This is a genomic window from Streptomyces sp. NPDC014894 (assembly GCF_043080985.1).
In the GTDB taxonomy this organism is placed as follows: Bacteria; Actinomycetota; Actinomycetes; order Streptomycetales; family Streptomycetaceae; genus Streptomyces.
This window is the reverse complement of sequence record NZ_JBIBWD010000001.1, coordinates 381,807-438,381: the sequence shown is the minus strand read 5'-3', so window position 1 is coordinate 438,381 and position 56,575 is coordinate 381,807. Positions and strand designations below refer to the sequence as shown.

Genomic DNA, 56,575 nt, shown 5'->3' with positions numbered 1-56,575 from the left:
CGCATCCGGCTGCCTAGCGTGCGAGTGACCGATCAGCCCCGAAGTCGTTCCCCCGTACGGGGGAACGACGCATCTGATCAGAACCGAGGTGTACGCCATGGCGGCCCCGCCGGACGACGACGCGCTCCGGGCGCGCTCCCTCCACCACGCCCACGCCGGGTCCCCCGCGCTCACCGACGTCTCGCTCGGGGTCGAGGCGGGCGAGGTCCTCGCCGTGTGCGGCCCGCGCGGCAGCGGGAAGACCACCCTGCTGCGCTGTCTCTCCGGACAGACCGTCCCCGACCGGGGCGAGGTCTGGTTCGGCGCCGCCGCCGTCCACGCCCTCTCCCCGCTCCAGCGCGAACGGCTGCGGCGTGAGCGCTTCGGCTGGATCGACCCCGCGCCCACGCTCGTACCGGAACTGACGGTGTGGGAGAACGCCGCGCTGCCGCTGCTGCTGCGCGGCGACCCGCACCGGCTGGCCCGGGCCGCCGCGCTGGACTGGCTGGAACGGCTGGACATCGCCCCGCACGCGCACCGCAGACCCCACGCCCTCACCCAGCCGCAGCGCCAGCGGACCGCCACCGCCCGCGCGCTGATCGCCGTACCGTCGGTGCTCTTCGCGGACGAGCCGACGGCGACCCTGCACCGCGCGGACCGGGCGCTGGTGCTGCGTACGCTGCTCGCCGCGGCCCGCTCGCACCGGATCACCGTCGTCCTCGCCACCCACGATCCGGAGGTCGCGGCGCTCGCCGACCGCACCGTCCCGCTCCTGGACGGCCGGCGGACCGACGCGCCGGACACCGCCGAGGCGGAAGGCCAGGCCGAGTGCTCGCTCTCCGTCTGATCCGAGGGGCCCATCCCCTGGTCCTGCTGCGCAGACTGCTGGTGGCCGCGGCCTCGGCGGGCGTCGGCTTTCTGCTGCTGTGCGCGCTGACCCACGCCCTCGCCCACCCCGGCGACTCCGCCGCCTCGCTGCGCCGGCTGCTCTGGTGCGCGGTGCCGCTCGCCGCCACGGTGCATCTCGCGGTGGCGGTCGCGCGGACGGATCCGGGCACCAGCCCCCGGACCGGACTCTCCGCCGTCGGCCTCGGACCCGGCCGGCTCGCCGTGCTCGCCGCGGTCTCCACCGCCGTGGCCGGAGCCCTCGGCAGCACCGTCGCCCTGCTCTTCTTCCTCCATCTGCGGGGCGATCTGACCGGACTGCCCTTCGACGGGGCCGCGGCCGGGGCGCTCGCCGCGGGACGGCCGCTGCCGACCGGCGCGACCCTGACCCTGCTGGCCCTCGTACCGCTGGCGAGCACCCTCGCGGCCGCCCTGGCCCTGCGCCCGCGCGGGGCGCCCGCCGGGCCGCCGGAGCCGGCCCCGGCTCCCCCGCCGCCACCGGGCGGACTGCCCTGGGGATGCGCGCTGACCACGGCCGGTCTGGCCGTCGGGGCCTACGCGGCGGCGGCCGGCCGGGGCGCGTCGGTGCCGCTGCCCGGACGGCTCGACGCCCATCCGGCGGGCGGTCTGGCGGGCTGGGCGCTCACCGCCGTCGGACTCGCCGTCGCCGGACCCGCCCTCACCCACTTCTGCGGCCGGCTGCTCCAGACCCGGCGGCCGGGCGCGGCCCGGCTGCTCGCGGGGCGGATCCTGATGGCGGAGGCCCGCCGGATCGGCCGCCCGCTGGGCGTGGTCTGCGCGGTCGCCTCGGCGGTGATCACGGCCTGGTCGCTGTACGACACCGGTCCGCACCCCTTCGGTCCGCTGACCGGTCTGGGCGCGGTGCTGGTGATCGCCTGTACGACGGCGACCCTGGCCACCTCGGCCGTGGAGGCCCGCCGGCTCCGCGCGGGCGCGACGGAGGACCTTCGCAGGCTGGGCGCGCCGAGGAGCACGCTGCGGCTGGCGGCGCTGCTGCGGGTGCTGGCGCTGCTGGCGGTGCTCACCCCGGTGACCTGGGCGGTGGCCACACTGGCCGCGGTGCCGCTGAATCGCTGAACCCACCCGACGCCCGGACACCCCGAGTCACGGACACCCCGACTCCCGGACTCACCGAAGTGGCCGCACCGGGCGGCGCGCGGCGGTCAGAGCGCGACCACCTGCGAGCCGACGTTGTTCGCGAAGGCGGTCATCATCCGCTGCGGGACGGTCGTCGAGTTGGTGTCCATGACGGTGCCGGTGTTCACCGGGTTCCTGGCGGGGCAGTTGGCGTCGGTGTACTCGTCGGGGTGCCCGAGCATGTGGCCGAACTCGTGGCCGATGACATTGCCGGTGTCCTGGGTGTCCCAGGTGCCCATGTCGGTGCGCCCCGGGCCCGTCCGCACCCGGACCGTCTGGTGCGGGTCGACCGTCACCCAGTCCACCCCGATCTCCAGCGGACAGGTGCCCTCACCGGCCCGGCCCAGCCCCCACCGGTTGTTCCAGGCGGCTCTGATCCCGTTCTCCCAGGTGGTGCGCAGCGTCGTCATGGTGGCGGCCGTGATCCCGGCGTCCGGGTTCAGCCGGACGCGGACCCAGATCGAGGACCAGGTCTGCTGATACGCCACGTTCCAGCCGAAGACGCACTCGGACCGGGCGAAGGCGATGTCCTGCCGGGCGAGCGACACCAGCCGCTGCCGCAGCGCCCCGCCCTGTACGGCGCTGATGCCGAGCAGCGCCGAGCGCACGCCGATCCGTCCGGTGACTCCGAGGTACTGCCGTGCGATTCCTCTGGTGCTGAGGGCCATGGCTCCCACTTCCGCCGTCACTCGTTCAGCATGCGCCGGGCCAGCCGCGCGAAGGCGCCGACGGCTTCGGCCGTCTCCGGCGGCAGCGGTCTGCCCTGGGTCTCGCGCTGCTCCGGGTCGGCCAGATAGAACAGGGTGGCCCGGTGTCCGTCGACGCGGATGGTGACCGACCCGACCAGCGAGTCCGGCGTGAAGCCGGTCTCCGAGCGCGGAACGAGACCCTCCGTGCTCGCGCCCAGCCGCCGGAACAGCTCGCGGGTCTCCGCGTCTTCCAGGGATCCGGCGCTGTCCCTGGCCCCGGCGCCCCCCGGCTCCCGGGAGTCCTCCCCCCGGGCCCGGGCGCTTCCGGTGCCGGTGAGCGTCACCTCCTCGCTGGTCCGTCGCTCGCCCGGCGTTCCGCCGGACACCCGGTGCTCGATCTCGATCCCGTCGGTCTCCCCCCGGGACACGCGTTCCCTGAACCGGCGGACGGTCTCTTCCTCGGTTGGCTCGGCCATGACTCCCAGCCTTGCTGTACGGGATGGTCGTACGCGGGTGGTCAGCCGAGGCCGACCAGGGCGAGCACCAGTCCGGTGCCCGAGGCCAGCGGGGTGAGGGCCTTGCCCAGAACCGCCCCGAAGGCGGACTCACGGTCGGTCGCCGCCATCGCGTGCCCGCGCGCGGACGAGGTCGTGAGCAGATCCCCCACCCGGATCGGTCCCGTGGACGCCTCCGCCAGGCACCACACCTTGCCGACGACGGCCACGGTCCGCCGCCGCTCCCCGCCGCTCGTCCCGGTCCCCGCGGTGCTCCTCGCGCTCTCGTGCTCGCGGCGGTCGAGGACCAGGGCGGGTCTCCGGTCGCCCGCGCCCGAGACCACACCGGCCACGGTGGTGTCGTAACCCCGCTCGCAGGGCATCAGCGCACCCGCGTCGTCGAGCACCACGACGGTGCCCGGGGAGATGCCCGCCGTACCGGCCGAGCCGTCCGAGACGTCGAAGCGCTCGCCCACGTCGGCGCCGGAGAGGATCAGATCGCCGCTGACCACCACATCGCCGTCGAAGAGGCCGGCGGGCGAGCCGCGTCCGAAGATCCCCGGGCCCCGGTTGGAGAGATGGAATCCGGCGACCGCGGCCTTTCCGGGGCCGTTCGCATGGCCCTTGACGCCGTCGCCGCCGTCCTTGCCCTCGCCGAGCACCCCGGACGATCCGGCCGTGATCGGCGCGCGGGTCTCCCCGTACACGCCGACCCAGGTCTCGCCGATGCCCTGGACGCCGACGGCGGCGCCGGTGCCGTTGACGCCCGCGCCGCCGGTGGTGCTGGTGCTGATGCCCGCGACCCCGTGCCAGGTGCCGCCGTCTCCCCGCAGACCGACGGCCCCGCCCTGGCCGAAGACGGCGATGGCGTCGCTCCCCCGCGCGATGCCGTGGATGGCGGTCTCCTCGGGCAGCGCGGGATCGTTCACTTCATTGCGGAAGGTGGGCATGGGCCGGCTCCTCGAGGAGATCCGAACCGGTCCGGGAGGTCTCGGAGGTCTCACGGCCGTGGCGGCGGCCCGACGGGGCCGGGGCGCGAACGCGGCGGAGAGCGGTACTGCCGTCGCCGCCGCGAGGGCGGCTCACCAGCCGGCCGCGGGAATCGACGTTCCCGGATCGCGGGTGCTGGTGTCGTCCTTCCACGCTGGCACGATTCGCCCGCCCGCGCATGTCGTGGACAGCGGGCACGGCCGGTACGAGGGCTCCCGGAGCCGGGGGCCAAGAGGCCGGGGGCCGGCCTCAGCCGAGCACGACCACCTCGTCCGCGCCGAAGACCACCCCGACCTCGGCCCCCGCCTCGGGCGCGTCCCGCAGCGGCACCTCCGCCTCCAGGGGCGGCCCGTCGAACGGCCGCAGCCGCAGCGCCACATGGCCGCCCCGGAACGTACCCGCCTCGGCGACGCACCGCAGCCCGTCCCCGGCGGCGGCGATCCGCACACCCGCCGGGCGCACCAGGACGTCCCGTACGCCCTCGGGGGAGCCTTCGGGCACCGGGATCCGGCCCCAGACGGTGTCCGCGACCCCGTCGGCGACCGTCGCGGACACCACATTGTCGAAGCCGAGGAAACGCGCCACGAACTCGTCGGCGGGCCGCCGCCACACCTCCAGCGGGGTGCCCGTCTGCGCGATCCGCCCGTCGCGCATCACCACCACCCGGTCGGCGAGCGCGAACGCCTCGCCCTGGTCGTGGGTGACCGCGAGGACCGTGGTGCCGAGCCGGCCGAAGAGACCGCGCAGCTCGATCACCAGCCGTTCGCGCAGCCCCCGGTCGAGCTGGCCGAGCGGCTCGTCCAGCATCAGCAGCCGGGGCTCGGGCGCGAGCGCCCGGGCCAGCGCGACCCGCTGCTGCTCACCGCCGGAGAGGGAGGAGATCGCGCGGCGCGCGCCGTCGGGCAGCCCGACCAGCTCCAGCAGTTCGGCGACCCGGCGCCGCTGCTCGGCGCGGTCCGCGCCGCGCATCCGGAGCCCGAAGGAGACATTGCCGCCCACATCGCGCTGCGGGAAGAGCTGATGGTCCTGGAACATCAGCCCGACCCCGCGCCGGTGCACCGGGGTGTCCGACAGGTCCGCCCCCGCGAGCAGCACCCGGCCCGCGTCGGCGCGCTGGAGCCCGGCGACCACCCTCAGCAGGGTGGACTTCCCGCTTCCGCTGGGGCCGAGGACCGAGACGATCTCATGCTCGGCGACCTTGAGATCCACCGAGTCGAGCGCGGGCCGCGCCCCGAACCGTACGGTCACTCCGTCGAGTGCGAGCAGCGCCATCAGAACTCCCCGGCGGAGGAACCGCGGACCCGGGTCCGCTCCAGCAACAGCAGGGCCGCCGCGCACACGGCCATCAGAATCGTGCTCAGGGCCATCGCCTGTCCGTAGTTGAGTTCGCCGGGGCGGCCCAGCAGTCGGGCGACCGCCACCGGCAGGGTCGGATGGTCGGGGCGGGCGATGAAGACGGTCGCGCCGAACTCGCCGAGGGAGACGGCGAAGGCGAATCCGGCGGCGATCAGCAGCGCCCGGCGGACCAGGGGGAAGTCGATCTCCCGCCAGACCCGCAGCGGTGAGGCGCCCAGCACGGCCGCGGCCTCCCGCAGCCGTCCGTCCACGGCGCGCAGCACGGGGAGCATGATCCTGACGACGAAGGGGACGCCGACCAGGGCCTGGGCGAGCGGCACCAGGATCCAGGAGGCCCGCAGATCCAGCGGCGGCTTGTCGAGGGTGATGAGGAATCCGAAGCCGACCGTGACCGCGGAGACCCCGAGCGGCAGCATCAGCAGCGCGTCGAAGCCGCGTGCCAGCCGGCCGGCCCGGCGGGTGAGCGCGGCGGCGGCGAGTCCGCCGACGACCACCGCGATGGCGGCGGCGACCAGCGCGTACCGCAGGGAGTTCGTCACGGCCTCGATCGGCGGTACGAGGAACGCGCCGCCGCTGTCGTCGAGCACGGTGAGAGCCCGGTAGTAGTCGAGGCCGTAGCCGCCGGGGGTGTCGAAGGAGCGTTCCACCAGCACGCCGAGGGGGGTGAGCAGCAGGAGCGCGATCGTGGCGAGCACCGCGCCGAGCAGGGCGCGCTGCGCCGGGCCCCGGGGGTGCCGCGAGGTGTGGGCGGGGTCGACCAGTTTCAGCGCGGTCTCGCGTCGCCGTACGGTCCGGGCGTGGACGGCGAGCACGGCTCCGACGGCGGCGAACTGCACCAGGGTCAGCACGGCGGCGGTCCGCAGGTCGAGCAGTTGCGCGGTCTGCCGGTAGATCTCCACCTCCAGGGTGGCGAAGGTGGGGCCGCCGAGGATCTGGACGACGCCGAAGGAGGTGAAGGTGAAGAGGAAGACCATCAGGGCGGCGGCGGCCACGGCGGGGGCGAGCGCCGGGAGGGTGATCTGCCGCCAGGCCGTGAGCCGGCCGGCGCCCAGGACCCGGGCGGCCTCCTCCTGGCGGGGGTCGAGCTGGGCCCAGAGTCCGCCGACGGTCCGTACGACGACGGCGTAGTTGAAGAAGACATGGGCGAGGAGGATGGCCCAGACGCTGGTGTCGAGGCGGACGCCCCAGATCTCGTCCAGGAGTCCGCCGCGGCCCAGCAGCGCCAGGAAGGCGCTGCCGACGACGACGGTGGGCAGGACGAAGGGCACGGTGACCGCTGCCCGGAGCAGCCGTTTGCCGGGGAAGTCGTAGCGGGCGAAGACATAGGCGCCGGGGAGCGCGATCAGCAGGGTGAGCGCGGTGGAGGCGAGCGCCTGCCAGGTGGTGAACCAGAGGACGCGCTGGAGGTCGGCGCGGCCCAGCACCTCGGCGATCCGGTCGAACTGCCAGGTCCCGCCGTCCCGGAGGCCCCGGCCGACGATGGCGGCGACGGGGTGGGCGAAGAAGACGGCGAAGAACGCGAGCGGTACGGCCATCAAACCGAACCGCACGGCGTTCGCGCGGAACCGGGCGCGGAACCGGGCCGGGGCCGGGGCCCGGGTCCGGGCTCCCTCGCCCGGCGGGGCTCCGTCGCCGGGCGGGGCCTGGACCCCACCCGGCGACGGGGTCCGTACCCCGGGCCCGCTGTCGGGCCCGGTCACTTCACGACGAGCGAGGACCACGACCGAACCCACTGCTCACGGTTCTCGGCGATCTTGTCGGGGGCGACGGTCAGCGGCTTGTCGACCACCGCGCCGAACTCGGTGAACAGCTCGGGCAGCTTCGCCCCCTTCACGACCGGGTTGACGAACATGTTCAGCGGCATGTCCTCCTGGAAGGTCTTGGAGACCATGAAGTCCAGCAGGGCCTTGCCGCCCGCCTCGTTCTTCGCGCCGGTCAGCAGTCCGGCGAACTCGATCTGGCGGAAGCAGGTGCCGGTGGCGACCCCGGTGGGGGCCTCGGTCGGCTTCGGGTCGGAGTAGAGGACCTCGACGGGCGGGCTGGAGGCGTAGGAGACGACCAGGGGCCGGTCGGCCTTGGCCTTCTTGCCGCCGGCCGAGCCGGAGAACTCCTCGTTGTAGGCCTGGTCCCAGCCGTCGACCACGGTCACGCCGTTGTCCTTGAGCTTCTTCCAGTAGTCCTGCCAGCCGGAGCCGGAGTCGTCGCCGTAGCGCGCGACGGTGCCGAGGAGGAAGCCGAGGCCGGGCGAGGAGGTGGCGGCGTTCTCCACCACGAGGAGGTTCTTGTACTCGGGCTTGATCAGATCGTCGAAGGTCTGCGGGGGCGCGAGCTTCTTGTCCTCGAAGTACTTCTTGTCGTAGTTGACGCAGACGTCGCCGGTGTCCACCGGCGTCACCCGGTGCTTGTCCGCGTCGAGCTGGACCTCGGGGACCACCTGGTCCAGGCCCTTGGCCTCGTACGGGGTGAAGAGGCCGTTGTCGAGGGCGCGGGAGAGCAGGGTGTTGTCGACGCCGAAGAAGACGTCGCCCTGCGGGGAGCCCTTGGTGAGGATCTCCTTGTTGAGCGCGGCGCCCGCGTCGTCGCTCTTGAGGACCTTGACCTTGTAGCCGGTCTCCTCGGTGAACCGCTTCAGCACGGAGTCGGAGGCCGCGAAGGAGGAGTGGCTGACGAGCGTCACGGTCTTGGACCCGGCGCCGCCGGTGCCGGAGTCCTGGTCGGACGAGCCGCCGCCGCAGGCCGCGAGCGCGGTGACGCCCAGCGCCGCGGCGATCGCGGTGACGGTGATCTTCTTGGTTCTCACTGAGATTCCTCCTGGAGTGACCAGGAAGAGACGCGGCCCCGCCCGGTCCTCGAAGGAGAATCCGGGCAGGGCGCAACAGCTTGAGTAACGACCGAACTTCCTACCCAGAATGACCTGGGCGAGGTTCAGAGGGTCTGCGGTCTGTGGGTACCGCACTCTCAGCGCTGTGGCGCTCCCCTGTCGGAAAAAATATGAAGATGTCATCCATGTGGATGTTCGAGCCCCAGGGTACAAGGTCGGCCGCCGGGGGCGGCAGCCCCCGGGCGGGCGCGGACCGAGGCCGCCGGCCCCGGTCGCGCCGTCGCGGGGATCCGGCTCAGCGCTCGGCGGCGGCGAGCTGGCCGCACGCCCCGTCGATCTCCTGCCCCCGGGTGTCACGCACGGTGACGGGCACTCCATGGGCGGCGATGGCCTCGACGAACGCCTTCTCGTCCTCCGGGCGGGAGGCGGTCCACTTGGACCCGGGCGTGGGATTGAGCGGGATCAGATTCACATGGACCCGCTTGCCCTTGAGGAGACGGCCGAGCAGATCGCCGCGCCAGGCCTGGTCATTGATGTCGCGGATCAGGGCGTACTCGATGGAGACCCGGCGGCCGGACTTCTCCGCGTACTCCCACGCGGCGTCCAGGACCTCGCGGACCTTCCAGCGGGTGTTCACCGGGACGAGGGTGTCGCGCAGCTCGTCGTCCGGGGCGTGCAGCGAGACGGCGAGACGGCATTTGAAGCCCTCGTCGGCGAAGCGCAGCATGGCGGGGACCAGGCCGACCGTCGAGACGGTGATCCCGCGCTGGGAGAGGCCGAGCCCGTCGGGCTCGGGGTCGGTGAGGCGGCGGATGGCGCCCACGACCCGCTTGTAGTTGGCGAGGGGCTCGCCCATGCCCATGAAGACGATGTTCGACAGGCGCGCGGGGCCGCCGGGGACCTCTCCGTCGCGCAGGGCGCGCATGCCGTCCACGATCTGGTGGACGATCTCGGCGGTGGACAGATTGCGGTCCAGGCCCGCCTGTCCGGTGGCGCAGAAGGGGCAGTTCATCCCGCAGCCGGCCTGCGAGGAGATGCACATGGTGACCCGGTCCGGGTAGCGCATCAGCACGGACTCGACGAGGGTGCCGTCGTGCAGCCGCCACAGCGTCTTACGGGTGGTGTCGTCGTCGCACGAGACATGGCGCAGGACGGACATCAGATCGGGAAGCAGCTCGGAGGCCAGCTTCTCCCGCGCGGCGGCCGGGATGTCGGTCCACTGGGCCGGGTCGTGGGCGTACCGCGCGAAGTAGTGCTGTGAGAGCTGCTTGGCGCGGAACGGCTTCTCGCCGATCGCGGCGACGGCGTCCTTGCGCTCGGCGGGCGTGAGGTCGGCGAGGTGCCGCGGGGGCTTCTTGGCTCCGCGGGGCGCGACAAAGGTCAATTCTCCGGGCTTGGGCATGGTCTCTCCAGTGTCGCAGAGATACGACAAGGGGCTCGCCACCCCTGTGGATAACGAGCCCCTCATAGAGAAACAGCAGGTCAGCCGCTGCCTACAAAGATCACCAACAGCAGCCAGACCACCGGAGCGGTGGGCAGCAGCGAGTCCAGCCGGTCCATGATGCCCCCGTGTCCGGGGAGCAGCGTGCCCATGTCCTTGATCCCGAGGTCGCGCTTGATCATGGACTCGCCCAGATCGCCGAGGGTGGCGCTGGCCGCGACCGCGAGCCCCAGCAGCAGGCCCTGCCACCAGTGTCCGCCGTCGATCAGGAACTCCATGAAGAGCGCGCCCGCAGCCATCGCGAAGCCGATCGCCCCGAAGAGTCCCTCGCGGGTCTTTCCGGGGCTGATGCGCGGGGCGAGCTTGCGCCTGCCGAAGCGCCAGCCCACCGCGTACGCGCCGGTGTCGCTGACCACGGTGAGCGCCAGGAAGGTGAAGACCCGCCACGATCCGTCGTCCGCCGCCAGCATCAGCACCACGAACGTGGCCAGGAACGGCACGTAGAACGCGGCGAAGACCCCGGCGGTGACATCCCTGAGATAGCCCTCGGGGGGATCGGTCATCCGCCACACCAGCACCGCGAGAGCGGTGAGCGCCATGGCCACCCAGGCGCCCTCCGCGCCGCGCAGATACCCGGCGACGACCATCGCGGCGCCGCCGAGCGCGAGCGGGACCAGGGGCGCCTTGATCTGCTTGCGCTCCTGGAGCCGGGAGGTCAGCTCCCACAGCCCGACGACCACCGCGACCACGATGACCCCGACGAACACGGCGCGGACGATGAAGAGCGAGGCGACGATGACCGCGCCGAGCCCGACGCCGACTCCTATGGCCGCCCGGAGGTCCCGCCCGGCGCGCTTCTTCTCGCGGGCGGTCCGGTTCGCCGCGCCTCTGCCCCGTCCGCGCTGCGGCGGACCGGACCCCGGCGTGGGCGGCTCGTCCATGGGCTCCTGCGGGAACTGGTCGTGGGCCGGGGGGCCGCCGCGCCGAGCGGGCCCCCGGTCGCGGCGGTCACGGCCGTGACCGCCGCGGTCGTCGCTGTCTTCGGCGTCTCTACCTGCGCCGGGAAAGTCCGGAACGATGGGCATGGGCCGAGTCTGCTGTGCGACATGCTCATCGTATGCGGGACCCGCCGAGGCGGGGCCCTGGTCGGACGGTCGCCGGCCCCCGACGTAGTCGGCCCTCGGCGGGGCCCCCCAGGAAGAGTCGTTCATCAGACTTCGAGCAGCTCGGCTTCCTTGTGCTTCAGCAGCTCGTCGACCTGCGCCACGTACTTCGCCGTGGTGTCGTCGAGCTCCTTCTCGGCGCGACGGCCCTCGTCCTCGCCGACCTCGCCGTCCTTGACGAGCTTGTCGATGCCTTCCTTGGCCTTGCGGCGCACGGAGCGGATCGAGATCTTCGAGTCCTCGGCCTTGCTCTTGGCGACCTTGATGTAGTCGCGGCGGCGCTCCTCGGTCAGCTCGGGGAACGTCACTCGGATGATGTTGCCGTCGTTGCTCGGGTTGACGCCGAGGTCCGAGTCGCGGATCGCCTGTTCGATGTTGCGCAGCGCGCTCTTGTCGAACGGGGTCACCACGGCCATCCGCGGCTCCGGCACCGAGAACGAGGCGAGCTGGTTGATCGGGGTCAGCGCGCCGTAGTAGTCGGCCACGATCTTGTTGAACATCGCCGGGTGCGCACGGCCGGTGCGGATCGCGGCGAAGTCCTCCTTGGCGACCACGACGGCCTTCTCCATCTTCTCCTCGGCCTCGAGGAGGGTCTCTTCGATCACCACTTGCTCCTGCGTGTCTTGAGTAGGCTGCCGTTCCCCCGTGCCAGTGGCCACGGGAAAAATGCCTGGGCCGGGCGGAACTCTGTCGCGTCTTCCCCTGCACGGTGTCCGACCGGCAGGAGTTTGTCTATCCCCGGACGGCCGTCCCCGGCCATCACTGGAGTCCCGGGAGTCAGGTCCGGGTGCCCTGGTCGCTCACCAGCGTGCCGATCTTCTCACCCTTGACGGCCCGCGCGATATTGCCCTCGGTGAGAAGCTCGAAGACGAGGATCGGCAGGGCGTTGTCCCGGCAGAGGGTGATGGCGGTGGCGTCCGCGACCCGAAGGTCCCGGGTGATCACCTCGCCGTACTCCAGCGCGTCGAACTTGACCGCGTCGGGGTTGGCCTTGGGGTCGGAGTCGTAGACCCCGTCGACGCCGTTCTTGCCCATCAGCAGGGCCTCGGCGTCGATCTCCAGAGCACGCTGGGCGGCCGTGGTGTCGGTGGAGAAGTAGGGCATGCCCATGCCGGCGCCGAAGATGACGACCCGGCCCTTCTCCAGATGGCGCACGGCGCGCAGCGGGATGTAGGGCTCCGCGACCTGGCCCATGGTGATGGCGGTCTGGACCCGGGAGTCGATGCCCTCCTTCTCCAGGAAGTCCTGGAGGGCGAGGCAGTTCATGACGGTGCCGAGCATGCCCATGTAGTCGGAGCGGGCCCGGTCCATGCCCCGCACCTGAAGCTCGGCGCCGCGGAAGAAGTTTCCGCCGCCGATGACGATCGCGATCTGAGCACCGTCGCGGACGACCGCGGCGATCTCACGGGCGATCGCGTGCACCACATCGGGGTCGACGCCGAGTCCTCCGCCGCCGGAGAACGCCTCGCCGGAGAGCTTCAGCATGAAGCGCCCGGCCGCCTTCTTCACGTCATGCTTCCCGTCGTGGTCGCTGTTGTCGCCGGCTGCCTGGTTGGCGTCCGCGCCGTTGTTCATGGAGATCTCCTCGTACACATACGAAGAAGGCCATTGCCGCCTGGGTGCTGGTGTCCCTGTCGGCAATGGCCTCCTCGTCAGAACTGCGGTCGTCCGGCGCTTTGACAACGCCGCGGTGCCGCATGACACACGCGGCCGTTGACAGCGTGGGAAACCCTAGCGGGATCCCGGGCCGATCGCGTACTCGCCGTAACTCTCGCTCAGGCGCCGACGCGGATGCGCGCGAAGCGCGTCAGCGTGACACCGGCCTCGTCAAGAACCTTCTTGACGGACTTCTTGTTGTCCTTCGCGAACGGCTGGTCGAGGAGGGTGACCTCCTTGAAGAAGCCGTTGACGCGACCCTCGACGATCTTCGGGAGGGCGGCCTCGGGCTTGCCCTCCTCGCGCGAGGTGGCCTCGGCGACGCGGCGCTCGTTCTCGACGACGTCGGCCGGCACCTCGTCACGGGTGAGGTACTTCGGCGCGAAGGCGGCGATGTGCTGCGCGACGTCCTTGGCGATGACGTCGGCGCCGTCGGCCGCCTTGTCCAGCTCGACCAGCACGCCGACCTGCGGCGGGAGGTCGGGCATGGTGCGGTGCATGTAGACGCCGACGTAGCCGCCGGTGAACTGGGCGAAGCGCTCCAGGACGATCTTCTCGCCGAGGTTGGCGTTGGCCTCGTCGACGTACGCCTGGACGGTCTTGCCGGGCTCGATCTCGGACGCGAGCAGCGCGGCGAGGTCGGCCGGGGAGGACGCGGCGACGTGCTGGGCGAGCGTGTTGGCGACGGCCTGGAACTTGTCGCCCTTGGCGACGAAGTCGGTCTCGCACTTCAGCTCGAGCAGAACGCCGGAGGTCTTGTCCTCGGAGATGAGGGAGACGACGGCGCCGTTCTCGGCACTGCGGCTCTCGCGCTTGGCCACGCCCTTCTGGCCCTTGACGCGGAGCACCTCTACGGCCTTGTCGACGTCGCCGTCGGCCTCGACCAGCGCCTTCTTGCAGTCCATCATGCCGGCGCCGGTCAGCTCGCGGAGCTTCTTGACGTCAGCGGCGGTGTAGTTCGCCATGTCCTTGAGTCTCTTCTCGAAAAGTCGAAATTTCGAAGATCGGTCGCAGTTCGGAGAGTCTGACGACGATCTACGGGTGCGCGGCGGGGGCCGGTGTCAGTGCCACCGTCCCCCGCCGTTCACCTACCGAAGCTGTACGACGCGGTCAGGCCTGCTCGGCGTCCGCGGCGGGCTTCTCGGCCTCGGCCTCGGCCGCGGGGGCCTCGTCGGCGGCCGGAGCCTCGGCGGCGTCGGCCTCGGGGGCCTCGGCAGCGTCGGCGGGCTTCTCGTCGGCGGACTCGGAGTCGGCCTTCTTCTCGCCCTCGAGCAGGTCGCGCTCCCACTCGGCGAGGGGCTCGCCGGCGGCCTTCTCGCCCGGCTTGGAGTCACCGGTGGCGACGCCGGAACGGGCGATGAGGCCCTCGGCGACGGCGTCGGCGATCACGCGGGTGAGCAGGGTGACGGAGCGGATCGCGTCGTCGTTGCCCGGGATCTTGTAGTCGACCTCGTCGGGGTCGCAGTTGGTGTCGAGGATCGCGACGACCGGGATGTGGAGCTTGCGCGCCTCACCGACGGCGATGTGCTCCTTCTTGGTGTCCACGATCCAGACGGCGCTGGGCACCTTCTGCATCTCGCGGATACCGCCGAGGGTCTTCTCCAGCTTGGCCTTCTCGCGGGAGAGGACCAGCAGCTCCTTCTTGGTGAGGCCGGACGCGGCCACATCCTCGAAGTCGATCTGCTCGAGCTCCTTGAGGCGCTGCAGACGCTTGTAGACGGTGGAGAAGTTGGTCAGCATGCCACCCAGCCAGCGCTGGTTGACGTACGGCATGCCCACGCGGGTCGCCTGCTCGGCGATCGCCTCCTGGGCCTGCTTCTTGGTGCCGACGAACATGATGGAGCCGCCGTGGGCGACGGTCTCCTTGACGAACTCGTAGGCGCGGTCGATGTACGACAGCGACTGGAGCAGGTCGATGATGTAGATGCCGTTGCGCTCGGTGAAGATGAAGCGCTTCATCTTCGGGTTCCAGCGACGGGTCTGGTGACCGAAGTGGACGCCGCTTTCCAGCAGCTCCCGCATCGTGACGACGGCCATGGCCGTATCTCCTTGGATTCTCGGTTATGTCCTGACGCCCCGACGCGCCGTGCCACAGAGGACCGAGGAGCGCGGCCACCGACCGTGAAGGTTGAGTGGTGGCGGGGCGTGCGAAGTCGACCCGGTGACCCGGATCGCCAGAAGAAGTGTACGGGACCCGGGCGGCCCCGGGTGACGGCACTGTCCACAACCTGCCGGTAACCCACAGATCGGGAGCATGATCCACTCGATTGCGACCGGTCGGGGGAGGGTCTGTGCCATGTATCGCAGAGGTTTTCTTCTCCTGCTGCCGCTGTCGGCGCTGCTGGCGCTGTTACCGCTGTGCGGGCCCGGCCTGTCGCCGTACGGCCCCGCCGGGGCCGCCCGGGCCCCGGCGGTCCCGGCGGGCGGCCCGGGTCCGGCGTCCGACCGCCCGCCCGGGTCGCCGGGGACACGGGGCTCGCCCGCCTCGGCCGGGACTCCGGCGCCGGCGCCGCCCTCGGCGGTCTGGCCGCTGGGGCCGCCGCGCCCGGCGGTCGTACGTGGCTGGGAACCGCCCCTGTCGCCCTACGGGCCGGGCCACCGCGGGGTGGATCTGGCCGCCCCGCCGGGCTCGCCGGTACGGGCCGCCGCGGCGGGACGGATCGGCTTCGCGGGCGAGGTCGCCGGCCGCGGTGTGCTCACGATCACTCTCACCGTGTCACCGGGGACGCCCGGCCCGCCCCCGCGCATCACCTACGAACCGGTGCGCGCGCTGCTTCCGGCGGGCGCCGAGGTGACGGCGGGCCAGCCGGTGGGACGGGTCGCGCCCGGTCCGTCGCACTGCGCGACGGGCTGTCTCCACTGGGGTCTGCTGCGCGGCCGGGAGTATCTGAATCCGCTCTCGCTGCTGCCGCCGGGGCTGCTGCGCCGTGCTCCGTCCAGGCTGCTGCCGCCGGGCGGCGCGGCCCCGGCCCCGGCCCCGGCCCCGGCCCCGGCAGGTCAGGCGAGCACACCGCGCAGGGCCATGGAGACCGCCGCGTCCGCGATCGCTCCCGGCTCCTCGGCCGCGCCCAGCTCGATACGCCGGACCGCCGCGTCCACCACGCCCTGAAGGAGCATCGCGGCGAGCCGGGGCTGCGCGTGCCCCAGCTCGCCGAGGGCCTCGCCGATCATGGCGATCAGCCCGCCGTGCGCGGCGCGGATCTTCTCGCGCGCGCCGGCGTCCAGCTCGCTCGCGGAGATCGCGACCACCGCGCGGTGGCGGCGGTCACCGACCAGGTCCAGCTGGCTGCGCACATACGCCTCGATCTTGCCGGCGGCCGTGTCCGCCGCCGCCATCGCGCTCTCGACCTCGGCCGCCCAGACGGGGAAGTCGACGGCGCACAGCTCCTCGACCACCGCCGCCCGGGAGCGGAAGTACTCGTACACCGACGACCTGGCCAGACCGGTGCGCTCGGCGAGGGCGGGGAAGGTCAGCGCCTCCGTCCCCCCCTCGGACAGCAGGGAGCGCGCGGCGTCGAGCAGGGCGTCGCGCTGCATGGTCCGGTGCTCGGCCACGGAGGCCGCTCGAATCCTGGGCACGTCTCCACTTTACGGATGCCGCGCAAGACCCGGCCACGGTTCGGCGTCAACGCCCCACGTCGGCGAGTTTCGCGCGCAGCTGGAGCACCGATTTTGTGTGGATCTGACTGACCCTGCTCTCGGTGACGCCGAGCACATTGCCGATCTCGGCGAGGGTGAGCCCCTCGTAGTAGTAGAGGGTCACCACGGTCTTCTCCCGGTCGGGGAGGGTGTTGATGGCGCGGGCGAGGAGCCGTCGCAGCTCCCGGCCCTCGGCGACCTCGACCGGATCGTCCGCGGCGGTGTCCTCCAGGGTGTCCATCAGGCTGAGCCGGTCGCCGCCCTCGCCGCCGACATGGAGCAGTTCCTCCAGCGCGACAACGTTGGCGAGCGACAACTGGCTGAAGACGGCGTGGAGTTCCTCCACCGCGATGCCCATCTCCGAGGCCACCTCGCCCTCCGAGGGCGTACGCCTGAGCTGGGCCTCCAGGGTGGCGTAGGCGCGCTCCACCGCGCGGGCCTTCTGGCGCACCGAGCGCGGGATCCAGTCGAGCGCGCGGAGTTCGTCGATCATCGCGCCGCGGATCCGGGTGATGGCGTAGGTCTCGAACTTGATGGACCGCTCGATGTCGAACTTCTCGATGGCGTCGATGAGTCCGAAGACCCCGGAGGAGACGAAGTCGGCCTGCTCCACGTTGGACGGCAGTCCGACGCTGACCCTGCCCGCGACATATTTCACCAGCGGCGAGTAGTGCAGGATCAACTGCTCACGCAGCCGCTCGTCCCCGGTGGCCTTGTACGACCGCCACAGCTCGTCGAGCGAGGTGGGGGCGGGGGGACGCACGGCGCCGCGGGCGGCGGGGGGCACTGCCGCGCGGTCAGACCCGGAGGTGTGCTGGGGCATGCGTTGCCTTGAGCCGTTCTGCCGTGAGGGGACTCGGGAGGGGGAGCGGACGAGCTTCTGGCCGGGAAGGGTGAGCGTAGCGTGACTGCGCGGTCGCTGTGGGCGAAGGTCGGGGGAACACTCCTCCGCCGGGTCACCGCTTTGTGGTCGCGCCCGGGGAGCGCGCGGGCCCGCCGCGCGCCGGGCCGCGGCGTGTGGACGGCGCCCCGGCGCGGGGGCGCCGTCCACACCTTTTCACCCGAATGCCCCAGGTCGGGGAGCGCCTCGCCGCGCATTCGGGCGAGACGGGCCGGGGCGCGTCAACCGCCAGTGGTCGCCCTGTCGTTCGACGAAGCCCAGCGCGTGGAGTTCGTAGAGCGTGCCGAGCGTCTCGTCGGCGGTCGCGCCGGCCTCACGGGCGATGTCCGCGCAGCCGGCCGGGCCCCGGGCCGGGACGGCTTCGAGGATCCTCGCGCCGAGCGGGGCGAGCAGGTCCCGGGGAAGCACCGGCCCCCGACGGCGCGGGGCCAGCTCCCCCATCTCCCCGACCTGTTCGACGATTTCGTCGGCGTCGGTGACGAGCACCGCCTCGCCGCGCAGCAGTTCGTGCACTCCGGCGGAGAGCCCGCTGGTCGCCGCGCCGGGCACGCCCATGGTGTGGCGGGCCAGCAGCCGCGCGTGGCGCGCGGTGACGAGGGAGCCGCTGCGGTGCTCGGCCTCCACGACCACCGTGCCCCGGGTGAGCGCGGCGATCACCCGGTTGCGGAGGATGAATCTGCTGCGGGTGGGGTGGTCGCCGGGCGGCAATTCCCCGAGGACCAGGCCCTGTTCGGCGATCCGGCCGATCAGCTCGGCGTGGCCCGGGGGATAGCAGACGTCCACCCCGCAGGCGAGCACGGCGACGGTGGCTCCGCCGGCGGACAGCGCGCCCCGGTGCGCGGCCCCGTCGATCCCGAAGGCGGCCCCCGACACCACGACCCAGCCGCGCTCGGCGAGCCCCGCGGCCAGTGTGGCGGCCATGTGCGCCCCGTACGGGGTGCAGGCGCGGGCGCCGACGACGGCGACGGAGCGCAGGGCCCAGCTCCGCAGATCGGGCCGGCCCCTGACCCAGAGGCCGATGGGCCGGGCGTCCCCGAGGTCGTCGAGCTGGGTCGGCCACTGAGGGTCGCCCGGGCAGACGAACCGGCCCCCGGCCGCCTCGACGGCGGCCAGATCACCGCGGGGATCGACGCCGGCGGCCCGGGCGCGGCAGCCGGCCAGCGCCCGGGGCCCGGCCCCGGGCAGCGTGTCGGGACCGGCGTGGGGCGAGGTGATCCGCTCCAGCAGCTCCGGCGCCCCCAGCTCGCGGAGCCGGCGTCCGGCGCGCTCGTCGCCGGGCTCGAACACCCGGGTCAGGGCAGCCCGGGCGAGCCGCTCCGTATCGTCCGGGCCGGCGTGCGCCGTCATGGCCGCCCCCGGCCGAGGGCGGGCGCGGGGGCTCCTCGGGCGACTCCGGTGCGCAGCTCCAGGGCGAGGCGGAGATCGGCGGCGTCGGGCCGGTCGCGGTCCGCCAGATCGGCCAGCGTCCAGGCGACCCGCAGCACGCGGTCGAGGCCGCGCGCGGTGAGCAGCCCGCGCTCCAGGTCCCGTTCGGCCGTGGCGAGCGCTCCGGGGTCCACGCTCCAGCGGGTGCGCAGCTCATGGCCCGGGACCTCGCTGTTGAGATTCCAGGGGGTGTCGCGCAGCCGGGCGGCGGCGCGCTCCCGGGCGGCCAGGACCCGGGCGGCGACGGCCGCCGTGGACTCGCCGCCCCGGCCGGGGCCCATCAGATCGGCGCGGTGGACGGGCTCGACCCGCACCCGCAGATCGACCCGGTCCAGCAGCGGTCCGGAGAGCCGGGCCTGATACCGCCGGACGGCCGCGGGCGGGCACTCGCAGCCGCCGCCGGGCAGACCGTGCCGTCCGCAGGGGCAGGGGTTGGCCGCGAGGACCAGCAGAAAGCGGGCGGGCAGCCGGACCACTCCCCCGCTGCGGGCGACCACCACATGGCCGGACTCCAGGGGCTGGCGCAGGGCGTCCAGCGCCTTTCCGGCAAATTCCGGACATTCATCAAGAAAAAGCACGCCGCGATGGGCCAGGGAGACCGCTCCCGGTCTCGGCAGTCCGTTCCCGCCGCCGACCAGCGAGGGCATGGTGGCGGAGTGGTGGGGCGCGCAGTACGGGGCCGCGCGGACCAGGGGCTGGCCGGGCGGCAGGATCCCCGCCACCGAGTGCACGGCGGTGACCTCCAGGGACTCCTGGCGGGTCAGCGGCGGCAGCACCCCGGGCAGTCGCTCGGCCAGCATGGTCTTGCCCGCGCCCGGCGGCCCCTGGAGCAGCAGATGGTGGCCGCCGGCCGCGGCGACCTCCAGCGCTCTGCGGGCCGTGTGCTGTCCGGCCACGTCGGCGAGGTCGGGCCCGTCCGCCGGGGAGGCGGCCGGCCCGGTGCCGACCCCGGCGCCGGGGACCAGCAGCCCCGCGAGCATGGGGTCGGGGCTGCCCTCGGGCAGCGGCTCCTCCTCGGGGACGGGCTCGTCGTTGAGCACGGCGATGAGCTGGCGCAGACTGCGGACGCCCAGCACGGACACCCCCGGCACCAGCGCGGCCTCCCCGGCCGTCCGCTCCGGGACGACCACCTGCCGGTACCCCGCCTCGGCGGCGGCCAGCACGGCGGGCAGCACCCCGCGCACCGGCCGCACCCGGCCGTCGAGCCCCAGCTCCCCGATCAGCACCAGATCGGCGATGGCCGCCGGGTCGAGGCGCTCGGACGCGGCGAGGACCGCGCCGGCCACGGCGAGATCGAAGCCGCTGCCGCCCTTGGGCACGGACGCCGGGCTGAGCCCCACGGTGAGCTTCATCTGGGGCCACTCGGCCCCTGAGTTCACCACCGCGGCGCGGACCCGGTCGCGGCTCTCCACCAGACTCTTGTCCGGCAGTCCGACCAGCGTGAAGGCGGCGACCCCGCGCTCCAGATCGGCCTGGACCTCCACCACCACGCCCTCGACGCCCACCAACGCCACCGAGCAGGTACGGGCGAACCCCATCACGCCACCCCCCGGGCGTGCTCCAGCAGGGGCGCTCCACGCCGGGGCAGCACCACCCCGACGAGATCGATGCGCGCCCCGCCGGGCGGTGCCCCGCCGTGCCGGTGCAGCCAGCACTCGGCGAGCCGCCGCAGCCGCTCCGTCTTGGCGGGGGTGAGGGCCGCCATGGGCTCGCCGAACGGGCCCGGTCTGCGGGTCTTCACCTCGCAGAGGACCACCGTGTCGCCGTCCCGGGCGACGATGTCGATCTCACCCGTCCGCCCACAGCGCCAGTTCCTCGCCAGAACCGTCATTCCGGCCTCGGTCAGCAGCCGCGCCGCCAACTCCTCGCCGTACCGCCCCAGTGCCCCCGCAGCGTTCATGTCGGCACCACCTCCGGCACCGACTCTGACGGCTCAGCCCCTCAGATGTGGATCATGTGGACAACCGGGCCCCTGTGGACAACTCAGCCACCCGGAAGTTCGAGATCGCTCTTGTTCAGCTCCTCGATGTTCACGTCCTTGAAGGTGAGAACGCGTACCTGCTTCACAAATCTGGCCGGTCGGTACATGTCCCAGACCCAGGCGTCCGCCATCGAGACCTCGAAGAAGACCTCACCCTGGACGGAGTGGACCTGCATCTCGTAGTCATTGGTGAGATAGAAGCGGCGCTCGGTCTCGATCACGTACTTGAACAGCCCGACGACGTCTCGATACTCCCGGTAGAGCTTGAGCTCCATCTCGGTCTCGTACTTCTCGAGGTCCTCGGCGCTCATGGCATGTCCCCTTCAGCCGTGCGTCCCCCCTGGCGCGCCCGGCGGGACGCCCTGGACGAATTCCGGGGCGAGGACGACGGGCGTGCTCGGAGGGCCCTCGTCGAGCAGCGTGCGCAGCAGCCCGGCGAGCTTGGTCGGGTACACCGTCTCACGGGCCGCCGACAGTTCGGCGGAAGTCCACCACCTCAGCCCCGCGACGCTGCGCCGCTCCAGCTCGGTGAGCCCGCCGGGGGCCGTGGCGGTCTGCGCCGTACGCGCCAGGAAGTACCACTCGTCCTGGTTCCAGCGGCGTCCGTCGAAGGGGAAGGAGCAGCGCCGCCGCCAGAGGAGCGGTCCCAGTTCGACCTCGGTGACGCCGGTCTCCTCGGCCAGTTCGCGCAGGGCGGCCTGCTCATGGGTCTCGTCGCCCTCCAGCCCGCCGCCGGGGGTGAACCACCAGTCGTCGGACGGGTCGCCGGGCTCGAAGCCGTGCATCAGCAGAATCCGGTCCAGCGGGTCGAGCAGCACGACCCGGGCCACCCGGCGCACCGCCGGGGCGTCGTCCGCGGGCTCAGCCACGGGAGGCCGCCCGTGCGCGCCGCCGGCGGGAGACCGGCCCGTACGCCGCGCCGGCGAGGATGAACACCGCGCCCGCGGCCACCGCTCCGGCGATCAGCCGCACCGGGCCGATCTCCGAGACCCCGCCGGGCAGCGCGGCGAAGCCCCGGGGGCGTTCGATCACTCCGCCGTCGAGCGGCCAGGCGACGGCGTCGAGCCGTCCCGTCACCGCCGATCTCGGCACCGATCCCTGTTCGGGACCGTCGAGGCGCGAGCGGGAGTCCAGGGAGCTGATCCGCCGGTCGCCGAGGAGGAAGAGATGCCCCTCGGGAACGGTGGCGGTGAAGGTCGACGACACCGACCGGTCCCGCTCGCCGCCGAGATACGGCTCCTCGACCGCCTCGCCGTTGAGAGTGAGCAGACCGCCGTCGCCGCAGCAGGCGACCGTGTCGCCGCCCACGCCGATCACGCGTTTGACCATCGGACCGCCGCCCCAGGAGGAGTCGCGGAAGACCACGACGTCCCCGCGGCGCACCTCGTCGCCGTCGACGCGCTGGGCGAGCACCCGGTCCCCCGGGCTCACCGTCGGCGTCATCGAGTCGGTGGGCACGGTGTAGGGCTGGTAGGCCAACGCGCCCCAGCCGAACCCCCCGAGGAAGAGCAGAGAGCCGACGGCCACGGCCAGACCCGACAGCGTGCTGCCGAGCCGGCCGCGGCCGTCGTCACCGGATCCTGATCCCATCCCAGCCCGCTCCCCGCCTCACGGACGCGGCCCCGGGGCCGCGCCCCGGCGATCCGCGATCTGGGACGGCACCCTACCGGGCGGTATCCCCGGCGGTCAGCCTCTTCCGGCGCCAGAGCACGATGGGCAGCGCGCCCAGGGCCCCCATCGCCAGCGGGGCGCCCGCGGCGGCGACGGACGCCGCCGCGTTGAGACCGGGCTGGTCGAAGGTGGAGGGCACCGAGAGCGTCGACCAGCGGTTGATCGGCCAGGCCACCACGACGGCGCGTCCGACGACCTGGTCGACCGGCACGAATCCGCCGTTCACATCTTCCATGTGATAGCGGGAGTCGCGGGAGTTCTGACGGTTGTCGCCCATCACCCAGATCCGGTCCTCGGGCACCTTGAACGGGCCGAAGGGCTGGTCGTCGCAGGGGGTGCCGCCGGGGAAGACGTAGGTCTCGTCGAGCGCCTTCCCATTGACCTTGACCGGGCCGCCCTTGCGGCACTCGACCGTGTCGCCCGCGACCGCGATCGTCCGCTTGATCAGGTCCTTCTCCTCGGCCGACGGCATCAGGCCGATGAAGCTGAGGAACTTCTGCAGGGCGTTGGGGTCCGGGGTGGGCTCGCCCTTCAGCCAACCGCCCGGGTCGTGGAAGACCACGACCTCGCCGCGCTCGGGCTCGGAGCCGAACCAGGGGGTGAGCTTGTCCACCAGCACCCGGTCACCGCGCTGGAGGGTGTTCTGCATCGAGTCCGAGGGAATCGAGAACGCCTGCACCAGAAATGTCTTGATCAGCAGGGCGAGCACCAGCGCGATGCCGATCAGCAGCGGCAGCTCCTTCCAGAACGACCGCTGGTTCCTTCCCCGATCACGACCACCGTCGGAGCCCTCGTCGTCGGGGCCGCCGTCTGCCGGGGACGGCCCCGGCGAATCGTCGCCCGCCACGGGACCGGGGAACCGGACGGGCTCCCCCGGCCTGTCCTCCGGCCCGTCGTGTCCGGACCGTGCGCCGACCGCCACGTCCCCCACATCCACTCCTCACTCCGCGCGAACTGCGAACCGCCTGCCCCGAAGAAGGAGCAGACCCACTACTCCCATAACGAGCGGGGGTTCCGCAGGGGTCGGGAGCAGGACCATTCCGTTTCGATCCTGGTAGGACACACTATTCGACACGCCGTCCCGTGCGCTCGACACCGCCGCCCCGGCCGGGCTCGCGCTCGGCACCGAGGCAAAGGTCTCCGGCTCCTCCAGCCTGCGCCAATGGGCGATCGGCCAGGCGATGACCACGGCCCTGCCGACGACCTCGCGCTCGGAGACGGTGCCCCGGTGCTCCCCGTCCAGATGGAAGCGGGAATCGGCCGAATTGGCCCGGTGGTCTCCCATCACGAAGAGCCGGCCCGGGGGCACGTCGACGTCGAACGTCACGGTCGAGGGGGCGTTGCCGGGCTTGAGGTACGGCTCGCTCAGCGCCACGCCGTTGACGGTGACCCGGCCGTCCTGGTCGCAGCAGACGACCTTGTCCCCACCGGTCGCGACCACCCGTTTGATCAGGTCCTGCTGATCCGCCGAGGGCAGCAGCCCGATGAAGGTGAGCCCCTGTTTGATCTGTTTGAGGACGATCGGGTCCTCGCCCTCGGACGCGCTCTCCTCGTGCTGGAGCCAGCCGCCGGGGTCCTTGAAGACCACCACGTCCCCGCGCTGCGGCCGCGAGCCGAACCAGGGGGTGAGCTTGTCGACCAGCACCCGGTCCTGGATCCGGATCGTCTGCTCCATGGAACCGGAGGGGATGACGAACGCCTGTACGAGGAAGGTCTTGAGCACCAGGGCGATGACGAGCGCGGAGCCGATCAGGAGCGGAATCTCCTTGATCAGGGATCTGCGGCGGCGCCGTCTGACCCGCCGGGCGAGTCTGCGGCGCTCCGCCCGGCCGGGGAGCGCCCGGGGGGCGTCGGCGGCCCGGGAGCCGGCGGGCGGCCGGGAGTCGGCCCGGTGACCGCCGGGACGCCCCCGGCTACCCATGCGCCCCGCCGTGGCCGCCGGGAGGCGCGTCCGGTACGCGGGAGAAGACTCCGGTGGGCTCCAGGGAGCTCCAGCGGCCCAGCGGCCAGCCGATCCACTGGGCCCGTCCGACGACCCTCTCCACGGGCACCATGCCGCCGCCGGGCGAGCCGAGCCGGTCGCGGGAGTCGCGGGAGTCGCTCCGGTGGTCGCCCATGACCCAGAGCCGGTCCGGGGGGACGACGATGTCGAAGTCGGCCTCGGAGGGGACGTCGCCGGGGTGGAGGTACTCCTCGTCCAGCGCCACGCCGTTCACCTGGAGCCTGCCCCCCTTGTCGCAGCAGACGACCCGGTCGCCGCCCACGCCCACCACGCGCTTCACGAAGTCGGTCTCGGCGGGCTCGGCGAGACCGAGCGTCGCCAGCAGGCCCCGGGCCGCGGCGCTGACCGGATTCTCGTCCGCGTCCGCGTCGACGAAGGATCCTCTGCCGTCGAAGACGATCAGATCCCCGCGCTGGGGGCGGTCGCCGGAGCCGTACGCCAGCTTGTTCACCAGCACCCGGTCGCCGGGCCGCAGCGTGGGCTCCATCGAGCCGCTGGGGATCTGGTAGGGCTGCACCACGAAGCGGCTGAAGAGCAGGACGACGGTGAGCACCGCGACGGCCTGGATCAGCGTCCGCCGCCAGGACGGCGCCCGGCGCTCGCCGCGCTCACGGGGCTCACGGGGCTCACGGGGCCGGAAACGCACGGAGCGCGACCACCGTCCGCCGGCCCCGGTGTCGGAGCCGGCGGAGTGGTCGCGCTCTGTGTTCTTCGCTGCGGTGTCCATACAGGAGCGAAGCCTATCCGGCCGCGCTGTGGACCCCGGCGCGGTGCGGGCCGGGGCCCGGGTCCGCGCACGCGAGGTGAGCCGGGGCTCAGTTGTCGCGCTTCTCCTTGATCTTCGCGGCCTTGCCGCGCAGCTCACGGAGGTAGTACAGCTTGGCACGGCGGACGTCACCGCGGGTGACCAGCTCGATCTTCTCGAAGATCGGGCTGTGGACCGGGAAGGTCCGCTCGACGCCCACGGAGAAGGAGACCTTGCGGACCGTGAAGGTCTCGCTGACGCCCGAACCCTGGCGGCGGATGACGACGCCCTTGAACTGCTGGATACGCGAGCGGTTGCCCTCGATGACGCGAACGTGGACGTTCACGGTGTCACCGGGACGGAACGCCGGGAGGTCGGACCGCAGCGAGGCGGTGTTGACGGCGTCGAGCACGTGCGACATATTCGTCTGCTTTCTTCGCGATGCCACAGGTCATCACGGGAGAGAGGATGAGATTCAGGGGCCGTGGCGTCGGAGCGGGCGTCGTGTCCCCCTGTGGCAGGGGCGCGCGCCGGACGTACGGCAGCGGCCTATTCTTCCACGGTCGGGGGCCTGCGCCAAAATCGGCCACCGGGCTCCGGGGCCCAGCCCAGGATGGAGAGGGTCTCCCGGTCCTTCTTGTCGAAGGCGGCGGCGTCGCAGCGCTCGATCAGGTCCGGCCGGTTCTCCGCCGTACGCCGGAACGCCTCGTCCCGGCGCCAGCGCGCGATCTTCCCGTGGTGCCCGCTGGTGAGCACGTCCGGGACGGTGCGCCCGCGCCAGGCGGGCGGCTTGGTGTAGACGGGGCCCTCCAGGAGATCGGCCATCGCGCCGGGCGCGAAGGAGTCGTCCCGGTGGGACTCGGCGTTGCCCAGCACCCCAGGCAGCAGCCGGGCCACGGCCTCGGTGATCACCAGGACGGCCGCCTCGCCGCCGGCCAGGACGTAGTCCCCGATGGAGACCTCGTACACCGGCATCCGGGTGGCGTACTCGTCCATGACCCGGCGGTCGATCCCCTCGTACCGCGCGGGGGCGAAGATCAGCCAGGGGCGCTCGGCCAGCTCCACGGCGACCTCCTGGGTGAAGGGGCGGCCGCTGGGGGTGGGCACGACCAGGACCGGGCCGTGGGCGCCCTCCTCGTATCCGCTCGCCAGGGCGGAGTCCAGCGCCTCGCCCCAGGGCTCGGTCTTCATGACCATGCCGGGACCGCCGCCGTACGGGGTGTCGTCCACGGTGTTGTGGCGGTCATGGGTCCAGCGGCGCAGATCGCTCACCCGGACGTCGAGCCGGCCGCGCTCGCGGGCCTTGCCGACGAGCGAGACGTTCAGCGGCTCCAGATACTCGGGAAAGATCGTGACGACGTCGATGCGCATCAGGAGTCACCCGCGGAACCGCGGCCGGAGCCGCTCCCGGTCTCGGACCCACTCCCGGCATCGGACCCGGCCTCGGCCTCGGTCTCCGAGGCGTCGCGGGCGGACGCGATCTCGGCGCGGTCGTCGATCAGACCGGGCGGCGGGTCGATCACGGCCCGCTGCTCCTCCAGATCGATGCCGGTGACGATCTCCTCCACGAACGGGATCATCACCTCGCTGCCGTCGGGGCGCTCCACGATGAACAGGTCCTGCGACGGCAGATGGCTGATCTCCGTGATCCGGCCGACCTCGGTCCCGTCCACGGTCACCACATCGAGGTCGATGAGCTGGTGGTCGTAGAACTCCTCGGGGTCCTCCGGCACCGCCTCGGGGTCCACGTCGGCGATGAGCAGGGTGTTGCGCAGGGCCTCGGCGCCATTGCGGTCCCGTACGCCCGCGAAGCGGAGCAGCAGCCTGCCGCTGTGCACCCGGCCGGTCTCGACGGTCAGCGGCCCCAGGGCCGCCGGATCGGTGGCCAGCACGGCCCCGGGCCCGAGCCTCAGCTCGGGCTCGTCCGTGCGGACCTCGACGGTGACCTCGCCCTTGATGCCGTGGGCACGGCCGATCCGGGCGACTACCAACTGCACTTCGCACTCTCTCCTGTCGTACGGCTCATGCGACGCGAACGGCGTCCGGCCCGAGCCGCCGGGGACGGGCCGCGATCCGCGAGGACGACTGCGGGCCGGGGACGGCCGACTGGCCCTCCCCGGCCCGAGCCGGTGTTCAACTGTTCAGCGGACCTGGTCCACGTCGACGAGGTCGACACGGATGCCACGGCCGCCGATGGCGCCCACGACGGTGCGCAGAGCGCGCGCGGTGCGGCCATTGCGGCCGATCACCTTACCGAGGTCGTCGGGATGGACCCGGACCTCGAGCACGCGCCCGCGGCGCAGGTTGCGCGAGGCGACCTGCACATCGTCCGGGTTGTCGACGATGCCCTTCACGAGGTGCTCGAGAGCCTCCTCGAGCATGCTCAGGCCTCGGTCGACTCGGTGGACGCAGCAGCGTCAGCCGCGTCGTCCGCCTTCTTGTCGGCCTTCTTCGCCTTCGGGGTGATGGCCTCACCCTTCGGCTCGCCGCCCTCGAGAGCCTTGGCGAACTCGTCGAACGCGGCGCGCTTGTCGGCCTTGGGCTCGGCCACCAGCAGCGGCGCCGGGGCCGGGAGGCCCTTGTGCTTCTGCCAGTCGCCGGTGAGCTTCAGGATCGCGAGAACCGGCTCGGTCGGCTGGGCGCCGACGGACAGCCAGTACTGCGCCCGCTCCGAGTCGACCTCGATGCGGGACGGGTTCTGCACCGGGTGGTACAGGCCGATCTCCTCGATGGCCCGGCCGTCACGGCGGGTACGGGAGTCGGCGACGACGATGCGGTAGTGAGGCGAACGGATCTTGCCCAGACGCTTCAGCTTGATCTTGACTGCCACGGAAGTGGTGTCTCCTGGTCTTGACGTGGTTGGGCACAACGGGATGCCACGTGGGGTTGCGGTACTCGGGGTGCCCGATGGACGCGTCAGCCGGAGGAGAGAGGGGTCCTATGCGGCCGTCGAGTACAGCTGTCCATTGTGCCACACGCCGACGGCGCGCCTCGCCCCGGTCCTGAGCCGCCCCCGTCAGGCGGCCGGCCGGAGGTCAGCTCGCCGCGGCGGCCGGCTCGGGGATACGGAAGGGCTTGCCGCAGCCACCGCACACGATGGGGGCCTGGGCGAGGACCGAGGGGACCACCCGGACATTGCGACCGCAGTCGCAGACGGCCTTGACCCGCACACCGCCGCCCGAGGAGCCGTGCCGGGCGGCAGGTCCGCGGAAGGAGCGCTTGGTGTCGGAGGCGGTGGCGACCGTGTGCGCCTTGAGGGCGCGCTGGAGTCTCTCGATCGTGGGGCGATAGCGGCGCTTGGCCTCGGGGCTGAGCACGACCAGGGAGAAGCCGCTGCTCGGGTGCGGCTCCTCGGCGTGGTCGAGGCCCATCTCCTCGGCGATCGCCAGGAATCTGCGGTTGTGGTACCGGCCGGCGCGTGAGGTGTCGCGGACACCTCGCGCGGCGGCGATGCCGTGGACTGCTTCATGGAGCAGTCGCTCGAAGGAGAGCTCGGCGCCACAGGCGGACGAGGACTCTCCGATCAGGGACTCGGGGGCGGCTAGGTCTGGCAGCTCGGGGTGGTGCCGCTGAATGTCGGCCCACGCCTGTGCCAGCTCTGCGGCGAGAACAGGTGGTGTCGTGCTCACGTCGTGATAACGAGCCGGACGGGCCCCGGGTTCCATTCCGGGGCATCCCAAATAATTTGCACGTACCCGTCAGTTGGCATTGATGCGTGCGGAGGGGGGCGGGGTGCGGGATCTGCGGAGAACTCTCACAGCTCACACCAAGGTGGTACGTAACATCTCGCGCGCCCCGGAGCGTGCGCCCCGCTCCCGCCCCGCGCGTCACCCGCGCCCCGGGCGGCCCCGCGGACCCGTCACGCCCCTCGCTCCGCGACCCTATCGCCCGGTCCGTCACCCCGACGCGATCACCGGCCGACGCGGCTCCGGAACCGGCCGGCGCGGCTCGGCCGGCACCGCCCGGGCCGGCAGCGCCCGGGCCGGGGCGACGGGCCGGGGCGACGGGCCGGGGCGACGGGCCGGGGCGACGGGCCGGGGCGACGGGCCGGGTGGCATCGGGGCGACGGGACGGACGGCATCGGGGTGACGGGAGGGACGACGGGCGGCGCGGCATCCGGGGGACGGGACGGGCGGGGGCCCGGGCCCGGGGCGGGCGGTGCGGGCAGTACGGGCGGTGTCGGGGTCAGGGCGATTCCTTCGACAGCCGGGGGATCCCCGCCGCGCGGTAGGCCGCCTCCTCCTCCAGCGTCTCGTTCTCCAGCAGCGCGGCGGCGAGCGAGTCCAGCCGGGCGCGGTTCTCGCGGAGCAGCCGGCAGGCGCTCTCGTAGCACTCGTCCACGATCCGCCGCATCTCGTGGTCCACCGCGTCCAGCGTCGCGGGCGCGGCGGAGAGTCCGTACGCCACCTGGGCGTCGCTCGGGATCGCGGTCAGCCGGCCGACCCGCTCGCTCATCCCCCAGCGGCCGACCATGCCCCGGGCCAGCGCCGTCACCTGCTCCAGATCGCTCTCCGCGCCCGTGGTGATCACTTCGAAGACCACGTGCTCGGCGGCCATCCCGCCGAGCGCGCCGATGATCCGGCCGCGCAGATACTCCTCGGTGTACGCGTACTTGTCCGCGTCCGGGGTGGAGAGCGTGACGCCGAGCGCGCGGCCCCGGGGGACGATGGTGACCTTGCGGACCGGGTCGGCCCCCGGCTGGACCATGCCGAGCAGCGCGTGTCCGCTCTCGTGGTACGCGGTGCGCCGCCGGTCCTCCGGGGCCATGACCAGCGGGCGCTCCGCCCCGAGCTGGATCTTCTCCAGCGCGGTCGACATATCGGCCTGGGTGACCGAGGACTGCCGGCGTCCGACGGCGACGAGCGCGGCCTCGTTGGCGAGATTGGCCAGGTCGGCGCCGGTCATGCCGGGGGTCGTCCGGGCGACCCTGGCCAGGTCCACATCGTCGGCGAGCGGGATCTCCCGGGTGTGGATCCGCAGAATGGCCTCGCGGCCGCGGCGGTCGGGCGGGGAGACCTGGACGACCCGGTCGAAGCGGCCGGGCCGGGTCAGCGCGGGGTCGAGGACGTCGGCGCGGTTGGTCGCCGCGAGCACGATCACCCCTTCGGAGCCGCTGAAGCCGTCCATCTCGGTGAGGATCTGGTTGAGGGTCTGCTCGCGTTCGTCGTGGCCGCCGAGACCTCCGCCGCCGCCCCTCGCCCGGCCGATGGTGTCGATCTCGTCGATGAAGACGATGGCCGGGGCGACCTTGCGGGCCTCGGCGAACAGCTCCCGCACCCGGCCCGCGCCGACGCCGACGATCATCTCGATGAACTCGGAGGCCGAGGCGGAGAAGAACGGGACCCCGGCCTCACCGGCGACGGCGCGGGCCAGCAGGGTCTTCCCGGTGCCGGGCGGACCGGCGAGCAGCACACCGCCGGGCATCCGGGCGCCCATCTTGCGGTAGGGCTCCGGGTTCTTCAGAAACTCCACGACATCGTCGAGTTCGCCCTCGACCTCGTCGATCCCGGCGACGTCGGCGAAGGTGGTGCGGCGGCCGTCGGTCACCTCGACGGGCTTGGGCGGGGGCTTGCGGCCGAGCGCGCCGCCGCCGCCCATCGCCGCGCCCATCCGGCGGGCGACGAAGATCCACAGCGCGACGAGCAGCAGCATCGGGGCGAGCGCGATCAGCAGATTGACCAGGAAGCTGCGCTGCTGGACGACGGGCTCGGCCGTCACGGTGACTTTCTGGGCGGTCAGCTCGCGCCAGAGGTCGTCGTCGGCGAAGGCGGGGCGCTGGGTGGTGAACTTGGTGTAGTCGCCCTTGCCGTCGGGGACGGGGGCCTTCTTCTTGAGCTGGCCCTGGATGGCGTCGCCCTTGGAGTAGATCTTCGAGACGTTGCCGGCGTCGACCTGTGCGCTGAACTCGGTGTAGGAGACCGTGGGCTCATCGCCCTCGCTGAAGAGCGAGAGCACCAGATTCGCGATCAGGTAGACGATGAGCGCGGTGAGGATCAGCCCGCCCCAGCCCCCGGGCATCCGCTTGCGCGGCGGCGGCGGGGGCGGCGCGCCCTCGGACCGCCAGGGCTTGTCCAGGTTGCGGCGCGGCGGCGCGGCATTGGTCATATCCGGACGTTAAGCCAGAAAAACGACGTCGGCACCCCCGCGTGGTGCGGGCTGCCGCCCTCGTACCAGAATCCCGGCCCGCCCCGGCCGCCGGGGCCCGGCACGGTCTCGGGGCAGCGGCCCCGGGCACGACCCCGGCGTACGGCCCCGGCGCTCAGGCCCGAGGACCCGAAGGCCCGAGGACCCGAAGGCTCAAGGGCTCAAGGGCTCAAGGGCTCGAAGGACCCAAGGCCCAAGCGGTCCGCCCCGCACCGGACCGGCAGGGCGGCCTCGCGGCCGCCCCCGCGGTCAGCCCATGAACTTCTTGAACTCGTCCGGAAGCTCGAAGTCCTTGTCCTGCGCGCCGGCCGGGAGGCCGAACGCGCTGCCGGCGGTCTGCTCGCGCCGGGCGGCGGCCGCGGCCTCCTCCTCCTTGCGCTTCATGGGGTTGCCGCTCTTGCGCTTGCCCTTGGCCTGCTTCTGCTGCTTCTTCTGGCGGCCGGGGCCGCCGCCCATGCCCGGGATCCCCGGCATACCGGGCATCCCGCCGCCCTGGGCCATCCGCGACATCATCTTGCGGGCCTCGAAGAACCGCTCGACCAGGCTCTTGACCGCGCTGACGTCGACGCCCGAACCCTTGGCGATGCGGGCGCGGCGCGAGCCGTTGATGATGGTCGGCTCATGGCGCTCGGCCGGGGTCATCGACTTGATGATCGCCGCGGTGCGGTCGACATCGCGCTCGTCGATGCTGTTGATCTGGTCCTTCATCTGGGCCATGCCGGGCAGCATGCCGAGCAGCTTGGAGATGGAGCCCATCTTCCGGACCTGTTCCATCTGGGCCAGGAAGTCGTCGAGGGTGAAGTCCTTGCCCTTGCTGCTCGCCAGCTTGGAGGCCATTTTGGCGGCCTCTTCCTGGCTGAAGGTCTGCTCGGCCTTCTCGATCAGCGACAGCACATCGCCCATGCCGAGGATGCGGGACGCCATGCGGTCCGGGTGGAACGCGTCGAAGTCGTCCAGCTTCTCGCCGTTGGAGGCGAACATGATCTGGCGGCCGGTGACATGCGCGATGGAGAGGGCCGCGCCGCCCCGGGCGTCGCCGTCGAGCTTGGAGAGGACGACTCCGTCGAAGCCGACGCCGTCGCGGAAGGCCTCGGCGGTGTTGACCGCGTCCTGGCCGATCATGGCGTCGACGACGAAGAGGATCTCGTCGGGGCTCACCGCGTCGCGGATGTCCGCGGCCTGCCGCATCAGCTCCTGGTCGATGCCCAGGCGGCCGGCGGTGTCCACGATGACCACGTCGTGGACCTTGGTCTTCGCGTACTCGATGGAGTCCTTGGCGACCTGGACCGGGTCGCCGACGCCATTGCCCGGCTGCGGCGCGTACACGGCGACGCCGGCGCGCTCGGCGACGACGGAGAGCTGGTTGACGGCGTTGGGGCGCTGGAGGTCGCAGGCGACGAGCAGCGGGGAGTGGCCCTGGGTCTTGAGCCAGCGGCCGAGCTTTCCGGCGAGGGTCGTCTTGCCCGCGCCCTGGAGGCCCGCGAGCATGATGACGGTCGGGGGCTGCTTGGCGAAGCGCAGCCGGCGGGTCTCGCCGCCGAGGATGCCGACCAGTTCCTCGTTGACGATCTTGATGACCTGCTGCGAGGGGTTGAGCGCCTTGGAGACCTCGGCCCCCCGCGCCCGTTCCTTGACGCTCGCGATGAAGGCGCGGACGACGGGAAGGGCGACATCGGCTTCCAGCAGGGCGATACGGATTTCCCGGGCCGCGCCGTCGATGTCCGCCTCGCTGAGGCGACCCTTGCCCCGCAAGGTCTTGAAGGTATTCGCCAAGCGGTCGGAGAGAGTGTCGAACACGGCGCTCGTCGGTCCTCAGAGTCGGGGGCAGGGGGAATCGCTCTCCAGGGTATCCGGCCGCGCGCGGTGCGTGCCCTCGCCGTCGCGGATCAGGCGAGCGCGGCCTCCAGGGAGCGGGCCAGACCGGCGGCGGCGGGGTCCGGCAGGGGCAGTCCCCGGGCGCAGGTCACATAGAAGGCGTCGACCGCGTTCCCGCCGAGGGTGGAGACATGGGCGCTGCGCACCCGTACGCCCGCGTCCTCCAGGGCGTGGCCGATGCGGTGCAGCAGTCCGGGGGCGTCCTGGGCGCGGACCTCGATGACGGTGGCGCGGTGGGAGGCGGCGGGGGCGACCGTGACCCGGGGCGGCGGGGCCGGGGCGCCGCGCCGGGGGCGGCGGGCGGCGTCGCGCTCGGCGAGCCGGGCGGCGATGTCGAGGGAGCCGTCCAGCGCGCGGCCGAGGTCGGTGCGGAGCCGGGCGGCCTGGGGCAGGGCTCCGTAGGCCGCCGCCACCCGCCAGTTCAGTACGAGGACGGCTCCGCCGGGAGCGTCCACGGCGCGCAGCTCGGCGGCGCGGACGGTGAGCCGGTGCAGGGCGAGGACTCCGGCGGCGGCGGGCAGCACCCCGGGCCGCTCGGGCAGGGCGATCACCAGCTCGGCGCCGACCGGTTCGGGCCGCCCGTCCGCCCCTTCGGCCGGCGCGGCCGGGGCCGGGGGCTGGGCGCTCAGGGAGAGGACGGGTGCGCCGGTGCGCGCCGCCTCGGCGGCGAGGCGCTCCTGTCCGGCGGTGGGCGCGGCGGGGCCCGGCCGCTCGGGGGCCCGGCCCGCCAGTTCCGCCGCGACCCGCCGGGTCAGCTCCGCGACCAGCGAGCCGCGCCAGGCGGACCAGGCGGCGGGGCCGGTGGCGAGGGCGTCGGCCTCGGTGAGGGCGTGCAGCAGCTCCAGCGTGCCGGCGGAGCCGACGGCGGCGGCGACCGAGCGGACGGTGGCGGGATCGTCCAGGTCGCGCCGGGTGGCGGTGTCGACGAGGAGCAGATGGTGGCGTACGAGAGCGGCGACGACGTCCGCGTCGGCGGGGCCGAAGCCGATCCGGGCCGCGGTGTCCCGGGCGATGATCTCGCCGGTGACCGCGTGGTCGCCGGGCCATCCCTTGCCGAGGTCGTGGAGGAGGGCGGCGACGAGCAGCAGATCGGGGCGGCTCACCCGGCGGGCCAGGGCGGCGGCGCGGACGGCGGTCTCGACGAGATGGCGGTCGACGGTCCAGGTGTGGACGGCGTTGCGCTGGGGCCGGCAGCGGACCCGTTCCCAGTCCGGGAGGAGCCGGGTGATCAGTCCTTCGGCCTCCAGCGCCTCCCAGACGGGGACGGCGCTCTCGCCCGCGCCGAGCAGTATGACGAATTCCTCGCGGGCCTCGGCGGGCCAGGGCACGGGCAGCGGGGCGGCGGTCTCCGCGAGCCGCCGCGCGGCGTGCGGGGAGAGCGGCAGTCCGGCGCGGGCGGCGGCCGCGGCGGCGCGGAGCGGGAGCACGGGGTCGCGTTCGGGCCGGGCGGTACGGGCGAGCACGGCCTCGCCGTCGTGCTCCACGACTCCTTCGGCGAGCGGGGTGCGTTCGGGGGCGGGGCGCGCGCCGAGCGCGGCGCGCAGCCGGCGGCGGGCGGAGCGGGCCCGCAGCACCCGGTTGACCTCGCGCCAGGTGATGTCGGAGGCGTACGCGATGGTCCGCCCCGCCTCGTACACCTGGCGGAGCAGGGCGTCGGCGTCGGGCAGGGCGAGGGCGGCGGCGATCTGGTCCTGTTCCTGGAGGGCGAGCCGGTCGGTGGCGCGTCCGGTCGCGAGGTGGAGGGCGTCGCGGGTGTCGAGGAGGGTGCGGCGGGCCCGGTCGAGGCCGGCGCGGGGGGCGTCGGCGAGCCAGGAGGCGGCGACGGCGCGCAGGGCGGTGGCGTCGCGCAGTCCGCCGCGCGCCTCCTTGAGGTCGGGCTCCAGGAGGAAGCGCAGTTCGCCCTGGCGGTCGGCGCGTTCGCGGCAGAGCGCGTCGAGTTCGGGCAGGCGTTTCGGGGCCTGGTCGCGCCAGTCGGCGAGGACGGCGGTGCGCAGGCCGGCGACCAGGGCGAGATCCCCGGCGACGGGGCGGGCGTCGAGCAGTCCGAGGTGGGCCCGCAGGTCGTCGGCGGCGGTGCGGCGGGCCTCGGCGGGGGTGCGGACGGAGTGGTCGAGCGCGAGCCCGAGGTCCCAGACCGGGTACCAGAGGCGGTCGGCGAGGGCGGCGATCTCTCGGGGGGCGGCGGTTCCGTCGTGGAGCAGGAGGAGGTCGAGGTCGCTGCGGGGGGAGAGTTCGCCGCGTCCGTAGCCGCCGACGGCGACCAGGGCGGCGCCGCGGACGCCGGCGGCCTCGGACGCGGCGGCGAGGAGCGCGGCGAGCCACTGGTCGGTCAGACCGGCGAGGGCGGCCCGGCGGGGCGGGCCGGACCGCTCCGCCTCGTTGAGGAGGAGCAGCCGGGCGGCCGCGTATCCAGCGGGTCCCGGGTCCTTCGCTGCGTCGCTCGGCTGGGGGGTGGACACCGCGGGGCCTCTCTCAGTGCTGGGGGTACGGAGCGGGGGCGGCCGGACCGTGCTGTGGGGGCGGCACGGTCCGGCCGGGTCGGGGTCGGGTCGGGCTCCAGGCCGGGTCGGGTCCGGGACCGGGACCGGGACCGGTCGGGGTCGCGCGGGGGCGCGCGGGGGCGCGGGGGCGGGCGCGCGAGGCGATCTAGAGCGCGTCCGGGCCGCGTTCGCCGGTGCGCACCCGTACGGCGTCGTCGACCGGGACGCTCCACACCTTCCCGTCGCCGATCTTCCCGGTGCGGGCGGCCTTGACGATCACCTCGATGAGCTGTTCGGCGTCGTCGTCCTCGACCAGGACCTCGATACGGCTCTTGGGCACCAGGTCGACGGTGTACTCCGCGCCCCGGTAGACCTCGGTGTGCCCGCGCTGGCGGCCGTACCCGCTGGCTTCGGTGACGGTGAGTCCCTGGACCCCGAAGGCCTGGAGGGCTTCCTTGATCTCGTCCAGCCGGTGGGGCTTGACGACTGCGGTGATGAGCTTCATGCGTCCACCTTCTTGTTCTGTGCGGCGGCGGCCGTCAGGCTCTCGCCCGGCGCGGGCTGGGGCTTGCGGCCGCCCGCGCCGCCGCCCGCGCCGCTGAAGTCGTACGCGGTCTCGGCGTGCTCGACCCGGTCGATGCCCGAGACCTCGGTGTCCTCGTCCACGCGCATGCCCATCGTCCGGTCGAGGATCAGGGCGAGGATCGCGGAGACGACCAGAGAGTAGGCGAGGACGGCGAAGACGCCGATCGCCTGCTTGCCGAGTTGTTCGAGTCCACCCCCGTAGAGGAGGCCCTTCGCCTCGGACTGGACGCCGCCGGTGGCGAAGAGGCCGACGAGGAGGGAGCCGGCGACGCCGCCGACGAGGTGGACGCCGACGACGTCGAGGGAGTCGTCGTAGCCGAGGCGGAACTTGAGTCCGACGGCCATGGCGCACAGGACTCCGGAGATCGCGCCGATGGCGATGGCTCCGAGCGGGGAGCAGGAACCGCCGGCCGGGGTGATGGCGACGAGACCGGCGACCGCGCCGGAGGCGGCTCCGAGGGTGGTGCACGCGCCGTGGCGGATCTTCTCGTACGCCAGCCAGGCGAGCATCGCGGCGGCCGCGGCGACCTGGGTGTTGACGAACATCACCGCGCCGACGCCGTCGTCGTTGCCGAGCCAGGAGCCGGCGTTGAAGCCGAACCAGCCGAACCAGAGCAGGGCCGCGCCGAGCATGACGAGCGGGAGGCTGTGGGGGCGCATCGGGTCCTTCTTGAAGCCGACCCGCTTTCCGATGACGAGGATGACGCCGAGGGCCGCGGCACCGGCGTTGATGTGGACGGCGGTGCCGCCCGCGAAGTCGATGACGCCCATCTCGAAGAGCCAGCCGCCGGCGCCCCAGACCCAGTGGGCGACCGGGAAGTAGACGACGGTGGCCCACAGCGTGATGAAGAGCGCCCAGGCGGAGAACTTGACCCGGTCCGCGAGCGCGCCGCTGATCAGCGCGGGGGTGATGACGGCGAACATCAGCTGGAAGACGGCGAAGACATAGACCGGGATGGTGTAGCCGTCCCAGATCTCGGTGAGTCCGATGCCGCCGAGCCCGACGTAGTCGGCGTTCCATCCGACGACGGAGCCGATGTCGTCGCCGAAGGCGACGCTGAATCCGAAGAGGACCCACAGGACGGTGACGATCCCCAGGCTGGCGAAGCTCATCATGAGCATGTTCAGGGTGGATTTGACGCGGACCATGCCTCCGTAGAAGAAGGCGAGTCCCGGGGTCATCAGCATGACCAGGGCGGAGCAGATGAGCATGAAGCCGGTGTTGGCCGAAGAGAGCGCGGGCGTCTCTGCGGCCAGGGTCGAGATGCCTGAGGGCATCGGCGTCTCCTCGTCGTCGGTGCGGCCTCGTGCGGGCGGGCCCGGTGGACTCGGGCGGCGCCCGGACCGTTCGGGTGGCGGGCCGGTTATGCGCCCTGAGGTTGGTCCAGCGCGGTTTCGGCCAGTGCCGCACGGTGTTTCACCGGGGTGACGAAGGCGTCCGCCGTGTTACGTGACCATGAACGCGCCCCGGCGCGCGCGGGGGGCGGTCGTACCGGCGCTATCCGGCCACGGCGGGGTCCGGCGTACGAAGGCGTACGAAGGCGTACGAGGGCGTGCGCCCCTGGCGTGCGGGCGCGGGCGGGCCGGTGCGCGGCGTCGCCTGCGGCTCGGCGGCAGGGCGTACGGGCGCGTACAGGCTTTTACGGGGGCGCACGCACAGCGGGCGGACCGGCCGGCCGCAGGGGCGCGGCCGGTCCTCGCGGGCGGCGGGCGGGTCAGACGGCCTCGGCGGTCTCGGGCAGCTGCGCGGTGAGGAGATCGGTGAAGCGCACCACCTCGGCGACGTCGCCGAAGTCCCGGGCGGCGGTGTCGACGGTCTTCCGCAGCCGGGTGTTGACCCGCTCGGAGCGGACCCGTTTGGCCACGGTGAGAGCGGTGGAGGCCAGCTCGGTGGCGTGCTCCGGCTCGCGCTTGAGCAGGTGGACCGTGGCCATGCCGATGAGATTGAGCGCGTACGACCGCTGGTGCACGGTGTCGGGCCGGAAGAGTTCCACGGCGCGCGCCATGACCGGCTCGGCGAGAGAGGCGTAGGTCGGGCTGCGGCCCGCGACATAGGCGAGGTCGCGGTAGGAGTGCGCGTTCTCCCCGTTCAGCTCCGCCTCGGAGAAGAAGCGGATCCAGTCGGGGTCGGGCTCGCCGTCGGCCCCGGCGTCGGAGAAGGTGTCCTCGGCCATCCGGACGGCTCGTTTGCACTTGCTGGGCTGGCCCATGTTGGCGTAGGCGCGGGCCTCCATCGCATACAGCATGGCCTGGGTGCGGGCGGTGGCGCAGTCCCGGCTGCCGTACTGGGCGAGGTGGATCAGCTCCAGGGCGTCCTCGGGCCGTCCCAGATGGATCATCTGACGGCTCATGGCGGAGAGGATGTACGAGCCGAGGGGCTTGTCGCCCGCCTCCTTCGCGGCGTGCAGGGCGAGCACGAAGTACTTCTGCGCGGTCGGCTGGAGGCCGACGTCATAGCTCATCCAGCCCGCCAGCTGGGCGAGTTCGGCGGCGCAGACGAAGAGCCGGCGGCGGGTGGCCTCCGGGTGGGGCTCCTGGAGGAGGTCGGTGACCTCGTGGAGCTGGCCGACGACCGCCTTGCGCCGCAGTCCGCCGCCGCACTGGGCGTCCCACTCGCGGAACATCGAGGTGGTGGACTCCAGCAGCTCCAGCTCCGGGCCGGAGAGCCGGGCGGGGAGGGGCAGGGCGACCGGGTCGTGGCCCGGGGGCGGGGCGGCGGGGGTGTTCGGCGTGGGCACCAGCCAGCGCTGCATGGGCTCGACCAGCGCGGGTCCGGCGGCCAGCGCCAGCGAGGAGCCGAGGAAACCGCGCCGGGCCAGCATCAGATCGCTCCGGGAGAACTCGCTGAGCAGGGCGATGGTCTGCGGACCCGCCCAGGGGAGGTCGACCCCGGAGACCGAGGGCGACTGATGGGCGGTCCGCAGCCCCAGCTCCTCGATGGCGACGACGGCGCCGAAGCGCTCGGAGAACAGCTCGGAGAGGATCCGCGGGATCGGCTCGCGGGGCTGCTCGCCGTCGAGCCAGCGCCTGACCCGTGAGGTGTCGGTGCTGATGTGGTGGGCTCCCAGCTCGCGGGCCCGGCGGTTGACCTGGCGCGCCAGCTCGCCCTTGGACCAGCCGCTGCGCACGAACCATGAGCCCAGCTGTTCGTTGGGGCGCTTGCCGGTGTTCGTACCGGCTCCGCTGCCGTCCACTGAGAGGCCCCCGTCCATCACAACCCTGAAAGCTCGAACCCTTGTCAGAATGCCGTGCGCCACGGCCGTCTGTCCGCAGGAGGCACCCTCTCTGCAACAAGCCTGCACAAATAAGCCTGCACAAATACCGTCCGCCGGTCCGCGAGGACCGTCCGGGGCCGCGAGGCGCCTCGGGTCGCACGCCGGCCGCGCGCACGCGCTCACCGGTCTCGCACACTGAAAGTAATCCTACGATCACCCGTCTCGCGAGAAGGTTCCGCCAAACGCCACCATTCGCCACCCCTTCGAATGAACTCCCCCGCCGCCGGGCGCGATTCACTTGACGCACGACGATCAGAAGACGGCGGACCGGTGCGGACACGGGCGCGCGGAGCCATCCGCACTCCCCCTCGCGCCACCGTGCGCCACCCCAGCTACACCTGTGGCGACACTGTGTTACGAGGAAACTTCGGGTCGTAACCACCGGCGACACGACCCGTTGGAGGGGGCATGGGCATGGGCTTCACGATCGGCAGCAGCCGGGGCGCCAAGGACATCCGGTCCGGCTCGCGACGCCGTGGCCGCACGGCGGAGTGCACCGTGGTGGCCGAGTACACCGGACTCTGGGGCTGGTCCGTGGCCCCGGGAGCGCGCGCGGCGAACGGCGGGTGCTCCTGCGGCGACGCGGACTGCGCGGCCCCGGGCGCGCACCCGCTGCCGTACGCGGCCGAGATCCCCGCGGGCGCGACGCTGGACGAGGTCTCCACGGCCTGGGCGCGGGTGCCGGGGGCGACGCTGCTGCTTCCGGTGGGGCGGTCCTTCGACATCCTGGACGTCGCCGCGCCGGCCGGGCGGCGGGCGCTGGTCCGGCTGGAGCGGATGGGGCTGCCGCCGGGACCCGTCTCGGCGACGCCGGACGGCCGCTGCCAGTTCTTCGTCGCGCCGGGGGCCGCGGACGATCTGCCGCGGCTGCTCTACCGGATGGGCTGGGACGACGCGGATCTCGATCTGCACTGTCTGGGCCCGGGCGACCACATCACCGCCCCGCCCTCGGACCACGCGGGGCTCGGCCCGGTGAGCTGGCTCCGCCCGCCGTCGCTGGACACGGCGACCGCACCGCCGGAGGCGCGGCTGCTGCTGGGGACGCTGGCGTACATCTGTCACCGCTCGGCGGCCTGAGGCGCGCGGTTCGCGATCGGACCGGCGGCCTGAGGCACGGTCGGAGAGCCCGGCGATCCGAGGCGCGCGGTTCGCGATCGGACCGGCGGCCTGAGGCGCACGGTTCGCGGTCGGACCGGTGGCCTGAGGCGCGCGGTTCGCGGTCGGACCGCCGGGGCTTCCCGGGCGCGCGCCGTCGCGGGAACGAGAGCGCCCGCCGTACCGGGGCTTCCGGTACGGCGGGCGCGATGCGGTCTCCGCGAGGCGGGTCGCCTCCGACGCGGCGCGAGGTCCCGCCCGGGCGCGCGGTTCCGGTTCCGCTGCCGGTTCGGGTTCCGCTTCTGACGGGCGGTCCCGGTTCCGGCGCGGTGCGGCACGCCTTTCGGCGCGGCGCGCGGGCCGGGCCCTGGCCTCGAACAGGTGTCGCGGGCCCGGCGGGCGTCGTGGGTCAGTCGCCGATCAGGGCGTCCACGAACGCCTCCGGTTCGAACGGCGCGAGGTCGTCCGGACCCTCGCCCAGGCCGATCAGCTTCACCGGCACGCCCAGCTCCCGCTGGACCGCGATGACGATGCCGCCCTTGGCGGTGCCGTCGAGCTTGGTCAGCACGATGCCGGTGATGTTGACGACCTCGGCGAAGACCCGGGCCTGGACCAGTCCGTTCTGCCCGGTGGTGGCGTCCAGGACCAGCAGGACCTCGTCCAGCGGACCGTGCTTCTCCACGACCCGCTTGACCTTGCCCAGCTCGTCCATCAGACCGGTCTTGGTGTGGAGCCGGCCCGCGGTGTCGATGAGCACCACGTCGGCGCCCTCGGCGATGCCCTCCTTGACCGCGTCGAAGGCGATCGACGCCGGGTCGCCGCCCTCCGGCCCGCGCACGGTGCGCGCGCCGACCCGCTCGCCCCAGGTCTGGAGCTGGTCGGCCGCCGCCGCGCGGAAGGTGTCCGCCGCGCCGAGGACGACCGAGCGGCCGTCCGCGACCAGGACCCGGGCGAGCTTGCCGGTGGTGGTGGTCTTGCCGGTGCCGTTGACGCCGACGACCATGACGACGCCCGGGGTGTCGAGACCGCTCTCGGTCTTCACCGCGCGGTCGGCCTCGGTGCCGATGAGCTGGAGCAGCTCCTCGCGGAGCAGGGTGCGCAGCTCGTCCGGGGTGCGGGTGCCCAGCACCCGGACCCGCTCGCGCAGCCGCTCGACCAGCTCCTGGGTGGGCGCGACGCCGACGTCCGCGACGAGCAGCGTCTCCTCGATCTCCTCCCAGGTGTCCTCGTCGAGGTGCTCACGGGAGAGCAGGGTGAGCAGACCCTTGCCGAGGGAGTTCTGCGAGCGGGCGAGCCGGGCGCGCAGCCGGACCAGCCGGCCGGCGGTCGGCTCCGGGACCTCGATCTCGGGGGCGGCGACGACCGGGTCCTCGACGGCGACGGGCGAGCCGGCGGGTTCGTCCGCCGGCGGGAGGTCGACCTCCTCGATGGTGCGGCGTGGTTCTTCCCGCGGTGTCTCCGCCTCGTCGCCGACATGCGGCTCGGCGGGCGGAGCGGTGATGGTCGGCGCGGACGACGGGGCCGAGGGCGGCAGCTGCTTCTTATTGCGGCCGCGGATCACGAGCCCGCTGATCGCGCCGACGGCGACCAGGGCGATGACTACAGCAAGGATGACGAATTCCATAACCCACCCAGTATCGGTCACACCCGCCGTCGGAGGTCGGCCACACCCCGGCCGATTCGGGCGGGGACGCCGCCGAGGCGGCGGCGATCTCGCGCCGGGGCCCGGCGCGGGCGGGCGCGAAACCCGGATGACTGGGCCGAGCCCCGCGGGCTAGCGTCCTGTGCATGACCGTCTTGGAGTACCGGACCATCCCGGAGGCGCACCTTGAACGCGCCCTGGACCTGCACTATCTCGTGTTTCTCGGCAAGAGCGTCGACGAGGGGCCGCGGAAGCTCCACCGCGAGATCCTGGAGCGCTGTGACCTCGTGGGGGCGTACGAGGGGGACGAGCTGGTCGGCCTGCTGGCCGCGCACCGGCTGCTGCTGTCGGTGCCCGGCGGGGAGCTGCCGTGCGCGGGGGTGACCTTCGTCTCGGTGGCGCCGACGCACCGCCGCCGCGGGGTCCTCAGCGGAATGATCGCCGAGCTGTGGCGGCGGTGCGCGGCGGCGGGCGCGCCGCTGGCCGCGCTCTGGGTGTCGGAGACGGGGATCTACGGCCGGTTCGGTTTCGAGCCGGCGACCCGTTCGTACACGCTGGAGATCGACAGCGACCGGCCGCTGGAGCTGCGGACCGAGCCCGACGAGCGGCCGTTGCGGCTGGTCTCCGCCGAAGAGGCGCCCGGCGTGATCGGCCCGCTGCACGCCGCCGCCCGGGCGGAGCGCGCGGGGCGGGTGGCGCGGGACGATCTCTGGTGGCGCGAGCACGTCCTGCCGGCGGAGGACGAGGAGGACGACGACCGGAGCGCGCCCCGGGTGGTGACCCTCGGGGAGCCGGGCGAGACGCCCGCGGGCTATGTCCTCTACCGCACCCAGACGGACGACGAGGGCCGGGGCACCGTCCATCTCCAGGAGCTGGAGGCCGATTCGCCCGCCGTCGCCGCCGCGCTGTGGCGCTATGCGACCTCGATCGACCTGGCCGACAAGGTGCGGGCGTGGGGCCGTCCGCTGGACGATGTGCTGCTGCGGCTCTCCGCCGACCGCGACCAGGTGCGGATCACCCAGGAGTTCCCGGCGCTGTGGCTGCGGGTGGTCGACGTGCCCGCCGCGCTGGCGGGGCGGGCCTGGTCGGCCCCCGTCGATCTGGTGCTGGAGGTGACCGACACGGGGGTGTCGGCCAACGCCGGACGGTACCGGGTCACCGCGAAGCCGGACGGGGACGCGTACCGGGCGCGGGTCGCCCGGACCGAGGACGCGGCCGATCTGACCCTGGACGTCCGGGAGCTGGCGGCGGTGTATCTCGGTGACATCGCGCCGGCGGAGCTGGTCCGGGCGGGGCTGATCGCCGAGCACACCCCGGGGACGGCCGAGCTGCTGACGGCGGCGGCGCGGACCGGGCTGCTGCCGCACACCACGGACGAGTTCTAGGAGCCTGCCCTCCGCCGATTCCCCGGGCCGGGGGCCCGTGCCGCCCCTGTTGATCTGACACTACGTCAGCTATCGTCCCCCTTCGCCAGGCCCGCAGCCCGCGAAGGGGGACTTCTCCATGGCCTTCACCGTGGTCCGTTTCAATCTGGCCGACCCCGCCGGGACGCCCGAGACCCTCGCCGACCGCTACCGGGCGGCCGTGGAGATGGCCGGGTACGCGGACGAGCACGGCGTCGGCGCGGTCCAGACCGAGGAGCACCACGGCGTCGCGGACGGCTGGCTCCCCTCCCCGCTGGCCTTCGCGGGCGCGGTCCTCGGGGCCACCCGCCGGATCGGGGTCACCGTCTCGGCGGTCATCGGCCCGCTCCACGACCCGCTGCGGCTCGCCGAGGACCTCGCGGTGCTCGATCTGATCGGCCGGGGCCGGCTGATCACGGTCGCGGGCATCGGCTACCGACCCGAGGAGTACGCGCGCCAGGGCGTCGACTGGTCGCGGCGCGGCCGGCTCCAGGACGAGCTGCTGCGGACCCTGCTGCTGGCCTGGACCGGCGAGGAGTTCCCGTACCGGGGCACGACGGTGCGGGTGACCCCGCGCCCGTACACCCGGCCCCATCCGCCGCTGCTGGTGGGCGGGGGCTCACGGGCGGCCGCCCGGCGGGCGGCGCGGCTGGGGCTCCCCTTCTTCCCGGGCGAGCGTCTGCCGGAGCTGGGGGCGTACTACCGCGAGCGGTGCGCGGAGTACGGCACTGTCGCACGGCTGACGATGCCCGCCGCGCGGACCGCGCTGCTCCATGTCGCCGAGGACCCCGACCGCGCCTGGGACCGCTACGGCGGGCATCTGCTGCACGAGGCGAGGACGTACGCCTCCTGGCAGTCGGCGGACATCCGCTCGGCGGTGCGGTCGCGGGCGGCGACGGTCGGGGAGCTGCGGGCGGAGGGGGTGTACCGGATCGTGACGCCGCGGGAGTGCGCCGCCCTCGCGGCCCGGTCGGCGTCCCTGGTGCTGCATCCGCTCTGCGGCGGGATGCCCCTCGCCGAGGGCCGGCGCTCGCTGCGGCTCTTCTGCGCGGCGACGGCTACGGCGAGGGGCGGGGCGGCCGGCACGGCGACGGCTCAGCCCATCTCCTCCAGCGCCTTGCCCTTGGTCTCCTTGACGAAGAGCAGCACGAACGGGATCGAGAGCACCGCGAAGGAGGCGTAGATGATGTACGTCGCCGACAGGTCCCAGTCCGCGAGGCTCGGGAAGCTCGCGGTGATGGCCCAGTTGGCGATCCACTGCGCGGAGGCGGCGACGCCGAGGGCGGCGGCGCGCAGGCGGTTCGGGAACATCTCGCCGAGCAGGACCCAGACCACCACACCCCAGGAGAGCGCGAAGAACAGCACGAACACATGGGCGGCGACCAGCGCCACCGTGCCCTCCAGGCTGGGCAGTTTGCCGTCGACGAGATCGGCGGAGAACGCCCACGCCTCCACCGCCAGCGCGATCGCCATACCGGCCGAGCCGATGAGGGCGAGCGGTTTACGGCCGATGCGGTCGACCAGGACCATCGCGATCACGGTGCCGATGATGTTCACGATCGACGTGGTGAACGAGTAGAAGAACGAACTCGTCGGGTCGATGCCCACGGACTGCCACAGCGTGGACGAGTAGTAGAACGCCACATTGATGCCGACGAGCTGCTGGAAGACGGAGAGCCCGATGCCGATCCAGACGATGGGCAGGAAGCCGAACCGCGATCCGAGGAGGTCCTTGAAGGTCGACTTGTGCTCCCGGCGCATCGCCAGGTCGATCTCCTCGACCCGGGCGTCCAGATCGACGTGCTCGCCCTCGACCTCCGCGAGCACCCGCTTCGCCCGCTGGACCTTGCCGACCGAGATCAGATAGCGGGGCGACTCGGGGATCGCGAAGGAGAGCAGCCCGTACAGCAGCGCGGGCACCACCATCACGCCGAGCATCCACTGCCAGGCCTCGAGACCGGCCAGCTCGCCGCGCTGGTCGCCGTCGGCGAGCTGGAGGATGCCGAAGTTCACCAGCTGGGAGACGGCGATGCCGATGACGATCGCGGCCTGCTGGAAGGAGGCCAGCCGGCCCCGGTAGGCCGGCGGGGAGACCTCGGCGATGTACGCGGGGCCGATGACCGAGGCCATGCCGATGGCGAAGCCGCCGATGACCCGCCACATCGCCAGGTCCCAGAGCGCGAACGGCAGCGCCGAGCCGACCGCGCTCACGGCGAACAGGACGGCGGCGATCCGCATACAGGCGATCCGGCCGATGCGGTCGGCGATCCGGCCGGCGGTGGCCGCGCCGATCGCACAGCCGATCAGCGCGATCGCGATGACCTGCGCCAGCTCCCCCGAGCCGATGGCGTACCGGTCCCGGATCGCCTCGACCGCGCCGTTGATGACCGAACTGTCGTAGCCGAAGAGGAATCCGCCCATGGCGGCGGACGCGGTGATGAAGATGACATGACCGAGGTGTTCGGGATGGGCCTCGCGGGCCCCCGAGGCCGGGGGCGGCTGCGCACTGCTCGTCACATGTACTCCTGGGGCCGTGTGCTCGTGGACCGCCCGGCGGCGCGGCCGGGGAGGGCGAGCCCTCTCAGTGGCTCACAGCTCGCGGCGCGCCACCACCGGGGTGGGCTGTCGGCGTGAGAGTGCGGACGGGGTTCAGCGCAGCCGCTGTCCGATGACCTTGGAGACGCCGTCCCCCTGCATGGAGACGCCGTACAGCGCGTCCGCGACCTCCATCGTCCGCTTCTGGTGGGTGATCACGATCAGCTGGGAGGACTCCTGGAGCTCCCGCATGATCCCGATCAGCCGCTGGAGATTGGTGTCGTCGAGCGCCGCTTCGACCTCGTCCATCACATAGAACGGGCTCGGCCGGGCCTTGAAGATCGACACCAGGATCGCCACGGCGGTCAGGGAGCGCTCGCCGCCGGAGAGCAGGGAGAGCCGCTTGACCTTCTTGCCGGGCGGCCGGGCCTCGACGTCCACGCCCGTGGTGAGCATGTTCGCGGGGTCGGTCAGCACGAGTCTGCCCTCACCGCCGGGGAAGAGCCGCGCGAAGACGCCCTCGAACTCGCGGGCCGTGTCCCGGTACGCCTCGGTGAAGACCTGCTCGACGCGCTCGTCCACCTCCCTCACCACCTGAAGAAGGTCCTTGCGGGTCTTCTTCAGATCCTCTAGCTGCTCCGAGAGGAACTGATGGCGCTCCTCCAGCGCCGCGAACTCCTCCAGGGCGAGCGGATTCACCTTTCCCAGCTGCTGGTGGGCCCGTTCGGCCGACGCCAGTCGCCTTTCCTGGACGGCCCGGTCAAAACGTGCGGGCCGGTTGCGGGGATGATCCGGATCCTCCGGAAGCACCTCGCCGTCGGCGGGCGGGGCCGGGGGCACGGGCTGGTCGGGGCCGTATTCGGCGATCAGGGCGGCGGGCTCCACGCCCAGCTCCTCCAGCGCCCTGCCCTCCAGCTGCTCGATCCGCAGCCGCTTCTCCGCGCCGAGGACCTCGCCCCGGTGCACCGAGTCGGTCAGCCGGTCCAGCTCGGAGCCGAGTTCACGGCCCCGGGCGCGGGCCGCCGTCAGCTCCCGCTCCTGTCCGGCCGTCGCCGCGTCGGCGGCGGTGCGCTCCGCGTCGGCCCGTACGAGGGAGACCTCGGCGTGCGCCAGCAGCTGCCGGGCTCCCGCGGCGACCGCGGCGGCGACGGCGGCCTCGTGCCGCAGCCGGGCCCGCCGGCGCTCGGCGCGGGCGCGCGCCTCCCGTTCGGCGCGCGCTCCCCGGTCGAGGGCGTCCGCCCGTCCGGCCAGGCCCTTGACCCGCTCCTCATGGGTGCGGAGCTGGAGCCGGGCCTCCATCTCGGTCTGGCGGGCGTTGGCCCCGTCGGCGGCGAGCCGGTCCCGCGCCTGGCTGTCGGGCTCGTCCTCGGCGGGGGCCTCCTCGGCGACGAGCAGCCGCTCGGCCCACTCCTCCGCCTCCGCCCGGGCCCGCTCCAGCGCCTCCCGGGCCCGGGCGACGGCGGCCCCGGTGCGCTCGGCCTCGTCGGCGGCGGCCCTGGACTGCCCGGAGAGCCGGCCCAGCCGTCCGGAGACGGCGGACTTCTCCCGGTCGGCGGTACGCCGCCGCTCCCCCAGCTCCTCCACGCGCGCGGCGCACTCGGCGCGCCGGGCCTCGGCACGGCCGCGGGCCGGGGTCAGCTCCTCGCACCGCGCGGCCAGCTCCGCCAGGGCCCCGGCGGCCTCGTCCACCGAGGCCCGCACCTCCAGCAGACTGGGCGCACCGGCCGCGCCGCCCTGCGCGAAGTGCGCCGAGAGGACGTCGCCCTCGGCGGTGACGGCGGTGAGTCCGGGGCGCGCGTAGACCAGTTCCTCGGCCTGCTCCAGCGTGTCCACGACGACATGGCCGCGCAGCAGCAGCCGTACCGCCGCCATGAGTTCCCCGGGTCCTCGCACCAGTTCCACGGCGTACGGGCCCGGCGGGCGGCCTGGGCCGGCGGGCCCGGCCGGCGGGGGCTCCTCCGGGGCGTCCGCCAGGAGTATCGAGGCGCGGCCCGCGTCGGTCTTGCGCAGCAGACGCAGCGCCTCGGCGGCCGACGCCGGGGTGGCGACGGCGATCGCGTCCGCGGCCGCGCCCAGGGCGGCGGCGACCGGGATCTCGTACCCGGGGACGACGGTGAGGAGTTCGGACGCCGGGCCGAGCAGACCGCCGACGCGGTCCCTGGCGGCGAGCAGCGCCGCGGTGCCGTCCTTGCGCCGCAGGCCGAGCGCGAGGGCGTCGCGGCGGGCGGTGAGGGCGGCGCGCTCGCGCTCGGCCTCGGTGAGCGCCTCGCGCACGGCGGCCAGCTCCTCGTCGGCGACGGCGAGTTCGCGGCGGGCGGCGTCATGGCGTTCGCCCAGCTCGGCGTCGTCGGCGTCCAGTCCGGCCACCTCGGCGCGGAGCGCCTCGTACTCCCGCAGCGCGGCGGCCGCCCGCTCGCGCGCCTGTTCGTGCGCGTCGGAGAGCCGGTCGATCTCGGCCTGGGCGGAGGCCGCCCGGCCGCGGGCGGCGGCGACCTTGCCGCCGAGGCGGGCGAGTCCCTCGCGCCGGTCGGCGATGGCGCGGGCGGCGTCCCGCAGCCGGCGCTCCTCGGCGGCGAGTTCCCGTTCCAGTTCGGCGCGGTGGGCCACGGTGTCCTCCAGCGCCCGGGCCGCCGACTCCAGCGCGGCCGTCAGCTCGGCCTCCTGCTCCCGGACCCGGGCGGCCTCGCGCTCCAGGTCCTCCGGGTCCCGGCCGCGCCGCTCCTCCACCGGCGGCGCGGTGGCGCTGCGGACCCGGGCGTCGGCGAGGGAGACCGTGCCGCGCACCCGCTCGGCGAGCTGGGACAGCTCGTACCAGCCCTGCTGGGCGGCCCGCCCCCGGGGCGCGAGCCGCCGTACGGCCTCCTCCAGCGCGGCCTCCCGGGCGAGCGCCGCCCTCAGCTCGGCCTCGGCGGTCTCCTTGCGCTCCTTGAGCGCGGCCTCGTCCGCGATCTCGGCGCTGAGCGCGGTCCGCAACCGGACGAGATCGTCGGCGAGGAGCCGGAGCCGGGCGTCGCGCAGACCGGCCTGGATGACGGCGGCCCGGCGGGCCACGGCGGCCTGGCGGCCGAGCGGTTTGAGCTGTCGGCGCAGTTCGTCGGTGAGGTCCTGGACCCGCGCGAGATTGGCCCGCATCGCGTCGAGTTTGCGCAGCGCCTTCTCCTTGCGCTTGCGATGCTTGAGTACGCCCGCGGCCTCTTCGATGAAGGCGCGGCGGCCCATGGGATCGGCGTGGAGTACGGAGTCCAGTCGGCCCTGTCCGACAATGACGTGCATTTCCCGGCCGATACCGGAATCGGAGAGCAGTTCCTGAATGTCGAGGAGCCGGCAGGTGTCGCCATTGATCTGGTATTCACTGCCGCCGTTGCGGAACATGATCCGGGTGAGAGTGACCTCGGCGTACTCGATGGGCAGCGCGCCGTCGGCGTTGTCGATGGTCAGCGAGACCTCGGCCCGGCCGAGCGGCGGACGCCCGGTGGTCCCGGCGAAGATGACGTCCTCCATCTTTCCGCCGCGCAGCGATTTGGCGCCCTGCTCGCCCATGACCCAGGAGAGCGCGTCCACGACATTCGATTTGCCGGAGCCGTTGGGGCCCACGACACAGGTGATGCCCGGTTCGAACCGCAGGGTGGTGGCGGAGGCGAAGGATTTGAAACCGCGCAGGGTCATGGCCTTGAGGTGCACGCAGCCGGACTCTACCTTCAGCCGGCGGTTTCACCCGGGAGGGCGGGGGGCACATCAGACGGTAAGTGTGGGGAGGCGGATGCCGTGGGGGGAAAGAAAGAAGGGACGCCGAGGCGTCCCTTGCATATCTTGCGCGGATCTCAGACGGATCGCCGGGCTCAGGTGAGCGCGGGCTCCGCCTGCGGTACGTCGATGTCGATGCCGTCAAGCAGCGACTCTCCGGGGTGCTGAGCGACGGCAGCGCTGAGCGCGTCATTCTCGGACTGGATCCGTACGAGTTCGGATTCCAGATCCTGGACGCGCTGCTGGAGCCGTCGCATCTCGGCGAGGAGTCGCGGGTCAGAACCGCCGACGTAACCGAGAAGCGCCTTTGCCATGATGGATGGTCCTCCACACTGAGTGACCGACCGATGCGGTGTGGGTCGTGAGGGATTCGCACCCGCGGTGCTCGACAGTGCTCTGGTACTGCTCTATCACTGCGGTTCTTACTGCCAAACAGCTAAGGTGCGCGGGGATTCCAGAGTCTCACCAAAAAGTTTGACGGTCAACACGATCACACCCCGTGGGGGTAGGGCCGGCCGGGGGCTCACATCCGTCGCGCTTGCGGCGGAGGGCTCTGCTCCGGGGCCTTGGGGGCGGCGGGATCCGCCCTACTGCGGCAGCCTGGCACGGTTGGCCCTTATTGGCAACCACCTGCTTGTTTCCCCATTCGGCGGGGGTGCGCGGAGGGAGCCCCGGCGGCCCCGGGAGCGCCGGGGCGCCGGCCGTGGAACGGGTCGCGTCAGCGGATCGCGAAGCCGTCGTAACCGCCGCGTGGCGTGTCCCATATCTCAGTCACACCGTCGACACGTCCGGGTGTGTCGGCGGAGCGCAGCCACTCCAGGAGACGGTGGCAATTCTCACGTGATCCCTCCGCGACGATCTGCACCCTGCCGTCGTCGAGATTGAGGGCGAATCCGGTGAGCCCCCCGATCTCCAGAGCGTTTGCCCTGGTAAACCATCGAAAACCCACTCCTTGTACTCGACCGCGTACCCAGGCGGTGAGCCGTGCCGCATCGTTCATGACTGCACGGTATCCGCAGAGGCGCCCCGTCGATTTCCCCATCGTCACCTTCCGCCCCACGCGTCATGGCGTACAGTCCGGTCGCAATGAACCTCACCCGTTCGGGTGAACCGGTCTTCTCGTCCAACCGATGCGGGGCCGGAGTGCGACCGGCATACGGCGGAGCGGTACAACCGCCGAGTACGAGGAAGGCACAAGCAGATGGGACGCCATCGTCGCTCCACCAAGCGTGCGGTCAGGCCCGTTCGCACGGGACTGCTCGGCGCCTCCGCGGCCATGGCGGTGGGTGCGGTCGCCGTCGCGTCCGGACTGCTGCCGGGCGGCGACACCTACACCATGGGCGGCGACAACTCCCCCGGCAGCCAGGTGCGGAGCGGGGGTTCGGCCACGCTCCAGACCCAGGGCGACTCGGGCGAGGAGCCCGCCCGGAGCACCGCCGGAGCGATACCCGCGCCCGCGCACGCCCCCTCGAAAACGCCCTCCCAGAAGCCCCCGGCCGCTCCCTCCGCCAAGCCCTCGCAGAAGTCCGAGGCGCCTCCGGAGCGGAAGACGGCCACTCCGGAGCGGACCGCCGAGACTCCGAAGGAGAAGGCTCCGGAGCGCGCCGAGGAGCGCGCGTCCGACCGCTCTGCCGAACGCACCGCCCCGCCCCGGCAGTCCGCGTCCCCGAAGCCCTCCACCCCCGCGCCGTCGGCGCCCTCGGGAACGGCGACCGAGGCCGAGGTGCTCGCGCTGGTGAACGAGGAGCGCGCCAAGGTCGGCTGCGCCCCGGTCCGGTTCGACGCCGCACTGGCCCGGCTGGCGGGCGCCTTCAGCTCCGACATGGCCGCGCGGGGGTTCTTCTCCCACACCGACCCCGACGGCGACACCCCCTGGGACCGTGCCGAGCGGGCGGGCGTGAGCAATCTCGGCGGCGAGAACATCGCCCGCGGCCAGGCGGACGCCGAGGCGGTGATGAACTCGTGGATGAACAGCGAGGGTCACCGCGCGAACATACTGAACTGCGACTACAAGACGCTGGGCGTCGGGGTCCACCTCGGCGACGGCGGCCCCTGGTGGACCCAGAACTTCGGCTTCTGAAGGCACACCGCGTCTCCGGCCTGACAAGTCCCTGGCGTTTTTGCCGAGTACCACCCTCTTCGAAGGTCAGCGCTCCGCCGACATAAGGTGATGGTCATGGACGACGGTCCGGCCTTTGACGTCCTCGCGCGAGGCTGCCCCTCCCGTACGACGCTGGAGCACCTCACCGGCCGCTGGGGCGGACTCACCGTCGCCGCGCTCTTCGCGGGAAGCCTTCGCTTCAACGAGCTGCGGCGCGCCGTCGACGGCGTCAGCGAGAAAATGCTCTCCCAGACGCTCCACGCGCTGGAGCGCGACGGGCTGGTGCACCGCGAGGCCGACGCCGGCTCACGGGCCCGGGTGGACTATGAGCTGACCCCGCTCGGCCGGGCCGCCGCCGAGCGGCTGATCGGTCTGATCCGGCTGGTGGAGAGCCGGATGCCGGAGGTCCTCGCGGCCCGGCAGCGCTATGACGAGGGGCGTGAGAGCCTCGGCGGACGCTGACAGCGCGGGCAGAAGTAGCTGGACCGATTCATCCAGGGCCGCCGTCTGATCAAAGTGCCGCAGCGGCGGCAGGGCTCGTCCTCACGGCCGTAGGCGTCCAGCGAACGGTCGAAATAGCCGGATTCGCCGTTCACATTCACATAGAGGCTGTCGAAACTGGTGCCGCCGGCCGCCAGCGCCGCGTTCATCACGTCCCGTACATGACAGAGAAGCTCGGCAGAGCGGGCCCCGGCGATGCCCGCCGTCGGGCGCTCGTAGTGGAGCCTGGCGCGCCAGAGCGCCTCGTCCGCGTAGATATTGCCCACGCCGCTGATCAGCGACTGGTCGAGCAGGGCCCGTTTCACCGTCGTCCGCCGCAGCCGCAGCGCGGCGTGGAACGCGGCGTCGTCGAAAGCGGGGTCCAGCGGATCGCGGGCGATGTGCGCGATCGCGTCGGGCAGTCCGTCGGGGGTGTTGTCGTGCAGCGAGAGCCCGCCGAACGTCCGCTGGTCCACGAAGCGCAGCTCGGTGCCGAGGGAGTCGTCGAAACTGACCCGGATCCGCAGATGCTTCTCGTCCGCCGCGTCCTCGGGCTGCACCAGCAGCTGACCGCTCATCCCGAGATGGCCGAGGACCGAGGAGTCGGTGTCGGCCAGCGGCAGCCAGAGGTATTTGCCCCGGCGGCGGGCGATGCCGACGCTGTGACCCTTGAGCCGGGCGGCGAAGTCGTCGGCTCCGGCGAGATGGCGGCGGACGGCTCGCGGGTGCAGCACACGCACCTCGGCGATGGTCCGGCCGCTGACCCAGCACTGGAGTCCTCGGCGTACGACCTCGACCTCGGGCAGCTCGGGCACGGGGCTCCTCCGGGAAACGCTCGCGGTGACGCCCGCAGCGTACCGCCCTGTCGGCGGACACCGGTCATCGGGGACCGGACAGTAGGCGGGAAACGGACCCTCGCTCCGGGGAAGAGACCGAGGCCCCCGCGCTCCCGGAGCGTTCCGGGGGCACGGGGGCCTCGATGTGATCGGACGGGCGGGACTCAGGCCGTGGCCCGGTCCGCCTGTTCCTCGGAGCCGGCCGCCGCGGAGGCGTCCAAAGACTCCTCCCCGGACGGCGAACCGCCGGGCGAACCGGCGGCCGAAGGGGCTCCGGATTCCGCGCCGGCAGCGGCCGACTCGGTCCGGTCCGCCGCTTCGGAGGCCGCCGACCGGGCCGTGGCCTCGGCCTTCGCCTCCTCGGCCCGCAGGTCCGCGGCGGCACGGATCTCCCGCCAGGCGGATTCCGCGGCCTGCTGCTCCGCTTCCTTCTTGCTGCGGCCGGTGCCGGTGCCGTACGAGACACCACCGACGCGGGCGGCAGCGGTGAAGGTCTTCTCATGGTCCGGACCCGTCTCGGTGACGACGTACTCCGGAACACCGAGACCCTCGGCCGCGGTCAGCTCCTGGAGACTGGTCTTCCAGTCCAGGCCCGCACCGAGATTCGACGACTTCTCGATCAGCGGATCGAAGAGCCGGTGCACCAGCTCGGACGCCGCCTCCAGACCCTGGTCGAGATAGACGGCGCCGATCACCGCTTCGAGGGTGTCGGCGAGAATGGACGCCTTGTCCCGGCCGCCCGTGCCCTCTTCGCCCCGGCCGAGCCGGATGAAGAGACCGAGTTCGAGACCCCGGCCGACCTCCGCCAGCGCACGCGAGTTGACCACCGCGGCCCGCAGTTTGGCCAGCTGGCCTTCCGGCAGATCGGGGTGGGTGCGGTAGAGGGTGTCGGTGACCACCAGACCGAGCACGGAGTCCCCGAGGAACTCCAGCCGCTCATTGGTGGGCAGACCGCCGTTCTCGTACGCGTACGAACGGTGGGTCAGCGCACGCACCAGAAGGGCGGACTCGAGGTGATACCCGAGCCGCCCTTCCAGAAGCGTGTGGGACGAGGCTGCGTTGACTGTTTTGCTGGCGTCTTCCTGCTTCTTGGCATTGGACAGCTCAGACATCGGGCCTCTCACCAGCCGCTCAGACCGCGAGGACCTGGCGCTTGTTGTAGGTGCCACAGCTAGGGCACGCGATGTGCTGCAGCTTGGGCTCCTGGCAACGCTCGCACGAAACCAGGGTGGGGACCGCAGCCTTCCACTGCGACCGGCGGTGGCGCGTGTTGCTGCGCGACATCTTCCGCTTCGGAACAGCCACGGCTACTTCTCCTGCTTCTCGTCGACGCCCGGTTCGGCGCCGCTCATGTTGTCCTTCTCGCCGTCCTTGACGGTTTCGGCGAGTCCTTGCAATGCCGCCCAACGGATGTCGAGGGCATCGTGGTGGTGGTCCGGGTCGTCGTCCAGCCGGATTCCGCACTGGGCGCAGAGACCGGCACAGTCCTCCCGGCACACCGGCTGCATCGGCAGTGCGAGCACCACCGCATCACGCAGCACGGGCTCGAGGTCGAACAGGCCGTCCTCGAGATGGAGGATGTCCTCGTCCTCGGCGTCGTCGCCGGGCTCCGCGGCACGGCCGCGGCCCCGGTCGTCGGCGTCGGGGTACGTGAACATCTCCTGGAAGTCCGCCGCGACATCGAGGCGCAGCGGCTCCAGACACCTTACGCACTCCCCCTCGGCCGACGCACGGGCGGTGCCGGTGACCAGCACTCCGTCCATGACCGACTCCAGGCGGAGGTCCAGCTCGACGCTCTCGCCCTCCGGCACGGCGACGACTCCCTCGATCCCGAAGACCGCGGGGGCGCCGGGGGCCGGGATCGTGCGGGACAGCCGCTGGAGCGCGCCGGGACGCCGGCCCAGCTCGTGCGTGTCGAACACGAGGGGGTTTCGGTGGTCGAGGCGGGCGTTCAGGGCTTTTCCTGCTTTCGGGATGCGTGCTGCTGGGGGAGAGAGGGCTGTCGTCCCGCTGTACGCGGGAGGCGGGCAGCCGGAATCGCGTGACTACGCGCGACCGAAGAGCCAGGATACTGGACAGGTCGCCATAGACCCAATCCGGCCCCGGGGGCCCTCCCGGCGCCTTGCCCGGCGCGCCTCGCGCGGGGCCTCAGCGCCCCTGCTCATAGCGGCGCAGCTCCTCCAGATCGATCATGCTGGTGTCGAAGAAGCTGGTCTCGTCGAGGGCGGCGGCCCCCTGCGGGGCGGGCAGCTGGGGCTGCTGGGACTGCTGGGGCACGTCCTGGTACGCGTAGTGGTCCGGCTGCCCGTACTGCTGCTGGGCGTATCCCTGCTGCTGATAGGCGGCGTAGGGGTCCTGCGGCTGATCCTGAGGATACGGGGCGTAGCCGGGCTGCGGCTGCGGGTATCCGCCGAAGGGATCCTGCTGGGCCGGGATGTGCGGCTGCGGGGCCGGCGGGGGGCCGGGGTCGTGCGGGGGCGCGGCCGGCAGGGGCTCCGGGGCGTGCGGGGGCGCGGCCGGGGGCCGGGGCTCCCGGGTCTGCCGCGGCTCCGGATCGGCCAGCTCCGCCAGGCCGGCCAGATACTCCGCGTCACTGGAGTGCCGCCGGGCCGTGCCCGCCGCGTCCTGGGCCGCCATGTGCTCGCCGAGGGCGTCGCCGGTGGTCCGGCCGTGGAGCTTCTGGCGGCCGCGGCCGACCGCGTCCAGGGTCTTGGAGAGCACCGCCTCGAACGCGCCCAGCTTGGCGTCCACGTACTCGTCGGCCCGGTGGATCAGGGTCTGCGGGTCGGCGCTGTACTCGGGGGCGTCGGGGTCGGGGTAGCCGTCCTGGCCGAGGCCCGGGCCCCGGCCGAGGAGCTTCTCGCGGCCCCGGTCGACGGAGCCGATGGTCTTGGTGAGGACGACCTCGAAGTTGGCGAGCTTGGAGTCGACGTAGTCGTCGGCCTCGGCCCGGATCTCCTCGGCGTCGCGGCGGGCGTCGGCGAGGATGCGGTCCGCCTCGTCCTGGGACCGGCGGGCGACCTGGGTGCTGGAGACCAGCGAGCCGCGCTCGGCGTGGGCGCTCTCGATGATCCGCTCGGCCTCGTGGCGGGCCTCGGCGACCATCTGCTCCCGGTCGCCGATCAGCTCCTGGGCCTGCGCCAGCGAGCCGGGCAGGGCCTGGCGCACCTCGTCGAGCAGGGCGAGCAGTTCGGCGCGGTTGACCACGCAGGACGCCGACATGGGCATGGAGCGGGCGCTCCCGATCGCCCGGACGATCTCATCGAGCTTCTTCTGCACGTCCACCCTGGTCCGCCACTCTCTGCCTGGAACGTCTGAGCCGGGTCCGCCGCGTACCGGACGGACGGGACGACTGTACGGCGCGCGGGCGGCCCCGGGACACCG

General features: G+C 72.8%; 52 protein-coding genes, 1 pseudogene and 1 riboswitch. Of the genes and pseudogenes, 8 read left to right on the top strand and 45 right to left on the bottom strand.

All coding sequences use genetic code 11. The features are described 5' to 3' along the window. The first annotated feature begins 97 nt into the window (after positions 1 to 97). Positions 98 to 826: an ABC transporter ATP-binding protein gene (locus ACF089_RS01895; RefSeq protein ID WP_392020456.1), complete on the top strand. Its 729-nt coding sequence runs from the start codon at positions 98 to 100 to the stop codon at positions 824 to 826. Further along, positions 808 to 1,962: a hypothetical protein gene (locus ACF089_RS01890; RefSeq protein WP_392020453.1), complete on the top strand. Its 1,155-nt coding sequence runs from the start codon at positions 808 to 810 to the stop codon at positions 1,960 to 1,962. Before ACF089_RS01895 ends, ACF089_RS01890 begins: the two co-directional genes overlap by 19 nt. An 86-nt stretch (positions 1,963 to 2,048) precedes the next feature. Here the strand turns inward: ACF089_RS01890 and ACF089_RS01885 are convergent, their stop codons facing one another. The 12 genes from ACF089_RS01885 to rpsB form a co-directional block, all read right to left on the bottom strand. Further along, complete coding sequence (locus ACF089_RS01885) at positions 2,049 to 2,711, bottom strand: hypothetical protein (RefSeq protein ID WP_392020450.1); 663 nt, start codon at positions 2,709 to 2,711, stop codon at positions 2,049 to 2,051. After that, positions 2,708 to 3,187, bottom strand: a complete 480-nt coding sequence (locus tag ACF089_RS01880; RefSeq protein ID WP_392020448.1) for a hypothetical protein — start codon at positions 3,185 to 3,187, stop codon at positions 2,708 to 2,710. Before ACF089_RS01880 ends, ACF089_RS01885 begins: the two co-directional genes overlap by 4 nt. Positions 3,188 to 3,228: 41 nt before the next feature. Further along, complete coding sequence (locus ACF089_RS01875; RefSeq protein ID WP_392020445.1) at positions 3,229 to 4,155, bottom strand: hypothetical protein; 927 nt, start codon at positions 4,153 to 4,155, stop codon at positions 3,229 to 3,231. 289 nt (positions 4,156 to 4,444) lie between these two features. Further along, positions 4,445 to 5,467, bottom strand: coding sequence for an ABC transporter ATP-binding protein (locus ACF089_RS01870; protein ID WP_392020442.1), 1,023 nt, complete (start codon positions 5,465 to 5,467; stop codon positions 4,445 to 4,447). Further along, entirely contained in the window at positions 5,467 to 7,086 is a 1,620-nt protein-coding gene (locus tag ACF089_RS01865) for an ABC transporter permease (RefSeq protein WP_392020440.1), read from the bottom strand. Before ACF089_RS01865 ends, ACF089_RS01870 begins: the two co-directional genes overlap by 1 nt. 161 nt (positions 7,087 to 7,247) lie before the next feature. After that, complete coding sequence (locus ACF089_RS01860; RefSeq protein ID WP_392020437.1) at positions 7,248 to 8,351, bottom strand: thiamine ABC transporter substrate binding subunit; 1,104 nt, start codon at positions 8,349 to 8,351, stop codon at positions 7,248 to 7,250. A 79-nt stretch (positions 8,352 to 8,430) separates the two neighbouring features. Next, positions 8,431 to 8,540: riboswitch (TPP riboswitch) on the bottom strand. 127 nt (positions 8,541 to 8,667) lie between these two features. Beyond that, positions 8,668 to 9,774: a 23S rRNA (adenine(2503)-C(2))-methyltransferase RlmN gene (gene rlmN / locus ACF089_RS01855; RefSeq protein ID WP_190125201.1), complete on the bottom strand. Its 1,107-nt coding sequence runs from the start codon at positions 9,772 to 9,774 to the stop codon at positions 8,668 to 8,670. Positions 9,775 to 9,854: 80 nt separating this feature from the next. Beyond that, positions 9,855 to 11,024 carry a phosphatidate cytidylyltransferase gene (locus ACF089_RS01850; RefSeq protein WP_392020433.1) on the bottom strand — a complete coding sequence of 390 codons (1,170 nt, stop codon included), beginning with the start codon at positions 11,022 to 11,024 and terminating at the stop codon, positions 9,855 to 9,857. Next, positions 11,024 to 11,581 (bottom strand): ribosome recycling factor, encoded by a 558-nt coding sequence (frr, locus tag ACF089_RS01845; RefSeq protein ID WP_392020430.1) that lies wholly within the window; start codon positions 11,579 to 11,581, stop codon positions 11,024 to 11,026. Before frr ends, ACF089_RS01850 begins: the two co-directional genes overlap by 1 nt. 172 nt (positions 11,582 to 11,753) lie before the next feature. Further along, positions 11,754 to 12,551 (bottom strand): UMP kinase, encoded by a 798-nt coding sequence (pyrH, locus tag ACF089_RS01840; RefSeq protein WP_392020427.1) that lies wholly within the window; start codon positions 12,549 to 12,551, stop codon positions 11,754 to 11,756. 200 nt (positions 12,552 to 12,751) lie between these two features. Further along, entirely contained in the window at positions 12,752 to 13,597 is an 846-nt protein-coding gene (gene tsf, locus ACF089_RS01835; protein WP_392020425.1) for a translation elongation factor Ts, read from the bottom strand. A gap of 145 nt (positions 13,598 to 13,742) precedes the next feature. Continuing rightward, complete coding sequence (gene rpsB, locus ACF089_RS01830; RefSeq protein ID WP_392020423.1) at positions 13,743 to 14,669, bottom strand: 30S ribosomal protein S2; 927 nt, start codon at positions 14,667 to 14,669, stop codon at positions 13,743 to 13,745. A gap of 259 nt (positions 14,670 to 14,928) precedes the next feature. Between rpsB and ACF089_RS01825 the strand changes: the two genes are divergently transcribed. Further along, entirely contained in the window at positions 14,929 to 15,741 is an 813-nt protein-coding gene (locus ACF089_RS01825; protein WP_392020420.1) for a M23 family metallopeptidase, read from the top strand. Here ACF089_RS01825 and ACF089_RS01820 read toward each other — a convergent pair. The 23 genes and pseudogenes from ACF089_RS01820 to ACF089_RS01710 form a co-directional block, all read right to left on the bottom strand. After that, positions 15,630 to 16,187: a TetR/AcrR family transcriptional regulator gene (locus ACF089_RS01820; RefSeq protein ID WP_392021556.1), complete on the bottom strand. Its 558-nt coding sequence runs from the start codon at positions 16,185 to 16,187 to the stop codon at positions 15,630 to 15,632. The genes ACF089_RS01825 and ACF089_RS01820 overlap by 112 nt on opposite strands. Positions 16,188 to 16,257: 70 nt before the next feature. Then, positions 16,258 to 17,094, bottom strand: coding sequence for an RNA polymerase sigma factor WhiG (whiG, locus tag ACF089_RS01815; RefSeq protein WP_392020418.1), 837 nt, complete (start codon positions 17,092 to 17,094; stop codon positions 16,258 to 16,260). Positions 17,095 to 17,328: 234 nt separating this feature from the next. Beyond that, positions 17,329 to 18,519 (bottom strand): DNA-processing protein DprA, encoded by a 1,191-nt coding sequence (dprA, locus tag ACF089_RS01810; protein ID WP_392020415.1) that lies wholly within the window; start codon positions 18,517 to 18,519, stop codon positions 17,329 to 17,331. Then, entirely contained in the window at positions 18,516 to 20,135 is a 1,620-nt protein-coding gene (locus tag ACF089_RS01805) for a YifB family Mg chelatase-like AAA ATPase (protein WP_392020413.1), read from the bottom strand. The genes dprA and ACF089_RS01805 overlap by 4 nt, the downstream gene beginning before the upstream one ends. Next, positions 20,135 to 20,497, bottom strand: coding sequence for a YraN family protein (locus tag ACF089_RS01800; protein WP_392020411.1), 363 nt, complete (start codon positions 20,495 to 20,497; stop codon positions 20,135 to 20,137). Before ACF089_RS01800 ends, ACF089_RS01805 begins: the two co-directional genes overlap by 1 nt. Before the next feature lie 83 nt (positions 20,498 to 20,580). Beyond that, on the bottom strand, positions 20,581 to 20,889 hold the full coding sequence (locus tag ACF089_RS01795) for a DUF2469 domain-containing protein (RefSeq protein WP_003965949.1): 309 nt from the start codon (positions 20,887 to 20,889) through the stop codon (positions 20,581 to 20,583). 12 nt (positions 20,890 to 20,901) lie between these two features. Then, on the bottom strand, positions 20,902 to 21,447 hold the full coding sequence (locus tag ACF089_RS01790; protein WP_392020409.1) for an NUDIX hydrolase: 546 nt from the start codon (positions 21,445 to 21,447) through the stop codon (positions 20,902 to 20,904). Then, on the bottom strand, positions 21,440 to 22,168 hold the full coding sequence (gene lepB / locus ACF089_RS01785; protein WP_392020406.1) for a signal peptidase I: 729 nt from the start codon (positions 22,166 to 22,168) through the stop codon (positions 21,440 to 21,442). Before lepB (ACF089_RS01785) ends, ACF089_RS01790 begins: the two co-directional genes overlap by 8 nt. Positions 22,169 to 22,241: 73 nt before the next feature. Then, positions 22,242 to 23,171 carry a signal peptidase I gene (gene lepB / locus ACF089_RS01780; protein ID WP_392021553.1) on the bottom strand — a complete coding sequence of 310 codons (930 nt, stop codon included), beginning with the start codon at positions 23,169 to 23,171 and terminating at the stop codon, positions 22,242 to 22,244. Further along, positions 23,089 to 24,170: pseudogene (gene lepB, locus ACF089_RS01775) on the bottom strand (signal peptidase I); the annotation flags it as partial. The gene lepB (ACF089_RS01780) and the pseudogene lepB (ACF089_RS01775), both read right to left, overlap by 83 nt. Further along, positions 24,163 to 24,978 (bottom strand): signal peptidase I, encoded by an 816-nt coding sequence (gene lepB / locus ACF089_RS01770; protein WP_392020403.1) that lies wholly within the window; start codon positions 24,976 to 24,978, stop codon positions 24,163 to 24,165. The gene lepB (ACF089_RS01770) and the pseudogene lepB (ACF089_RS01775), both read right to left, overlap by 8 nt. A gap of 88 nt (positions 24,979 to 25,066) precedes the next feature. Next, the gene (gene rplS / locus ACF089_RS01765; RefSeq protein ID WP_392020400.1) at positions 25,067 to 25,417 is read right to left on the bottom strand and encodes a 50S ribosomal protein L19; all 351 of its coding nucleotides are present in this window, start codon (positions 25,415 to 25,417) and stop codon (positions 25,067 to 25,069) included. Between the two features lie 128 nt (positions 25,418 to 25,545). Next, positions 25,546 to 26,367, bottom strand: coding sequence for a tRNA (guanosine(37)-N1)-methyltransferase TrmD (gene trmD, locus ACF089_RS01760; RefSeq protein WP_392020397.1), 822 nt, complete (start codon positions 26,365 to 26,367; stop codon positions 25,546 to 25,548). Further along, positions 26,367 to 26,993: a ribosome maturation factor RimM gene (gene rimM / locus ACF089_RS01755; protein ID WP_392020394.1), complete on the bottom strand. Its 627-nt coding sequence runs from the start codon at positions 26,991 to 26,993 to the stop codon at positions 26,367 to 26,369. The genes trmD and rimM overlap by 1 nt, the downstream gene beginning before the upstream one ends. A 144-nt stretch (positions 26,994 to 27,137) precedes the next feature. Continuing rightward, positions 27,138 to 27,377, bottom strand: a complete 240-nt coding sequence (locus ACF089_RS01750) for an RNA-binding protein (RefSeq protein ID WP_005311361.1) — start codon at positions 27,375 to 27,377, stop codon at positions 27,138 to 27,140. A 2-nt stretch (positions 27,378 to 27,379) separates the two neighbouring features. Continuing rightward, complete coding sequence (gene rpsP / locus ACF089_RS01745; protein ID WP_392020391.1) at positions 27,380 to 27,826, bottom strand: 30S ribosomal protein S16; 447 nt, start codon at positions 27,824 to 27,826, stop codon at positions 27,380 to 27,382. A 205-nt stretch (positions 27,827 to 28,031) separates the two neighbouring features. Next, on the bottom strand, positions 28,032 to 28,625 hold the full coding sequence (locus tag ACF089_RS01740; RefSeq protein ID WP_392020388.1) for a hypothetical protein: 594 nt from the start codon (positions 28,623 to 28,625) through the stop codon (positions 28,032 to 28,034). A gap of 556 nt (positions 28,626 to 29,181) precedes the next feature. Beyond that, positions 29,182 to 31,101, bottom strand: a complete 1,920-nt coding sequence (gene ftsH / locus ACF089_RS01735; RefSeq protein ID WP_392020385.1) for an ATP-dependent zinc metalloprotease FtsH — start codon at positions 31,099 to 31,101, stop codon at positions 29,182 to 29,184. A 288-nt stretch (positions 31,102 to 31,389) separates the two neighbouring features. Beyond that, positions 31,390 to 32,937, bottom strand: coding sequence for a signal recognition particle protein (ffh, locus tag ACF089_RS01730; RefSeq protein ID WP_392020382.1), 1,548 nt, complete (start codon positions 32,935 to 32,937; stop codon positions 31,390 to 31,392). Between the two features lie 89 nt (positions 32,938 to 33,026). Beyond that, positions 33,027 to 35,474 (bottom strand): [protein-PII] uridylyltransferase, encoded by a 2,448-nt coding sequence (locus tag ACF089_RS01725; RefSeq protein ID WP_392020379.1) that lies wholly within the window; start codon positions 35,472 to 35,474, stop codon positions 33,027 to 33,029. Positions 35,475 to 35,661: 187 nt separating this feature from the next. Further along, positions 35,662 to 36,000, bottom strand: a complete 339-nt coding sequence (locus ACF089_RS01720; protein WP_392020376.1) for a P-II family nitrogen regulator — start codon at positions 35,998 to 36,000, stop codon at positions 35,662 to 35,664. After that, entirely contained in the window at positions 35,997 to 37,358 is a 1,362-nt protein-coding gene (locus tag ACF089_RS01715) for an ammonium transporter (RefSeq protein WP_392020372.1), read from the bottom strand. Before ACF089_RS01715 ends, ACF089_RS01720 begins: the two co-directional genes overlap by 4 nt. Positions 37,359 to 37,795: 437 nt before the next feature. Then, on the bottom strand, positions 37,796 to 39,274 hold the full coding sequence (locus tag ACF089_RS01710; protein WP_392020369.1) for a hypothetical protein: 1,479 nt from the start codon (positions 39,272 to 39,274) through the stop codon (positions 37,796 to 37,798). A gap of 495 nt (positions 39,275 to 39,769) precedes the next feature. On the opposite strand from ACF089_RS01710, the gene ACF089_RS01705 reads away from it, so the two are divergent. Then, complete coding sequence (locus ACF089_RS01705) at positions 39,770 to 40,432, top strand: bifunctional DNA primase/polymerase (RefSeq protein WP_392020366.1); 663 nt, start codon at positions 39,770 to 39,772, stop codon at positions 40,430 to 40,432. Positions 40,433 to 40,859: 427 nt separating this feature from the next. Here ACF089_RS01705 and ftsY read toward each other — a convergent pair whose 3' ends face one another. Further along, positions 40,860 to 42,074: a signal recognition particle-docking protein FtsY gene (gene ftsY / locus ACF089_RS01700; RefSeq protein WP_392020363.1), complete on the bottom strand. Its 1,215-nt coding sequence runs from the start codon at positions 42,072 to 42,074 to the stop codon at positions 40,860 to 40,862. A gap of 164 nt (positions 42,075 to 42,238) precedes the next feature. Here ftsY and ACF089_RS01695 point away from each other — a divergent pair, with 164 nt between their 5' ends. Then, positions 42,239 to 43,477, top strand: coding sequence for a GNAT family N-acetyltransferase (locus tag ACF089_RS01695; protein ID WP_392020361.1), 1,239 nt, complete (start codon positions 42,239 to 42,241; stop codon positions 43,475 to 43,477). Between the two features lie 118 nt (positions 43,478 to 43,595). Next, complete coding sequence (locus ACF089_RS01690; RefSeq protein WP_392020358.1) at positions 43,596 to 44,678, top strand: LLM class flavin-dependent oxidoreductase; 1,083 nt, start codon at positions 43,596 to 43,598, stop codon at positions 44,676 to 44,678. Here ACF089_RS01690 and ACF089_RS01685 read toward each other — a convergent pair. The 4 genes from ACF089_RS01685 to ACF089_RS01670 all read right to left on the bottom strand — a co-directional run bounded on the left by ACF089_RS01685 (position 44,591) and on the right by ACF089_RS01670 (position 50,774). Further along, positions 44,591 to 46,012: a sugar porter family MFS transporter gene (locus ACF089_RS01685; protein ID WP_392020356.1), complete on the bottom strand. Its 1,422-nt coding sequence runs from the start codon at positions 46,010 to 46,012 to the stop codon at positions 44,591 to 44,593. The two genes, ACF089_RS01690 and ACF089_RS01685, sit on opposite strands and share 88 nt — an antisense overlap. Positions 46,013 to 46,144: 132 nt before the next feature. After that, a complete protein-coding gene (gene smc / locus ACF089_RS01680; protein ID WP_392020353.1) occupies positions 46,145 to 49,711 on the bottom strand; it encodes a chromosome segregation protein SMC in 3,567 nt (1,188 codons plus the stop codon). Between the two features lie 158 nt (positions 49,712 to 49,869). Beyond that, on the bottom strand, positions 49,870 to 50,088 hold the full coding sequence (locus tag ACF089_RS01675; RefSeq protein ID WP_153486296.1) for a hypothetical protein: 219 nt from the start codon (positions 50,086 to 50,088) through the stop codon (positions 49,870 to 49,872). A 404-nt stretch (positions 50,089 to 50,492) separates the two neighbouring features. Then, a complete protein-coding gene (locus ACF089_RS01670) occupies positions 50,493 to 50,774 on the bottom strand; it encodes an acylphosphatase (protein WP_392020349.1) in 282 nt (93 codons plus the stop codon). A gap of 201 nt (positions 50,775 to 50,975) precedes the next feature. Between ACF089_RS01670 and ACF089_RS01665 the strand changes: the two genes are divergently transcribed. Further along, positions 50,976 to 51,854 carry a CAP domain-containing protein gene (locus tag ACF089_RS01665; RefSeq protein ID WP_392020346.1) on the top strand — a complete coding sequence of 293 codons (879 nt, stop codon included), beginning with the start codon at positions 50,976 to 50,978 and terminating at the stop codon, positions 51,852 to 51,854. 96 nt (positions 51,855 to 51,950) lie between these two features. Beyond that, positions 51,951 to 52,337 (top strand): winged helix-turn-helix transcriptional regulator, encoded by a 387-nt coding sequence (locus ACF089_RS01660; protein ID WP_392020343.1) that lies wholly within the window; start codon positions 51,951 to 51,953, stop codon positions 52,335 to 52,337. Here the strand turns inward: ACF089_RS01660 and mutM are convergent. The 5 genes from mutM to ACF089_RS01635 all read right to left on the bottom strand — a co-directional run bounded on the left by mutM (position 52,301) and on the right by ACF089_RS01635 (position 56,476). Further along, the gene (gene mutM / locus ACF089_RS01655; RefSeq protein ID WP_392020340.1) at positions 52,301 to 53,170 is read right to left on the bottom strand and encodes a bifunctional DNA-formamidopyrimidine glycosylase/DNA-(apurinic or apyrimidinic site) lyase; all 870 of its coding nucleotides are present in this window, start codon (positions 53,168 to 53,170) and stop codon (positions 52,301 to 52,303) included. The genes ACF089_RS01660 and mutM overlap by 37 nt on opposite strands. Before the next feature lie 185 nt (positions 53,171 to 53,355). Next, positions 53,356 to 54,303, bottom strand: a complete 948-nt coding sequence (gene rnc / locus ACF089_RS01650; RefSeq protein WP_392020337.1) for a ribonuclease III — start codon at positions 54,301 to 54,303, stop codon at positions 53,356 to 53,358. 19 nt (positions 54,304 to 54,322) lie between these two features. Continuing rightward, positions 54,323 to 54,496, bottom strand: a complete 174-nt coding sequence (gene rpmF, locus ACF089_RS01645) for a 50S ribosomal protein L32 (RefSeq protein WP_043229344.1) — start codon at positions 54,494 to 54,496, stop codon at positions 54,323 to 54,325. Positions 54,497 to 54,498: 2 nt separating this feature from the next. Next, on the bottom strand, positions 54,499 to 55,146 hold the full coding sequence (locus ACF089_RS01640) for a YceD family protein (protein ID WP_392021550.1): 648 nt from the start codon (positions 55,144 to 55,146) through the stop codon (positions 54,499 to 54,501). Between the two features lie 193 nt (positions 55,147 to 55,339). Beyond that, entirely contained in the window at positions 55,340 to 56,476 is a 1,137-nt protein-coding gene (locus ACF089_RS01635; protein WP_392020334.1) for an ATP synthase F0 subunit B, read from the bottom strand. Positions 56,477 to 56,575: the final 99 nt, after the last annotated feature.

Bases quoted from the DNA above. Each gene is read 5' to 3' on its own strand.
- ACF089_RS01875 (WP_392020445.1), bottom strand. From the start codon at position 4,155: ATGCCCACCTTCCGCAATGAAGTGAACGATCCCGCGCTGCCCGAGGAG.
- ACF089_RS01865 (WP_392020440.1), bottom strand. From the start codon at position 7,086: ATGGCCGTACCGCTCGCGTTCTTCGCCGTCTTCTTCGCCCACCCCGTC.
- ACF089_RS01715 (WP_392020372.1), bottom strand. From the start codon at position 37,358: ATGCCCTCAGGCATCTCGACCCTGGCCGCAGAGACGCCCGCGCTCTCT.
- lepB (WP_392020403.1), bottom strand. From the start codon at position 24,978: ATGGACACCGCAGCGAAGAACACAGAGCGCGACCACTCCGCCGGCTCC.
- ACF089_RS01690 (WP_392020358.1), top strand. From the start codon at position 43,596: ATGGCCTTCACCGTGGTCCGTTTCAATCTGGCCGACCCCGCCGGGACG.
- ACF089_RS01675 (WP_153486296.1), bottom strand. From the start codon at position 50,088: ATGGCAAAGGCGCTTCTCGGTTACGTCGGCGGTTCTGACCCGCGACTC.
- ACF089_RS01720 (WP_392020376.1), bottom strand. From the start codon at position 36,000: ATGAAGCTCATCACCGCAGTCGTCAAGCCCCACCGGCTGGACGAGATC.
- ACF089_RS01750 (WP_005311361.1), bottom strand. From the start codon at position 27,377: ATGCTCGAGGAGGCTCTCGAGCACCTCGTGAAGGGCATCGTCGACAAC.
- ACF089_RS01850 (WP_392020433.1), bottom strand. From the start codon at position 11,024: ATGAACGACTCTTCCTGGGGGGCCCCGCCGAGGGCCGACTACGTCGGG.
- ACF089_RS01805 (WP_392020413.1), bottom strand. From the start codon at position 20,135: ATGGGGTTCGCCCGTACCTGCTCGGTGGCGTTGGTGGGCGTCGAGGGC.
- ACF089_RS01870 (WP_392020442.1), bottom strand. From the start codon at position 5,467: ATGGCGCTGCTCGCACTCGACGGAGTGACCGTACGGTTCGGGGCGCGG.
- whiG (WP_392020418.1), bottom strand. From the start codon at position 17,094: ATGCCCCAGCACACCTCCGGGTCTGACCGCGCGGCAGTGCCCCCCGCC.
- ACF089_RS01825 (WP_392020420.1), top strand. From the start codon at position 14,929: ATGTATCGCAGAGGTTTTCTTCTCCTGCTGCCGCTGTCGGCGCTGCTG.
- ACF089_RS01665 (WP_392020346.1), top strand. From the start codon at position 50,976: ATGGGACGCCATCGTCGCTCCACCAAGCGTGCGGTCAGGCCCGTTCGC.
- ACF089_RS01705 (WP_392020366.1), top strand. From the start codon at position 39,770: ATGGGCTTCACGATCGGCAGCAGCCGGGGCGCCAAGGACATCCGGTCC.
- trmD (WP_392020397.1), bottom strand. From the start codon at position 26,367: ATGCGCATCGACGTCGTCACGATCTTTCCCGAGTATCTGGAGCCGCTG.
- pyrH (WP_392020427.1), bottom strand. From the start codon at position 12,551: ATGAACAACGGCGCGGACGCCAACCAGGCAGCCGGCGACAACAGCGAC.
- ACF089_RS01795 (WP_003965949.1), bottom strand. From the start codon at position 20,889: ATGAGCGCCGAGGACCTCGAGAAGTACGAGACCGAGATGGAGCTCAAG.
- ACF089_RS01800 (WP_392020411.1), bottom strand. From the start codon at position 20,497: ATGAACGCTGCGGGGGCACTGGGGCGGTACGGCGAGGAGTTGGCGGCG.
- ACF089_RS01895 (WP_392020456.1), top strand. From the start codon at position 98: ATGGCGGCCCCGCCGGACGACGACGCGCTCCGGGCGCGCTCCCTCCAC.
- dprA (WP_392020415.1), bottom strand. From the start codon at position 18,519: ATGACGGCGCACGCCGGCCCGGACGATACGGAGCGGCTCGCCCGGGCT.
- rnc (WP_392020337.1), bottom strand. From the start codon at position 54,303: ATGTCTGAGCTGTCCAATGCCAAGAAGCAGGAAGACGCCAGCAAAACA.
- rlmN (WP_190125201.1), bottom strand. From the start codon at position 9,774: ATGCCCAAGCCCGGAGAATTGACCTTTGTCGCGCCCCGCGGAGCCAAG.
- rplS (WP_392020400.1), bottom strand. From the start codon at position 25,417: ATGTCGCACGTGCTCGACGCCGTCAACACCGCCTCGCTGCGGTCCGAC.
- rpsB (WP_392020423.1), bottom strand. From the start codon at position 14,669: ATGGCCGTCGTCACGATGCGGGAGCTGCTGGAAAGCGGCGTCCACTTC.
- tsf (WP_392020425.1), bottom strand. From the start codon at position 13,597: ATGGCGAACTACACCGCCGCTGACGTCAAGAAGCTCCGCGAGCTGACC.
- ACF089_RS01660 (WP_392020343.1), top strand. From the start codon at position 51,951: ATGGACGACGGTCCGGCCTTTGACGTCCTCGCGCGAGGCTGCCCCTCC.
- ACF089_RS01880 (WP_392020448.1), bottom strand. From the start codon at position 3,187: ATGGCCGAGCCAACCGAGGAAGAGACCGTCCGCCGGTTCAGGGAACGC.
- ACF089_RS01695 (WP_392020361.1), top strand. From the start codon at position 42,239: ATGACCGTCTTGGAGTACCGGACCATCCCGGAGGCGCACCTTGAACGC.
- lepB (WP_392020406.1), bottom strand. From the start codon at position 22,168: ATGGGATCAGGATCCGGTGACGACGGCCGCGGCCGGCTCGGCAGCACG.
- ACF089_RS01670 (WP_392020349.1), bottom strand. From the start codon at position 50,774: ATGAACGATGCGGCACGGCTCACCGCCTGGGTACGCGGTCGAGTACAA.
- ftsY (WP_392020363.1), bottom strand. From the start codon at position 42,074: ATGGAATTCGTCATCCTTGCTGTAGTCATCGCCCTGGTCGCCGTCGGC.
- ftsH (WP_392020385.1), bottom strand. From the start codon at position 31,101: ATGACCAATGCCGCGCCGCCGCGCCGCAACCTGGACAAGCCCTGGCGG.